Source organism: Streptomyces sp. NPDC053367, assembly GCF_044545925.1.
In the GTDB taxonomy this organism is placed as follows: Bacteria; Actinomycetota; Actinomycetes; order Streptomycetales; family Streptomycetaceae; genus Streptomyces.
The window spans coordinates 391,189-448,859 of the sequence record NZ_JBITYN010000004.1; the positions used below are offsets into that span (position 1 = coordinate 391,189).

The 57,671-nt window shown below is 72.8% G+C and carries 45 protein-coding genes and 2 pseudogenes (2 of these 47 only partly in view); 34 read left to right on the forward strand and 13 right to left on the reverse strand.

Translation table 11 applies throughout. From position 1 onward, the window contains the following. Positions 1–355 carry the start of an ABC transporter substrate-binding protein gene (locus ACIGXJ_RS14490; protein ID WP_399644480.1) on the reverse strand. It extends 974 nt beyond the left edge of the window, so the window shows 355 of its 1,329 coding nt (coding positions 1–355); it begins with the start codon at positions 353–355; its stop codon lies off the left edge, out of view. 183 nt (positions 356–538) lie between these two features. Between ACIGXJ_RS14490 and ACIGXJ_RS14495 the strand changes: the two genes are divergently transcribed. The 8 genes from ACIGXJ_RS14495 (at position 539) to ACIGXJ_RS14530 (ending at position 8,104) form a co-directional block, all read left to right on the forward strand. Continuing rightward, positions 539–2,560: a beta-galactosidase gene (locus tag ACIGXJ_RS14495; RefSeq protein WP_399644483.1), complete on the forward strand. Its 2,022-nt coding sequence runs from the start codon at positions 539–541 to the stop codon at positions 2,558–2,560. A gap of 157 nt (positions 2,561–2,717) precedes the next feature. Continuing rightward, positions 2,718–4,274: an arabinogalactan endo-beta-1,4-galactanase gene (locus ACIGXJ_RS14500; RefSeq protein WP_399644486.1), complete on the forward strand. Its 1,557-nt coding sequence runs from the start codon at positions 2,718–2,720 to the stop codon at positions 4,272–4,274. 188 nt (positions 4,275–4,462) lie between these two features. Beyond that, the gene (locus tag ACIGXJ_RS14505) at positions 4,463–4,744 is read left to right on the forward strand and encodes an ArsR family transcriptional regulator (RefSeq protein WP_399644488.1); all 282 of its coding nucleotides are present in this window, start codon (positions 4,463–4,465) and stop codon (positions 4,742–4,744) included. Positions 4,745–4,775: 31 nt separating this feature from the next. Continuing rightward, on the forward strand, positions 4,776–5,786 hold the full coding sequence (locus tag ACIGXJ_RS14510; protein WP_399644491.1) for an SMP-30/gluconolactonase/LRE family protein: 1,011 nt from the start codon (positions 4,776–4,778) through the stop codon (positions 5,784–5,786). Positions 5,787–5,861: 75 nt separating this feature from the next. Next, the gene (crcB, locus tag ACIGXJ_RS14515) at positions 5,862–6,311 is read left to right on the forward strand and encodes a fluoride efflux transporter CrcB (protein WP_399644493.1); all 450 of its coding nucleotides are present in this window, start codon (positions 5,862–5,864) and stop codon (positions 6,309–6,311) included. Next, a complete protein-coding gene (locus tag ACIGXJ_RS14520) occupies positions 6,308–6,658 on the forward strand; it encodes a DUF190 domain-containing protein (protein WP_399644495.1) in 351 nt (116 codons plus the stop codon). Before crcB (ACIGXJ_RS14515) ends, ACIGXJ_RS14520 begins: the two co-directional genes overlap by 4 nt. Next, positions 6,655–7,032 carry a fluoride efflux transporter CrcB gene (gene crcB / locus ACIGXJ_RS14525; RefSeq protein ID WP_399644497.1) on the forward strand — a complete coding sequence of 126 codons (378 nt, stop codon included), beginning with the start codon at positions 6,655–6,657 and terminating at the stop codon, positions 7,030–7,032. The genes ACIGXJ_RS14520 and crcB (ACIGXJ_RS14525) overlap by 4 nt, the downstream gene beginning before the upstream one ends. A 52-nt stretch (positions 7,033–7,084) precedes the next feature. Continuing rightward, positions 7,085–8,104, forward strand: coding sequence for a LacI family DNA-binding transcriptional regulator (locus ACIGXJ_RS14530; RefSeq protein ID WP_399644499.1), 1,020 nt, complete (start codon positions 7,085–7,087; stop codon positions 8,102–8,104). Here the strand turns inward: ACIGXJ_RS14530 and rfbB are convergent. Both rfbB and ACIGXJ_RS14540 read right to left on the reverse strand, forming a co-directional pair. Then, positions 8,099–9,073, reverse strand: a complete 975-nt coding sequence (rfbB, locus tag ACIGXJ_RS14535) for a dTDP-glucose 4,6-dehydratase (protein ID WP_399644501.1) — start codon at positions 9,071–9,073, stop codon at positions 8,099–8,101. The two genes, ACIGXJ_RS14530 and rfbB, sit on opposite strands and share 6 nt — an antisense overlap. Continuing rightward, positions 9,070–10,131 (reverse strand): glucose-1-phosphate thymidylyltransferase, encoded by a 1,062-nt coding sequence (locus ACIGXJ_RS14540; protein WP_399644503.1) that lies wholly within the window; start codon positions 10,129–10,131, stop codon positions 9,070–9,072. The genes rfbB and ACIGXJ_RS14540 overlap by 4 nt, the downstream gene beginning before the upstream one ends. Before the next feature lie 262 nt (positions 10,132–10,393). On the opposite strand from ACIGXJ_RS14540, the gene ACIGXJ_RS14545 reads away from it, so the two are divergent. The 14 genes from ACIGXJ_RS14545 to ACIGXJ_RS14610 are packed head-to-tail and all read left to right on the forward strand — an operon-like array spanning position 10,394 to position 28,645. Further along, positions 10,394–11,689, forward strand: coding sequence for an aspartate aminotransferase family protein (locus tag ACIGXJ_RS14545; protein ID WP_399644505.1), 1,296 nt, complete (start codon positions 10,394–10,396; stop codon positions 11,687–11,689). Next, positions 11,686–12,711, forward strand: coding sequence for an ATP-binding cassette domain-containing protein (locus ACIGXJ_RS14550; protein WP_399644507.1), 1,026 nt, complete (start codon positions 11,686–11,688; stop codon positions 12,709–12,711). Before ACIGXJ_RS14545 ends, ACIGXJ_RS14550 begins: the two co-directional genes overlap by 4 nt. Next, positions 12,708–13,517 (forward strand): ABC transporter permease, encoded by an 810-nt coding sequence (locus ACIGXJ_RS14555; protein ID WP_399644509.1) that lies wholly within the window; start codon positions 12,708–12,710, stop codon positions 13,515–13,517. Before ACIGXJ_RS14550 ends, ACIGXJ_RS14555 begins: the two co-directional genes overlap by 4 nt. Continuing rightward, positions 13,514–14,320, forward strand: coding sequence for an ABC transporter permease (locus tag ACIGXJ_RS14560; RefSeq protein ID WP_399644511.1), 807 nt, complete (start codon positions 13,514–13,516; stop codon positions 14,318–14,320). The genes ACIGXJ_RS14555 and ACIGXJ_RS14560 overlap by 4 nt, the downstream gene beginning before the upstream one ends. Positions 14,321–14,327: 7 nt before the next feature. Next, entirely contained in the window at positions 14,328–15,758 is a 1,431-nt protein-coding gene (locus tag ACIGXJ_RS14565) for a hypothetical protein (RefSeq protein ID WP_399644513.1), read from the forward strand. A 2-nt stretch (positions 15,759–15,760) separates the two neighbouring features. Next, positions 15,761–17,857: a glycogen/starch synthase gene (locus ACIGXJ_RS14570; protein WP_399644516.1), complete on the forward strand. Its 2,097-nt coding sequence runs from the start codon at positions 15,761–15,763 to the stop codon at positions 17,855–17,857. Next, positions 17,850–18,983, forward strand: a complete 1,134-nt coding sequence (locus ACIGXJ_RS14575; protein WP_399644518.1) for a sugar phosphate nucleotidyltransferase — start codon at positions 17,850–17,852, stop codon at positions 18,981–18,983. Before ACIGXJ_RS14570 ends, ACIGXJ_RS14575 begins: the two co-directional genes overlap by 8 nt. After that, the gene (locus tag ACIGXJ_RS14580; RefSeq protein ID WP_399644520.1) at positions 18,980–19,900 is read left to right on the forward strand and encodes a carbohydrate kinase family protein; all 921 of its coding nucleotides are present in this window, start codon (positions 18,980–18,982) and stop codon (positions 19,898–19,900) included. The genes ACIGXJ_RS14575 and ACIGXJ_RS14580 overlap by 4 nt, the downstream gene beginning before the upstream one ends. Before the next feature lie 15 nt (positions 19,901–19,915). Beyond that, on the forward strand, positions 19,916–22,957 hold the full coding sequence (locus tag ACIGXJ_RS14585) for an HAD hydrolase family protein (protein WP_399644522.1): 3,042 nt from the start codon (positions 19,916–19,918) through the stop codon (positions 22,955–22,957). Then, entirely contained in the window at positions 22,954–25,005 is a 2,052-nt protein-coding gene (gene malQ / locus ACIGXJ_RS14590; protein ID WP_399644524.1) for a 4-alpha-glucanotransferase, read from the forward strand. Before ACIGXJ_RS14585 ends, malQ begins: the two co-directional genes overlap by 4 nt. Before the next feature lie 7 nt (positions 25,006–25,012). Continuing rightward, entirely contained in the window at positions 25,013–26,179 is a 1,167-nt protein-coding gene (locus ACIGXJ_RS14595) for a sedoheptulose 7-phosphate cyclase (RefSeq protein WP_399644527.1), read from the forward strand. After that, complete coding sequence (locus ACIGXJ_RS14600) at positions 26,176–26,547, forward strand: cupin domain-containing protein (protein WP_399644529.1); 372 nt, start codon at positions 26,176–26,178, stop codon at positions 26,545–26,547. Before ACIGXJ_RS14595 ends, ACIGXJ_RS14600 begins: the two co-directional genes overlap by 4 nt. Further along, positions 26,544–27,623, forward strand: a complete 1,080-nt coding sequence (locus ACIGXJ_RS14605) for an ROK family protein (protein WP_399644531.1) — start codon at positions 26,544–26,546, stop codon at positions 27,621–27,623. The genes ACIGXJ_RS14600 and ACIGXJ_RS14605 overlap by 4 nt, the downstream gene beginning before the upstream one ends. A 41-nt stretch (positions 27,624–27,664) precedes the next feature. Then, positions 27,665–28,645: a sugar nucleotide-binding protein gene (locus ACIGXJ_RS14610; protein WP_399644533.1), complete on the forward strand. Its 981-nt coding sequence runs from the start codon at positions 27,665–27,667 to the stop codon at positions 28,643–28,645. Positions 28,646–28,689: 44 nt separating this feature from the next. Here the strand turns inward: ACIGXJ_RS14610 and ACIGXJ_RS14615 are convergent, their stop codons facing one another. Continuing rightward, a complete protein-coding gene (locus ACIGXJ_RS14615) occupies positions 28,690–31,629 on the reverse strand; it encodes a carbohydrate binding domain-containing protein (protein ID WP_399644855.1) in 2,940 nt (979 codons plus the stop codon). 497 nt (positions 31,630–32,126) lie between these two features. Here ACIGXJ_RS14615 and ACIGXJ_RS14620 point away from each other — a divergent pair, with 497 nt between their 5' ends. The 8 genes and pseudogenes from ACIGXJ_RS14620 (at position 32,127) to ACIGXJ_RS14655 (ending at position 46,296) form a co-directional block, all read left to right on the forward strand. Continuing rightward, entirely contained in the window at positions 32,127–33,824 is a 1,698-nt protein-coding gene (locus ACIGXJ_RS14620) for a carbohydrate-binding module family 20 domain-containing protein (protein WP_399644535.1), read from the forward strand. A 214-nt stretch (positions 33,825–34,038) separates the two neighbouring features. Further along, positions 34,039–37,131 (forward strand): annotated as a pseudogene (locus ACIGXJ_RS14625) (alpha-amylase family glycosyl hydrolase); the annotation flags it as partial. Positions 37,132–37,199: 68 nt separating this feature from the next. Then, positions 37,200–40,313, forward strand: a pseudogene (locus ACIGXJ_RS14630) (alpha-amylase family glycosyl hydrolase); the annotation flags it as partial. A 266-nt stretch (positions 40,314–40,579) separates the two neighbouring features. Then, positions 40,580–41,257 (forward strand): FadR/GntR family transcriptional regulator, encoded by a 678-nt coding sequence (locus ACIGXJ_RS14635; protein WP_399644857.1) that lies wholly within the window; start codon positions 40,580–40,582, stop codon positions 41,255–41,257. Then, positions 41,254–42,711: an amino acid permease gene (locus ACIGXJ_RS14640; RefSeq protein ID WP_399644538.1), complete on the forward strand. Its 1,458-nt coding sequence runs from the start codon at positions 41,254–41,256 to the stop codon at positions 42,709–42,711. Before ACIGXJ_RS14635 ends, ACIGXJ_RS14640 begins: the two co-directional genes overlap by 4 nt. Positions 42,712–42,755: 44 nt before the next feature. Further along, positions 42,756–43,766 (forward strand): asparaginase, encoded by a 1,011-nt coding sequence (locus ACIGXJ_RS14645; protein WP_399644859.1) that lies wholly within the window; start codon positions 42,756–42,758, stop codon positions 43,764–43,766. Between the two features lie 127 nt (positions 43,767–43,893). Then, positions 43,894–45,306, forward strand: a complete 1,413-nt coding sequence (gene aspA, locus ACIGXJ_RS14650) for an aspartate ammonia-lyase (protein WP_399644540.1) — start codon at positions 43,894–43,896, stop codon at positions 45,304–45,306. Positions 45,307–45,354: 48 nt separating this feature from the next. Then, the gene (locus ACIGXJ_RS14655; protein ID WP_399644543.1) at positions 45,355–46,296 is read left to right on the forward strand and encodes a glutaminase; all 942 of its coding nucleotides are present in this window, start codon (positions 45,355–45,357) and stop codon (positions 46,294–46,296) included. Between the two features lie 162 nt (positions 46,297–46,458). Here ACIGXJ_RS14655 and ACIGXJ_RS14660 read toward each other — a convergent pair whose 3' ends face one another. Further along, positions 46,459–47,652, reverse strand: a complete 1,194-nt coding sequence (locus tag ACIGXJ_RS14660; protein WP_399644545.1) for a D-alanyl-D-alanine carboxypeptidase family protein — start codon at positions 47,650–47,652, stop codon at positions 46,459–46,461. A gap of 92 nt (positions 47,653–47,744) precedes the next feature. Then, positions 47,745–48,932: a transcription termination factor Rho gene (gene rho, locus ACIGXJ_RS14665; protein WP_399644547.1), complete on the reverse strand. Its 1,188-nt coding sequence runs from the start codon at positions 48,930–48,932 to the stop codon at positions 47,745–47,747. A 248-nt stretch (positions 48,933–49,180) separates the two neighbouring features. On the opposite strand from rho, the gene ACIGXJ_RS14670 reads away from it, so the two are divergent. Further along, positions 49,181–49,930: a class I SAM-dependent methyltransferase gene (locus ACIGXJ_RS14670; protein ID WP_399644549.1), complete on the forward strand. Its 750-nt coding sequence runs from the start codon at positions 49,181–49,183 to the stop codon at positions 49,928–49,930. Here the strand turns inward: ACIGXJ_RS14670 and ACIGXJ_RS14675 are convergent. The 5 genes from ACIGXJ_RS14675 to ACIGXJ_RS14695 form a co-directional block, all read right to left on the reverse strand. Beyond that, a complete protein-coding gene (locus ACIGXJ_RS14675; protein ID WP_399644552.1) occupies positions 49,908–50,651 on the reverse strand; it encodes a GntR family transcriptional regulator in 744 nt (247 codons plus the stop codon). The genes ACIGXJ_RS14670 and ACIGXJ_RS14675 overlap by 23 nt on opposite strands. 134 nt (positions 50,652–50,785) lie before the next feature. Further along, complete coding sequence (locus tag ACIGXJ_RS14680) at positions 50,786–51,754, reverse strand: acetylxylan esterase (protein WP_399644554.1); 969 nt, start codon at positions 51,752–51,754, stop codon at positions 50,786–50,788. 98 nt (positions 51,755–51,852) lie between these two features. Then, entirely contained in the window at positions 51,853–52,440 is a 588-nt protein-coding gene (locus ACIGXJ_RS14685; protein ID WP_399644556.1) for a hypothetical protein, read from the reverse strand. A gap of 129 nt (positions 52,441–52,569) precedes the next feature. Further along, the gene (locus ACIGXJ_RS14690) at positions 52,570–53,328 is read right to left on the reverse strand and encodes a ferredoxin reductase (protein ID WP_399644558.1); all 759 of its coding nucleotides are present in this window, start codon (positions 53,326–53,328) and stop codon (positions 52,570–52,572) included. Continuing rightward, on the reverse strand, positions 53,321–53,926 hold the full coding sequence (locus ACIGXJ_RS14695) for a sulfite oxidase-like oxidoreductase (RefSeq protein ID WP_399644560.1): 606 nt from the start codon (positions 53,924–53,926) through the stop codon (positions 53,321–53,323). Before ACIGXJ_RS14695 ends, ACIGXJ_RS14690 begins: the two co-directional genes overlap by 8 nt. A 165-nt stretch (positions 53,927–54,091) precedes the next feature. On the opposite strand from ACIGXJ_RS14695, the gene ACIGXJ_RS14700 reads away from it, so the two are divergent. After that, positions 54,092–54,829, forward strand: coding sequence for a GNAT family N-acetyltransferase (locus ACIGXJ_RS14700; protein ID WP_399644563.1), 738 nt, complete (start codon positions 54,092–54,094; stop codon positions 54,827–54,829). Here the strand turns inward: ACIGXJ_RS14700 and ACIGXJ_RS14705 are convergent. Continuing rightward, positions 54,790–55,254: a MarR family winged helix-turn-helix transcriptional regulator gene (locus ACIGXJ_RS14705; protein WP_399644565.1), complete on the reverse strand. Its 465-nt coding sequence runs from the start codon at positions 55,252–55,254 to the stop codon at positions 54,790–54,792. The two genes, ACIGXJ_RS14700 and ACIGXJ_RS14705, sit on opposite strands and share 40 nt — an antisense overlap. Before the next feature lie 93 nt (positions 55,255–55,347). On the opposite strand from ACIGXJ_RS14705, the gene ACIGXJ_RS14710 reads away from it, so the two are divergent. Then, the gene (locus ACIGXJ_RS14710; RefSeq protein ID WP_399644568.1) at positions 55,348–56,379 is read left to right on the forward strand and encodes a hypothetical protein; all 1,032 of its coding nucleotides are present in this window, start codon (positions 55,348–55,350) and stop codon (positions 56,377–56,379) included. A 175-nt stretch (positions 56,380–56,554) separates the two neighbouring features. After that, on the forward strand, positions 56,555–57,355 hold the full coding sequence (locus tag ACIGXJ_RS14715) for a putative protein N(5)-glutamine methyltransferase (protein WP_399644570.1): 801 nt from the start codon (positions 56,555–56,557) through the stop codon (positions 57,353–57,355). Positions 57,356–57,454: 99 nt separating this feature from the next. On the opposite strand, the gene ACIGXJ_RS14720 is transcribed toward ACIGXJ_RS14715, so the two are convergent. Beyond that, positions 57,455–57,671: the 3' portion of a hypothetical protein gene (locus ACIGXJ_RS14720; protein ID WP_399644572.1), read on the reverse strand. The gene runs 191 nt beyond the window's last position; only the last 217 of its 408 coding nucleotides appear in the window; the start codon falls outside the window, past its right edge — the gene reads right to left on this strand; its stop codon occupies positions 57,455–57,457.

A 57,671-nucleotide genomic window follows, 5' to 3' on the forward strand; every position in this document is an offset into this window, starting at 1 on the left:
CCGCGAGCGCGTCGTTGCTGACCAGCGTCGGCAGCGCCTGGTACTCGGCCTGGACCAGGTCCGGGGCCTTGCCGGCCTTGTGCGCCGTGAGGATCTTGGTGACGAGCGTGTCGCCGGAGGCCTGCTTCTTCACCGTGACGGTGATCTGCTGCTCCTTGCCCGGACCCTTGTTCCACAGGTCGACGACCTTGTCCATGCCGGGCGTCCAGGTCCAGTACGTCAGCGAGACCGGGCCGGCCTGGGCCTCGCCCTCGTCGTCGGACCCGCCGCAGGCGGCGAGGGCGGTGGTGCCGAGTGCGACGGCGACTGCGATGGCTGTGACCCGACGGAGCCCGCGGCGCTTCGTGATGGGCATGGATCTCTCCCCTGACCTGGGTCCTCGCCTGCTGCGAAGACCTGCCATGCTTCTGTGAGCGTTCACAGTAGAGAAACATCCCAGACACTTGTCAATGGTTGTTGCTGTGCGGTTATGTTGGGCTCGCACTGCTGAGCATGTGTGTGCACGTTCCCAAATGATCGATTAACCCGGGAGAGATCCATGCCGGACGCCGCCCCCAAGGGCCTGACCAGGCTCGCCTTCGGCGGGGACTACAACCCCGAGCAATGGCCGGAAACCGTCTGGCAGGAGGACGTCCGGCTCATGCGGGAGGCCGGCGTCTCCATGGTGAGTGTGGGCATCTTCTCCTGGGCCCTGCTGGAGCCCTCGCCGGGGGTGTACGACTTCGCCTGGCTCGACCGGCTTCTCGGTCTTCTGCACGACAACGGCATCCGGGTCGACCTCGGCACCCCCACCGTCGTCCCGCCGGTGTGGTTCTACCGGGCCCACCCCGAGGCCCTCCCCGTCACGGCCGACGGCACCCGCTACGAGTTCGGCTCTCGCGGCGCCATCTGCCACAGCAACACCGACTACCGGGCCGCCGCCGCGGGCATCACCACCCAGCTCGCCGAGCGCTACGGCGACCACCCCGCGCTCGCCATGTGGCACGTGCACAACGAGTACGGCGTCCCCGTCTCCGCCTGCTACTGCGACTCCTGCGCCGCCCACTTCCGCCGCTGGCTGCAGGCCACGTACGGCACGATCGACGCCCTGAACGAGGCCTGGGGCACCGCCTTCTGGGGCCAGCGCTACGCCGACTTCGAGGAGATCAACCCGCCGCGCGCCACCCCGACCGTCGGCAACCCGGCCCAGGCGCTGGACCACCGCCGCTTCGCCGACGCCACCCTGCGCGAGAACTTCCTGATGGAGCGGGACATCCTGCACCGCCTCTCGCCCGGCGTCCCGGTCACCACGAACTTCATGACCGCACTCAGCCAGTGCGACTCCATCGACTACTGGGCGTGGGGCCGTGAGGTGGACGTCGTCACCAACGACCACTACCTGATCACCGACGGCCGCCGCACCCACGTCAACCTCGCCATGGCCGCCGACCTCACCCGCTCGGTGGCCGGCGGCGCCCCCTGGATCCTCCTCGAACACTCCACGTCCGGCGTCAACTGGCAGCCCCGCAACCCGGCCAAGGCCCCCGGGCAGATGGCCCGCAACTCCCTCGCCCACGTGGCGCGCGGCTCCGAGGGCGCCATGTTCTTCCAGTGGCGCCAGTCCCGGCGCGGCGCCGAGAAGTTCCACTCGGCGATGGTCCCGCACGGCGGCACCGGCACACGCGTGTGGCGCGAGGTCGTCGAACTGGGCGCCGCGCTCGGGGACCTGAACGAGATCCGCGGCACCCGCACCGTCGCCGACGTGGCCGTGCTGTGGGACTGGCAGTCCTGGTGGGCGCAGGGCCTGGACTGGCGGCCCAGCGAGGACCACGACGCCCGCGAGCGCGCCGACAGCTTCTACGAGGCGCTCTACGACCGCCACCTCACGGTCGACTTCGCCCACCCGGAGGCCGACCTCTCGGCCTACCCGCTGGTCGTCGTGCCCGCGCTGTACCTGATGACGAAGGCCGCGGGCGACAACCTCCGGCGCTACGTCGAGCAGGGCGGCACCCTCGTGGTGTCGTACTTCTCCGGCATCGTCGACGAGCACGACGCCGTCCACGACGGGGCCTACCCGGGCGTCCTGCGCGACACCCTCGGCCTGACCGTCGAGGAGTTCTCGCCGCTGCTGAAGGGCGAGCGGGTGCGGCTGACCGGTCCCGAGGGCGCCGAACTCGACGGCGACGTGTGGACGGAGTTCGTGGTGCCGCGCGGCGCCGAGACCGTCTGGGCCTACGCGGACGGCCTCACCGCCGGCCGCCCCGCCGTCACCCGCCACCGCCTCGGCGAGGGCACCGCCTGGTACATCTCCACCCGCCTCGGCACCGACGGCATCGACGCCGTCCTCGGCCGGGCGGCCCAGGACGCGCGGCTCGCGCCGCACGCCGGGCTGCCCCGCGACGTCGAGGTCGTACGCCGCTCCGGCGAGCGGGGCGACTACCTGTTCGCGATCAACCACACCGCCACCGAGGCGAAGGTGCCGCTGCACACGACCGGCACCGAACTGCTGACGGGCGAGCACGCCGCGGGCCACCTCGCCGTGCCCGCCGGAGCCGTACGGGTCGTCCGACTCGGCGGCTGAGCCGACTCCCCTCCGCCCGCGCGAGCCGCACCGAGCCGCGGGCGGAGGGGGCCGCCTCCGTACCAGGCCGTTCGAGGGAGCCCCTGGTGACACCGGGGCCCCCTCCCGCGGTGGAGGCACCCCCATCCCCCTCACGTCGAAGGGACGACGGACGACGATGTTCCATCCCAGACGCACCATCAGGGCCCTGCTGCTGCCGCTCGCCGCGGGACTCGCCCTCACCTCCCTGCCCGCCCAGACCGCCCGGGCCGCGAGCACGCTGACCAACGGCGGGTTCGAGACCGGCGGAGCCGCCGCCACCCCCGGCGGCTGGTCCGAGTACGGCGACACCGCCGCCTCGTTCTCCGAGTCCGGCGGCCACGGCGGCAGCTACCGGCTCAGCCACTGGGCGTCCACCGCCTACAAGGTGGAGACCTACCAGTACCTGTCCGGCCTGACCAACGGGAACTACAAGCTCACCGCCTGGGTGCGCTCCGGCGGCGGCCAGAACTCCGCCTACATAGCGCTGAAGAACTGCGGCGGCACCGACCAGCGCACGGATCTGCCGGTGTCGGCGAGCGGATGGATCCGCGTCGTCGTGCCGGTCAAGGTGACTAACAACCAGTGCACCATCAGCATCAACAGTGACGCCAACGCCGGGAACTGGATCAACGTCGACGACCTGACCTTCGCGTCCGGCACCTCCGGCACCTCCGTCCACGGTGCCGACATCTCCTCCCTCGCCAAGAGCGAGGCCAAGGGCGGCGTCTACCGCAACGGCTCCGGCACCGCGGCCGACCCGGTCGCGATCCTGAAGTCCGCCGGCATGAACTACGCGCGCCTCAAGGTCTGGGTGAACCCCGCCGACGGCTACAACACCAAGACGCAGGTCCTCGCGACGGCCAGGCGCGTCAAGGCGCAGGGCATGAAGCTGCTGGTCGACTTCCACTACTCGGACTTCTGGACCGACCCCGGCCAGCAGGCCAAGCCGTCCGCCTGGGCCGGGCACTCCTACACCCAGCTCAAGACCGACGTGTACAACCACACCTACGACGTGCTGAACGCCCTGAAGGCGCAGGGCACCACCGCCGACATGGTCCAGGTCGGCAACGAGATCAACGGCGGCATGCTCTGGAACGAGGGCTCCACCGCCAACTGGCCGCAGCTCGCCGGCCTGCTCAACTCCGGCTACGACGCCGCCAAGGCCGTCAGCTCCTCCACCCAGGTGGCCCTGCACCTCGCCAAGGGCGGCGACCTGGCGGGCACCCGCGCGTGGTTCGACAGCGCCGTCGCGCAGGGCGTGAGGTTCGACGTGATCGGCCTGTCCTACTACGGCTACTGGCACGGCTCGCTCCACGACTTCCAGACGACCCTGGACGACGCGGCCGCCCGCTACGGCAAGCCGGTCTTCGTCGCCGAGACGGCCTACCCCTTCCGGCTGGGCAGCGACGACTCCCACGAGGACGTCATCGACCTCAGCAGTGAGCTCGTCGCGGGCTACCCGGCCACCGTCGCCGGGCAGACCAGGTGGATGAACGACGTGGCGAGCATCGTGGAGGCCGTCCCGAACGGCCGCGGCCTCGGCGTCTTCTACTGGGAGGCCACCTGGACCGCGGTCACCGGCAACGGCTGGGACCCGACCGACGCCTCCTCCGGCAACGCCTGGGAGAACCAGGCCCTGTTCGGCTACGACGACCGGGCCCTGACGTCGATGTCCTGGTTCAGCCACCGCTGACCGTCCCTCCCATGGGGCCCGGCCGCCACCAGGGCGACCGGGCCCTTGCCGCACCAGGGCCGGCGAACACCTCGTCCGAGCACGGCAGTTCGGTACCGGACAAGAGTGGCGAACCGACGGACGCGGTGGCGTGCACGGCGCCACAGTGGGAATGCGCCGTACGAGCGCCCGTTGCCGAGGGGGATGAGATGCTGAAGACTCCCGCCAGCCAACTGCGCCTGGACATACTCGAGTTGCTGAAGGACCCGGCCGCCCATTTCCCGCCCCGGGGCGACCTCCCGGAGGACGGGGTCACCTGCGACGCCGTCGCCGCCCGGCTCGGCCTGCGCCGCGAGGTCGCCGCGACCCACCTCGGCCTCCTCGCCGAGCTCGGCCTGCTGCGCACCAGTGAGGTCCGGCGCGCGACCCACTACCGGCGCGACGAGGTACGCATCGCCGAGGTGGCCCGGATGTTCGAGAAGGGCTGGTAGGTTCACCTCCCCGGCGGAAGGGCACACGTCGATGACCGCACCCCGGCCACGCGCACCCCGGCGCGGCCCCCAGTCACCCGCACCACGGCCACTGGCACCCCGCAGACTGATCTCCCTCGGCGCGCGCGGCCCCGAGGACGTCGTGGCCGATGCCCGAGGGCGTGTGCTCACCGGCGTCGAGGACGGCCGCATCCTGCGCCTGGACGGCCTGACCGGCCCCGCCGCCCGCCCCCGCGTCGAGGTGCTCGCGCACACCGGCGGCCGCCCCCTCGGCCTGGAACTCCTCCCCGCCGACGACGCCCTGCTGGTCTGCGACGCCGAACGCGGACTGCTCCGCGTCGACCTCGCCACCGGCGCCGTGCGCGTCCTCGCCGACTCGGTGGCGGGGGAGCGGCTGCGGTTCTGCAGCAATGCCGTCGCCCTCTCCGACGGCAGCGTCCACTTCACCGTCTCCAGCACCCGCCACCCCCTCGACCGGTGGATCGGCGACATCGTCGAACACACCGGCACCGGCAGGCTCCTGCGCCTCGCGCCCGGGGACACCGCCCCCGAAGTCGTCCTGGACGGGCTGCAGTTCGCCAACGGACTCGCCCCCGCGGCGGACGAGTCCTTCCTGGTCGTCGCCGAGACCGGCGCACGCCGGCTGACCCGCGTCCGGCTCACCGGGCCGGCCGCCGGCCAGGCCGAACCCTTCGCCGAGGACCTGCCCGGCATGCCGGACAACCTCTGGCGCGGCGGACCCGACGGCCCGATCTGGGTCGCGCTCGCCGGACCCCGCGTCCCGCCCCTGGACCTGCTCCACCGCGCCGCCCCCGCCGTCCGCCGCACCGCCGCCCGCGCCGCCGTGCGCACCCCCTTCCGGCCCACCGGCACGATCGGCGTCCTCGCCTACGACGACCAGGGCCGCGTCCTCCACCACCTCACCGCCCGGCACTCCCGCTTCCGGATGGTCACCAGCGTCTGCGAGGCCGCCGGTCACCTCGTCCTGGGCAGTCTGTGGGAACGGGGCGTGGCGGTGTGCGGGCGGCCCGCCGCCGAGTGACCCGCCCCGACCGGCGGCGTTACGCTTTCCCGGTCCGCGATCACCGCGGAGCCGCGGCGCAGGAGACGTACGACCATGACAGCCCAGGACACCGGCACGGACGCCACCGTGCGCCCGGCGCCCCGGCACGGCCAGGCAGCCGTCGTCGCGGCGGTCGCCGCGGGCGGGGCGATCGGCGCCACCGCGCGCTACGCGGCCTCCCTGCTGTGGCCCGCGCACAGCGGCGGCTTCCCCTGGACCACGTTCTGGGTCAACGTCTCCGGCTGCGCGGTGATCGGCGTTTTCATGGTGCTGGTCGTCGAGGCCAGGGCCGTCCACCGCCTGGTGCGCCCCTTCTTCGGCACCGGCGTGCTCGGCGGGTACACCACCTTCTCGACGTACGCCGTGGACATCCGGACACTCCTGGACGAGGGCCATCCCGCCACCGCGCTGGCCTACCTGGCCGCGACGCTGCTCGCCGCCCTCACGGCCGTACGGCTCGGGGTGACGGCCGCCCGCCGGCTGCTGCTGAGGAGGCCCCGATGACCGGACCGACCGCCGCCCGCGCGCTGCGCCTGACCGTGTTCGTCGACGAGGACGACACCTGGCACCGACGGCCCCTGTACTCCGAGATCGTGCACCGCGCGCACGAGGCCGGCCTGGCCGGCGCCAGCGTCTTCCGCGGCATCGAGGGCTTCGGCGCCTCCTCCCTGATCCACACCTCGCGCCTGCTGTCGCTGAGCGAGAACCTCCCGGTGGCCGTCGTCGTCGTGGACACCGAGGAGCGCGTACGGGCCTTCCTGCCCAGGCTCGCGGAACTGGCCGGCGCCGGCCTCGTCACGCTGGACGAGGTGGAGGTCGTCAGGTTCACCGAAGGGGCGGGCGAGGCGTGAACTGGCTGCTGGTGGCCGTCGGCGGGATGATCGGCGCACCCCTGCGCTATCTGACCGACCGCGCGGTGCAGTCCCGGCACGACTCGCTGATGCCCTGGGGCACCTTCGCCGTCAACGTCACCGGCTGCCTGGTCCTCGGCCTGCTGACCGGCGCCGCCGCGGCGGGCGTCACCGGCTCCCACACCCAGCTGCTGCTCGGCACCGGCCTGTGCGGGGCGCTGACCACCTACTCGACCTTCTCCTACGAGACCCTCCGCCTCACCGAGGACGGCGCCCGCGGCTACGCCCTCGCCAACGCCGCCCTCAGCGTCCTGGCGGGTCTCGGCGCGGCCTTCGCCGGGGTGGCGCTGGCCCGCGCGATGTGGGGCCGGTGAGCGAACGGCCCCCGTGGGCAAGAGCGTTGCCCAGCAGGTACAGTCCACAGCCATGAGCACGCGACTGGCCGACATCGCGGCCGCGGCGGGGGTCAGCAAGGCCACGGTCAGCCGGGTGATCAACGGCACGCGGGGTGTCGCCTCGGACACCCGTGCCTCCGTGCTCGCCGCGCTCGACACCCTCGGCTACGAACGCCCGACCCGGCTGCGGCCGCGTGCCTCGAACCTGATCGGGGTCATCACCCCCGAGCTGGTCAACCCGATCTTCCCCGCGATGGCCCAGGTCGTCGGGCAGGCTCTGACGCGCCTCGGCTGCACACCGGTGCTGGCGACCCAGAGCCCGGGCGGGTCGACGGAGGACGAGCTGACCGAGATGCTCGTGGACCGCGGTGCGTCCGGCATGATCTTCGTGTCCGGACTGCACGCGGACACCACCGCCGACACCGGCCGCTACGCGCGACTGCGCGAGCAGAACGTGCCGTTCGTCCTCGTCAACGGCTTCTCGCCGGCGATCAGCGCCCCCTTCGTCTCCTGCGACGACCGCTCCGCCATGGCCCTGGCCGTGACCCATCTGACGGCGCTCGGGCACGAGCGCATCGGACTCGCCGTCGGGCCCGCCCGGTACGTCCCGGTGCAGCGCAAGACGGAGGGCTTCCAGCAGGCCGTCGGCGAGCGGCTGGGCCTGTCCCCCGGCGAGTCGGCGCGGTGGATCCGGCACACCCTGTTCACCCTGGAGGGCGGGCAGGCCGCCGCGGCCGAGCTGCTCGACCAGGGGTGCACCGCCGTCGTGTGCGCCAGCGACATGATGGCCCTGGGGGCCGTGCGCTGCGCACGACTGCGGGGGCTGGCCGTCCCCGGGGACCTCTCGGTGATCGGCTTCGACGACTCCTCACTCATCGCGTTCACCGATCCGCCCCTGACCACGATCCGGCAGCCCGTGCGGGCGATGGGACAGGCCGCCGTCGACGCGCTGATGGAGGAGCTGTACGGCACCCCCGCCCCGCACACCGAGTTCATCATCATGCCCGAGCTGGTGGTGCGGGGGTCGACGGCGGCGGCGCCCCGCTCATAGCCGCGCCGGCAGGGTCCGCCACCAGTCCGCGTGCCGCTTGTACCACTCGGCCGTCGCGGCGAGCGCGGACTCGAACGCGACCCCCGGCCGGTATCCCAGCTCATCGGTGATCTTCGTGTGGTCGACCGCGTACCGGCGGTCGTGGCCCTTGCGGTCGGCGACGCGGGCGATCCGCTCGGGGCCCGCACCGCACAGTGCGAGCAGACGGTGCGTCAGATCGAGGTTGGTCAGCGAGGTGCCGCCGCCGATGTTGTAGACCTGCCCGGGCCGGCCCGCCAGCCTGACCAGCTCCAGCGCCCGGACGTGGTCGTCGACGTGCAGCCAGTCCCGGATCTGCAGTCCGTCGCCGTAGAGCGGGACGGTCCCGCCGTCCAGCAGGGTGGTGAGGAACCGCGGCACGAGCTTCTCGGGGTGCTGGTACGGCCCGAAGTTGTTGGAGCAGCGGGTCACCCGGACATCGAGGCCGTGGGTGTGGTGGTGCGCCAGGGCCAGCAGGTCGGAGGCGGCCTTGGACGCGGCGTACGGCGACGACGGCCGCAGCGGGTCGGTCTCCTTCGCCGCGCCGTGCGGCAGTGAGCCGTAGACCTCGTCGGTGGACACGTGGACGAAGGTGCGCACCCCGCCCTCCAGCGCGGCGTCCAGCAGGACCTGGGTGCCCAGGACATTGGTCCGGGTGAACTCGGCGCCGGCCGCGATGGAGCGGTCGACATGTGACTCGGCGGCGAAGTGGACGATCAGGTCGTGCCCGGCCGCCAGCGCCGCCACCAGCGTCGCGTCGCACACGTCGCCCTGTACGAACGTGAGGTCCGGGTGCCCGCGCACGGGGTCGAGGCGGGCGAGGCTGCCCGCGTAGGTGAGCTTGTCCAGCACGGTCACGGCCGTCCCCTGCGGCCCCCGTGGACCGAGCAGACGGCGGACGTAGGCGGACCCGATGAAGCCGGCTCCGCCGGTGACGAGGATGCGAGTCATGGCGTGAGATGCACCTTGCTGTGGTCGCCGATCACAAGACGGTGGGCGTGCGGAGGGCGGGGCGCCTGCCCCACCACGGCGCCGCGGCCGATGAGGGAGGACTCGATCCGCCCGGCCCCCTCGATGTGGGCTCCGCGCAGCAGGACCGAGTACTCGATGGCGCTGTCCTCCACCCGGCAGTCGTCACCGATGGAGGTGTACGGTCCCACGCTGGAGTTGCTGACGACCGCGCCGGCGCCGATGACCACCGGGCCGACGACCCGGGAGGCGCGTACGACCGCGCCCTCGGCGACCCGGACCCTGCCGACCAGGGTGCTGGCCGGGTCGACCTTCCCCTCGACGGCGCCCTCGATCCCCTCCAGCACCTCGCGGTTGACCTCCAGCATGTCCTCCACGCTGCCGGTGTCCCGCCAGGGCCGGTCCGTGACGGTGGCGCGCACGGTGTGGCCCTGGTCGATCAGCCACTGGACGGCGTGGGTGATCTCCAGCTCGCCGCGGGCCGAGGGCCGGACGGCGCGCACGGCCTCGTGCACGACCGGCGTGAAGGCGTACACGCCGATGAGCGCGAGATCGCTGCGCGGGGTGTCGGGTTTCTCCTCCAGTGCCCGTACCCGGCCGTCGCCGTCCACCTCCGCGACACCGAAGCGTGAGGGGTCGGCGACGCGGGTCAGCAGCAGCCGGGCCGCGGCCTGCCCGGTGGCGGACATGAGCTCGCCGACGCCCCCGGGCAGGTAGTTGTCGCCGAGGTAGAGCAGGAAGTCGTCGTCGGCCAGGAAGTCCCGCGAGATCAGCACCGCGTGGGCGAGACCGAGGGGCCGCGGCTGCTGGATGTACGTGATCCGCAGTCCGAACCGCCCACCGTCACCCGCGAGTTCGCGGATCGCCGGGCCATGCGCGCCGACGACCACGCCGACGTCCTCGACGCCCGCCGCGGCCAGCGACTCCAGGGCGTAGAACAGCACCGGCTTGTTCGCGATCGGCAGCAGCTGCTTGGCACCGGAGTACGTGAACGGTCTGAGGCGGCTGCCGGTGCCCCCCGCCAGCACCAGTGCCTTCACCTGGGCCTCCGCGCTAACGAGGCCGGTCGGGGATGTTGTGGTCTCAACGGTCTCTCCTCGGTCAGGAGGCGTGGTGCGGCCGGAAGGCCGTACCGACTCAAGCAGAGCGCACCCCGGTCGTGCAAGAGATTCCTGAAAGTTTCAGATCGCTTGCGAACCGTCTTGCATGGGTGTTTGACTCACCTCCCGCACGGCCAACGTCCTTGCACTGCAAGGCGTTTCAGTCGGACGCGGGAATCCGTCCGTATTCCAGGGGGCTGTAGTGACAGGTATCCGGCAACGCCGGCAACTGCTGAGGGAGGCCCGGCATCTGGCACCCGGCGCCTCAGAGGAGGCCGAGCACGGGCGCCGGGTGTTCGCCGAGGGCCGCGGCCCCGTGCTGACCGACCTGGACGGAAACCAGTACCTCGACCTCGCCTCCGGCACCCTCACCCAGTCCCTGGGCCACGGCCACCCGGAGGTCGTCGCGGCCCTCACCGCGCAGGCCCACCGGCTGTGGAACGTCCACGACAGCGCCACCCCCGACCGGGCCGACCTGCTCGAACTGCTCGCCCGGCTGCTGCCGGACCACCTGGACACCTACGCCTTCTTCTCCACCGGCGCCGAGGTCGTCGAGGCGGCGTTACGGGTCGTGCAGGCCACCGCCGAACCCGGCCGCAACCGCATCGGCGCCCTGCGCCACGGCTTCCACGGCAAGACCATGGGCGCGCGGATGCTGGTGCACTGGGACATCGGCCACCAGTCCTTCAGCGGCAACAGCGTGCTCGGCTACGCGCCCTACTGCTACCGCTGCCCCCTCGAACTGCAGTACCCCGCCTGCGACGTGCGCTGCGCGTCCCTCGTGCGCCGGCACATCGCCGCCAAACCCAACGTCTCCGCGCTGGTCTTCGAACCGGTCCTCGGCGCGGCCGGGGTGATCGTGCCCCCGCCCGGCTACTGGGAGCGGATCGGCGAGGCCTGCCGTGACGGCGGGGTGCTGCTGGTCGCCGACGAGGTGCTGACCGGCGGCGGTCGCACCGGCACCTTCCTCGCCGCCGAACGGTTCGGCCTCGAACCCGACCTGGTGACGCTCGCCAAAGGCACCGCCAACGGATTCCCGTTCGCCGTGCTGGCCGGCCGCGCCGGCCTGCTGCGCCGGCCGGAGGCCGCCCCACCCGGCGCGTACGCGTCGACGTTCGCGAGCAACCCGCTCGGCATCGCCGCCGCCCGCGCCACCCTCGAAGTGATCGAACGCGACCGGCTGATCGACCGCGTACGCGTCCTCGGGGACCTGATGGAGACCCGGCTCACCGCACTGCACCGGCGCTTCGACGTGCTCGGCCAGGTCCGCGGCCTCGGGCTGCTGTGGGGACTGGAGTTCGTCACCGACCCGGCGAGCCGCACCCCCGCCCCCGACATCGCCCGCGCCGTCTACACCAAGGCCCTCGACCTCGGCCTCAGAGTGGCGCTCGGTGGGCACATCCTGCGCCTGGCCCCGCCGTTCACCATCGACGAGGCACTCCTCGACGAGGGCCTGACCCTCCTCGCCGACGCCGTCGAACGGGTGGTCACGCCGTGATCGTCGCCGAGCACCTCGTCAAGGAGTTCCGGATCGCCGAACGCCGGCCCGGACTGCTGGGCAGCCTCGCCACCCTGTTCACCCGCCGCCACCGCCTCGTCCGCGCCGTCGACGACGTCTCCTTCGAGATCCCGGCCGGCACCAGGACCGCCTACCTCGGCGCCAACGGGGCGGGCAAGTCCACCACCATCAAGATGCTCACCGGCATCATGACGCCCACCTCCGGCCGCTGCCTGGTCGGCGGCGTCGAGCCCTACCGCAACCGGCAGCTCAACGCCCGCCGGATCGGGGTGGTGTTCGGCCAGCGCAGCCAGCTGTGGTGGGACCTGTCCGTCCCGGACTCCTTCCGCATCCTCAGACGCATCTACGACATCCCGGCCCCGGTGTACCGGCGCAACCTCGCCCTGTTCCGGGAACTGCTCGACATCGACGCGCTCGGCACCACCCCTGTACGCCTGCTCAGCCTCGGCCAGCGCATGCGGGCCGAGATCGCCGCGAGCCTGCTGCACGACCCGGCGGTGCTGTTCTGGGACGAGCCCACCATCGGCCTCGACATGGTCCTGAAGGACGCGGTGCGCGAACTGGTCAACCGGGCCCACCAGGAGCTCGGCACGACCCTGGTGCTCACCAGCCACGACATCGCAGACATCGCCGCGATCTGTGACAACGTCCTGGTCGTCGACCACGGCCGGGTCGTCCACCAGGGGCCGTTGCACGACCTGTTACGCACCGCCGCCCACCGCACGGTCGTCTTCGACCACCGCGACGGCACGTCCGCCGCCGAGGCGCTGCGCGGCATCGAGACAGGACTGCCCGGTGTACACGCCGCCACCGGCGACGACGGCCGCATTCGCGTCGAGTACCCGACCGGCCGCTACACCTCCCGTCAGGTCCTCTCCTTCCTGCTGGACCGCTTCGACCTCGCCGACTGCTACGCACCCGAGCCGGATCTGGAGGACGTCCTGCGCCAGATCTACGCCCGCCCCCGCACCCCGGAACCGGCCGAGGACGGCACCCCGTGACCGGCCGCCTGCGCGTCTACACCCCCTTCGCCACGGGCGGGCTGCAGTCGCTGCTCCAGTACCGCTCCACCTTCGCCATGACCGCGATGACCGCCGCCGCCGGCGCCGCGGTGACCGTCTTCCTGTGGCGGGCCGTGTACGCCGGCAACCCGGGGTCCGGCCCCGGCGGCTTCGACCAGAAGAGCATCACCACCTACCTGCTGACGGCCCAGCTGCTCCAGGTGCTGCACAGCAACCGGGTCGACGACGAGGTGGCCGCCGAGGTGTACCGCGGCGACGTCGCGGTGACGCTGGTGCGGCCCGTCAGCTACCCCGTCATGCGGTTCTTCGCCTGTCTGCCCGTGGTGGGCGCCAACGCGGTCCTCGTCGGCCTACCCGTCCTGGGACTGTTCGCGCTGCTGGTGCCTCTCACCGTGCCCCGGCCGCTGGACCTCGCGCTGTTCACGCTGTCCACCGCCGTGTCGGTGCTGCTGGCGTTCTGCGTGAACCTGTTGACCGGCATGACCGGCTTCGTCACCACCAACACGTGGGGCGTGCGCATGGTCAAACAGGCCGTCACCGCCTTCTTCGCCGGACAGATGGTGCCCATCGCGCTCATGCCCGAGCCGCTGGCCGCCCTCGCGCGGGCCCTGCCCTTCAGCGGCATGGTCGACGGGCCCCTCACCCTGCTCCTGGGACGCTACGACGGCTGGACGTCCGCCGCCGCCGTGCTGGCCGGCCAGCTGGCCTGGGCCGCCGGACTCACCCTGCTGTGCGCGGTGCTCTGGCGGGCCTGCCTCGGCCGGCTGGAGGTGCTGGGCGGATGACCCGTACGAGCACGGCGGCACGCTACGCGCGGCTCGCCTGGTTCCTGGGCGGCGTGGGACTGCACCGGCTGACCGCCTACCGCACGGACTTCCTGATGGGCGCGGGCGCCTTCGTCGTCCGGGTCGGCATCCAGACCGCGGTCGTCGGGCTGGTCTTCCGCCAGGTCCCCGCCGTCGGCGGCTGGTCCTACCACGAGGTGCTGTTCCTCCTCGGCTTCTCCCTGCTGCCGCGGGGACTGGACCATCTGTTCACCGACCAGCTGTGGGAACTGGGCCGCAAGCTGGTGCAGCGCGGGGAGTTCTATCGCCACCTGATCCGGCCGGTGAACCCGCTGTTCTCCCTGCTGTCGGAGCGGTTCCTCCACCCCGACGGACTCGGTGAACTCGCCCTCGGCGTTGTCCTGGTCTGCTACGCCGGATCCGGACTCGGACTGTCGCTCACCCCCGAGCAGTGGCTGCTGGCCCCCCTGCTGGTGCTGTGCGGCGCGCTGATCCACACCGCGGTGAAACTGTTCTTCGCCTCGCTGTCCTTCTGGACCGTCACCAGCATGCCGTCCATGTACGCGGCGAGCCAGGTCTCCGAGTTCGCCGCCTACCCGCTCGACCTCTACCACCCCAGCCTGCGCGCACTGCTGACCTGGGTCCTGCCCTTCGCCTTCACCGCCTACGTGCCCAGCGCCTACCTCCTGCACGGCTCGACGGACCTCCTCGGCTGGCTGCCGGTGGTCACCGGCGCGGCCCTCGCGCTCGCCCTGACGGTGTGGCGGCGCGGCATCGACACCTACGAGATGACCGGGAGCTGACTCGGCCGTGACCGACGACGACGCACTGGACGCCCTGCTGCGTGCGGCGCCCTGGATGGACGAGGACGGCCGCCGGGCCGCCCGCTACGAGACGACCGACGAAGTGACGCTGGACGCCACCACCCGCCTGCTGGTGGTGGCCGCGGCCGGCCGCCGGTACGTCGTGCCCGTACGCGCGACGGACGGGGGCGGGGTCGAAGAGGCCCACGGCAGCCTGGAGTTCGACCGTCTGGTCTGGTCGGCGGCGCAGGCCGGGGGAGTGCTGCCCACCGCGCGCGGCGGCAGCGTCCGCTTCCGCGGCACCGGCACCACGCGCGGAACCCCGGGCCGCCTGCCCTTCGACCGCGGCTGGTCCTCCAACGCCCTGTCGCTGCTGGACGCCGACGGCACGCCCTACGTCCACAAGACCTACCGCCGCCTGGACGAACCCGTACGCGAACCCGAGCTGCTGCGGCTGCTGCACGGCACCGGCCGCACCCCCGACTGGGCCGGCGACTACGTCTACGTCGACCCGGCCGACGGCTCACGGCACCCGCTCGGCGTCTTCTACCGGTACGTCCCCGGCGACGGTCTGGACACCCCGCTGCGGCACAACCTGCGCACCCTGTGGCCGAAGGTGACCGCGGACCGCGACATCGAACGGACCGTCCGTGCCCACCTGCGGCCGCTGACCGCCAACCTCCGCGCCGCCGGACGGTTCCTCACCGGGTTCCACCACGACCTGGCCGAACGGCTCGGCGGCGCCCCGCGTCCGTATCCGGTCCTCGACGCGCTGGACCGCGCCGAGGGCCGCACGGCCGCCCTGCGGACCGTCGCCATCGCGCTCCCCGAGCACGCACGGGACGCGGCCTTCGCGGCGCTGGGCGCCGAGGCGGCCGCGCTGCGCGAAGCGTTCGGCGACCACCACGGCCCCGTTCCGTCCGGCCCCGCCCACGGTGACCTGCACCTGTCCCACCTGCTGTGCCGGCCCGGACCCGACGGCCTGTGGTCGATGCACGTCCTCGACGTCTCGACCCCGGCGCTCACGGCCGACGATCCCGGCTGGGCCGCCCAGTCACCCGTGCAGGACCTCGTCGCCGTCGAGCGGGCCCTGGAGTACTTCGCCGCCGACGAAGCCGCCTTCGAGAGCGCGGGACGGCTCGGCGTCGACTCCCTGCGCACCATGACCGACGCCCTCGCCGACCCCGACGACCGGCCCGGCACCGTACGCCTGGTCTTCCACGCCGCCGACGTCTGGCGGCGGCACGTACGGCGGCTGCTGCTCGGCCCGGCCTCCGCCGACCCACTGCGCCGGCTGCTCTACCTCACCCGGCTGCTGCACGAACTCGCCTACAACACCGACCACGCCCGCCCCTACCACGCGGCGATCGACCTGCGCCACGCACTGACGCTCGGCGCGCAAGCCCCGGCCCCGACCACCACCTCAGCGAGGACGTGAACGTGACCGTGCCCGAACCCCGCATGCACATCGTCGAGACCTACTTCGAGTGCTGCGGCTTCGACCACACCTTCCTGCAGGGCGGCACCTCGGTGTACCTGTGGAACCTCTCCAAGGCGTTCGCCGCCCGCGGCCACAAGGTCTCCATCGTCACCCCCGCCCACGGCCGCCTCGACGACCTGCGCGGCCGCTACGACGTCGAGGACCTGCACTACACCGACGCCTACACCCTGCCCCTCGTCCTCGACCCGGACGTCTGGCGGGACTTCCCCGCCGAGGTCGGGGTGGAGCTCACCACCACCGCCCACCGCATCCGGCTCGACGGCGTCGACCTGTACTTCCTGTCCGACGACTACCTGAACCAGCTGCCCGACACCTTCTACCCGCCGTACTCCGCCAAGGGCCACGACCTCGTCTTCTTCAAGCCGCTGGCGTTCCAGACCGCCGCCGTGCGCTTCCTGCGCGGCTGGTTCGGCGACGAGAAGACCCTCGTGCACGCCCATGAGCCCTACTACCACTATCTGCTGCCCGCCGCCCTGCGCGACGACCCGCTCAAGCCCGTGGCCGGCACGGTGCAGAGCAACATGCCGATCGACAAGAAGGTCTATGCGCCCGAGGTACGCCGACTGCTCGGCCTGCTGGACGCCGACGTGCCGCTGCCGCTGGACCCGCCGCCCACCACGGACCGCCCGGACCCGGTCCGGCAGTACCAGCAACTGACCCACCTGCACTACGACTACCCGCCCGACCACGTGTCGGTGTACCGGCTCGTCCTCGAACACGCCGACCTCGTCGACTTCCTCTCCCCGGGCCAGCTCGACTTCTACGCCTCCTTCGCCGACACGCCGTTCGAGTCCCTCTTCCGGGAACTGCCCGTCGCCCGGTCCGTACGGGACAACGCGCACAAGATGTTCGTCGGCGGCTGCGCCATCTCCGACCAGTGGCTGGCCTGGGACCCCGCCGAGGTCGACCGCGCGCGGGTGCTCACCGGCCTCGGACTCGACCCCGCCCTGCCGACCTTCTTCCACAACGCCCGCTACGCCCTGCACCACAAGGGCCAGCTCGAACTGCTGCGCGCCGTCGACCGGGTCCTCACCGACGGCCTCGCCGCCAACTTCGTGGTGCGGTGCATCTCGGGCGCCCCGCTCGACGACCCGTTCTTCCGGGAGGTGGCCGACCGGCACAAGGGCCGGCTGCACCTGGAGTCGCACCGGGTCGACGAGCGCCGCGTGTTCGAGTACGCCGCCGCGAGCGACTTCTGCCTGTTCCCGTCCAAGTTCGAGATGGACACCTTCCTCATCGCCCAGGGCGAGGCGATGGTCTGCGGCGCCGTACCCATCGCCACCGCCCAGCAGGGCATGGCCCACTTCGGCCACGCCCGCACCGGGGCGGACGCCACCGGCTTCGCCGTGAACCGGTCCTTCGCCGAGGACGACGCGCTGCTCACCGACGCCCTGACCGCCCGCATCCGCGAGGCCGTGACGCTGTGGCACGAGGACCCGGCCCGCCACCGCGAACTCGCCGAACGGGCGGCCGAGGCCGCCCGACAGTTCACCTGGGAGCACTGCGCCGACCTGCACCTGGCGGCCTTCGCCCCGCTCTGGCGCGGCGAGACACCCCGGCTGCCCGTGGAACGCGCCCTGCACCACGGCTGGTTCGACCTGGTCGCCGACGCCGACCTCACCGAGGAGGCGCTGCTGCGCCACGGCGACCTGACGGCCTTCGAACGGCTCGCCCCCCTGGATGCGGCCGCCGCCCGGCGGTTCTACGACGCCGCCTGGGAACGCGCCGACTTCGCCACCTGCCGGCGCGTCCTCGACCGCTTCCCCGACGCCGTGCCCCACGACCTGAGCCGCCTGCTGCACGACCGCCTCCGCATCGTCGACGGCACCCTCACCTACCGGCTGCCGCACGCCGAGCGGGTCGAACTGGTCACGCCCGGCGACCAGCGGGGCCACGCCCGCGCCCTGCCCGCGGTCCGGCGACTGGACCGCACCGCCCCCGGGGTGTTCGAGGGCCCCGCGCCCCGGCCGGGAGCCCGGCTGCTGCTCACCCTGAGCACCGGCCGCGTCACCTGGGACGAGGTGTGCCATGACTGAGCGCGGCGGCGTCCGTGCCGTGCTGCTCGCGGGCGGCGAGGGCCGGCGCATGGGCCCCCTCGGCGCGGGCCGGCTCAAGCCGCTGGTGCCGTACGGCGGCGCGTGCCGGCTGATCGACTTCAGCCTCGCCAACGCGCGCGACTCCGGGCTGGGCGAGGTACTGCTGCTGTCCCAGTACGAGGAGCGGCAGCTCATGGACGACCTGCACCGGGTGTGGAACACCGGCGACGGCTTCCGGGTGCACTTCGGGCCCTACGACCGGGCCTACCGCGCCGCCGGCGACGGGCTGCCCCGGGACCTGCCCGAGCGGACCTGGCCGGCCGAGCGGGGTACCGCCGACGCGTTGATCCGCAAGGCCGAGTACGTCTTCGACGGCGACCCGGAGCAGATCCTCGTCCTGCACGCCGACCACGTCTACCGCTTCGACCACCGGCCGCTGATCGCCGCGCACCGGGCCTCGGGGGCCGCGCTGACGGTCACGTACCAGAGGATCGAGCGGCGCTGGGTGCACCTGTTCGGCATGGTCCGCTTCGACCGTGCGGGCCGGCTCGCGGAGTTCGTGGAGAAGCCCGCCGAACCCACCAGCGACCTGGTGTTCGCCGCGTTCTGCGTCTTCGACGCGGCCGTGCTGCGCCGCTACCTGGAGAAGCTGGACGGCACCGACTGGCAGCACGACATCAGCCGGGACGTCATCCCGGCGATGCTCGCGGCCGGGGAGCACATCCGCGGCCACGAGGTCACCGGGCACTGGGAGGACATCGGCACCGTCGAGCGGTACCACCGCGCCCACCTCGCGCTCGCGGCGGGCGGCTTGCGCGCCGGGCTGCCCGTGCAGCGCATGCCCTGGACGGTCCGCCCGGACGTGGCCCGCGCCTGGGTGGCCCATGCCCCCGGAGTCACCTCGTCGTTGGTCCCGGCGGACCTGGTCAACGACGGCCTGGTGGAGGACAGCGTGCTCTTCCCCGGCGTGACCGTCGGAGCGGGCGCGCGGGTGCGGCGCAGTGTGCTGCTGCCCGGCGCGACCGTCCCGCCGGGCAGCGACGTCGACTCCGCGGTGGTCCTGGAGAACGGCCAGGTCCAGCACGTCCCGCACACCCCGCCCGCAACGGAAGGAACCCCCGCATGAGCCTGCCCCCCTACGACGTCCTGGTGGTCGGCGGAGCCGGCGTCGACACCGTCGTCCGCGTCCCCGAACTCCGCGTTCCGCCGGGCGACTCGCTGCATGTGCCGCCCGTGTACGACTACGTCGCCCACACCGGCAACGGAGTCGCGCTCGGCTTCCACGCGCTCGGCCGCCCCACCAAGTTCATCGACTACCTCGGCGACGACGTCCAGGGCCACGCGGTGCTCGCCGCGTACGCCCGCAACGGCCTGGACTTCAGCCACCTGGTGTCCCCGCACGGCACCCCGCGCGGCATCAACCTGGTCGACTCCCACGGCCGCCGCTTCTCCTTCTACGACTCCCGGCACCCGGCCGACCTGCGGCTGCCGCGCGAGTTCTACCTGCCCCACCTGGAGCGGGCCCGCCACGTCCACCTGTCGATCACCGGCGTCAACCGGGACATGTACGAGGACATCCACCGGCTCGGCGTCCCCTGCTCCACCGACCTGCACGACTGGGACGGCGTCAACCCGCACCACCTGACCTACGCGCTCTCCTCCGACCACGTCTTCCTCAGCGCGGCGGGCCTCGGCGACCGGCTGGAGGAGGTCCTCAACCGCGTCCTCGACGAGGGCCGGGCCCGGTTCGTGGTGGCCACCGCGGGCGCGGACGGCTGTCATCTGCTGGTGCGCGGCGAGGGCAAGCCGCGCCACTTCCCCGCGGTGCGCCCGGAGCGGCCGGTCGTCGACAGCAACGGCGCGGGCGACGCGTTCGTCACCGGCTTCCTGCACGCCCTGATGGAGGGACAGCCGCTGGAGGACTGCGTGCTGGCCGGTTCCGTCTCCGGCGCGTTCGCCTGCGGCAGCGCGGGCACCCACACCGAGTTCATCGATCTGCCCGGTCTGCGCGCGGCCGTCGCCCGCGCCGTACCGGCCGGGTGAGAGGGATCCCCTGGGATGCACATCATCGCCTTCTCCTTCGAGTGCGGCGGCTTCGACAACCGGCTGATGCGCGGGGGACTGTCCCCGCTGGTGTGGAACCTGTGCCGCGAGTACGCCGCACGGGGTCACCGGGTGTCGCTGGTGACCCCCGCGCACGGCCGGCTCGACGCCCTGCGCGAACGGTTCGACCTGCAGCAACTCGACGATCCCGTCACCGACACCGTCCCGCTGGTGCTCGACCCGAAGGTCTGGCCCGAGCAGCCGCCGACCGTCGACCTGCGGCTGACCACCACCGTCCACCGGATGCGGCTGGACGGGGTGGACGTCCACTTCCTGTCCAGCGAGTACCTCGACCTGCTGCCCGACCGGCTCTACCCGCCGCCCGGCCTGGAGGGCCGGGACCTGGCGCACTTCAAGCCCCTGGTGTTCCAGGTCGACGGACTGCGGTTCGTCCGGCGTGCCCTGGCGGGCGAACCGGCCGTGGTGCACGGCTTCGAGCCGTACTACCACTACCTGCTGCCCGCCGCCCTGGCCGGTGACCCCCGCTTCCGCACCGTCAGCACCGTCGCAGCGAACGCGCCCATCACCCAGAAGGTGTACCGACCCCAGGTGGAGCGTCTCCTGGCGCTCCTCGGCGCCGACACCTGTGGCCTGGACGCCCTGGACGGGCCACCGCCCGCCGAGGACTCGCCCACGGCCGTCATGGCGCGGGCCCTGGCCGGCACCCGTCTGCACACCGAGTACGGGCCCGACCACGTCGGCCTGTTCCCGCTGGTGGCGGAGTACGCGGACCTGCTGGACTTCGTCTCACCGGGCCAGCTCCGGTACTACACCACCTTCCAGGACACCCCGATGGAGGCGCTGTTCTCGACGCTGCCGGTGGCCCGGCGCCTGCGCGAGCAGTCCCACAAACTGCTGGCGGGCGGCTGCGCCGTCGCCGACAGCTGGCTGGCGCGCGACCCCGGCGCCGTCGACCGGGACGCGGTGCTGCGCCGGCTCGGACTGGACCCGTCCCGGCCCGTCTTCTACCACGCGGCCCGCTACGCGGTGCACCACAAGGGCCAGTTGGAGCTGATGCGGGCCGTGGAGGACGTCCTCGCCACCGACCCCGAGGTCAGCTTCCTGATCCGCTGCACGGCCGGGGGCGGCACCGACGGGCCGGGGACCGTGGCGAACGCCGCGTTCCAGGCGATCGCCGACCGCCACCCCGGGCAGGTGCGCCTGGACTGGCAACTGGCCGACGAGGACACCCTGTTCCCCGAGGCAGCGGTGGCCGACTTCTGCGTCTTCCCGTCCAAGTTCGAGCTGGACGGCTTCCTGATCGCCCAGGCCGAGGCCATGGCGTGCGGCGCCGTACCGATCGGCACCGCGCAGCGGGTGACCTCCCACTTCGGCCACGACCGCCCGGCGGGCGACCCCGACGCGACCGGTTTCTCGGTGCGCGGCTCGTTCCGCGACGACGACCCCGGCCTGGCCGCCGCGCTCGCCGACCGAATACGCGAGGCCGTGGCGGTCCACCGCACGGCACCCGACACCTACGCCCGCCTGTCGGCGAACGCCCGGCGCGTCGGCCGCTCCTTCACCTGGGCCCGCAGCGCCGAGACCCGCCTCGCCGCCTACGCACGCGCGCTGCGCGACGACCCGCGCCCGCTGCCCGTCGACGAACTGCTGGCCCTCGGCTGGCTGGACCGGCTGCCGGAACCCGCCTGGTCCGCACACCGTGCCGCCATCGAGCGGGTGGCCCTCGCACGCGGCGACGCCGACGCCTACGCCCGCGCGCTGGGCGTCGACGTCAACGACCTGGACGCCGACGCCCACGACCGGCTCTTCGAGGCCGCCCACCGCCGCGCCGACCTCGCCCGCTGCGCCGAGCTGGCCCGGCGGTCCGGCCGGCCGGAGCAGGCGGCACGTCTCGCCGGACGCTGCCGCCTCACCCGCGAGCCGGACGGCACCTGGCGCGTCGACTACACCCATCCCGAGGCCGAACTGGTGGAGGTCGTCGTCGAGTCGGCGTCCCCCGTGGACGGATCCGGCGGCGCCGGTCCGTTGGGGGAGTCCGCCACCGAGGCGCTGGACTCCGACGAACCGGCCCCCGCCGGCAGCGGGGCCGCACTCGCTCCCCTGGCACCCGACGGCCCCGGCCGCTTCACCGGCCTGCTGGAGGGGCCACCGGTCGGCCGGCACCTCGTCGCCCGGCTCACCCTGCGCTCCGGCCGGGTGGCCTGGGACGCCGTGCCCGTGACCGTGCCGCCCTTCCTGCTCGTCGCCACCGACCTCGACGGCACGCTGTTGCGCGACGACCTCACGGTCTCCGCACGCACCCGCCGCGCCCTCGAACTGATCGGCACCGCCGGCGCGCGGCACCTCGTCGTCACCGGCCGCCCAGCGGTCGCCTGCCGGCAGCTCCTGCGCGGCATCGGCTACCAGGGGCTCGCCGTGTGCGGGCAGGGCGCACAGCTCTACGACGCCGGCGCCGACCGGCTGCTGTCCTCGCTGGCCCTCGACCTGGACCTCGCCCGCGAGGTCGTCGCGCGGGTCGAGGACGTGCTCGGCCGCGTCGAGCTGGGCATCGTCACCTCACCGCCGGACAGCCGGTTCAAGGTGACGCCCCGGTTCGGGGAGCGCGTCCGGCACGGCTGGGACGTCACCACCGACCCGGCGCTGCTGTGGAGCGAGCCGATCGACAAGCTGATCCTCCATCACCCCGACGTGGACGAGGACCGGCTGGCGGCCACCGCGCGCGACCTGATGGGCGACGCGGTGACCGTGGTGCACTCGGTCAAGGGCATGGTGGAGATCCTCCCGGCCGGCACCGACAAGGGCACCGGCGTGGCCCGCGCCGCGCGCATGCTCGGCTTCACCGCCGCGGACACCGTCGCCTTCGGCGACATGCCCAACGACATCCCGCTGCTGGCCTGGGCCGGTCACGGGGTGGCCATGGCGGGTGCCCACCCCGACCTGCGGGCGATGGCCGACGAGATCGCCCCCGGCAACGACGAGGACGGTGTCGCCGTCGTCCTCGAACGGCTCTTCGGCGCGCCGGAGGTCCGCCGATGACCGCGCACCCCGCACTGCGGGAACTCGCCCGTCTGCACGGCATCGCCACCGCCTACACCACCGACCGGGGCCACCGGGTGACCGTCCCCACGGACACCCTCGTCGCGGTCCTGGCGGCGTGCGGGGTGGACGCCGCCACCGAGGTCTCGGCCCGCGCCGCGCTCGCCGGACAGCGCGGCGACGGGAAAGCGGCCCTCCCACCGTGCGTCGTGGTCCGGGCCGGCCGGCCCGCCGGCCCCGCGCTGCCCGCGCACGTCCGGGCGCACGTCTCCCTGGAGGACGGCGGGCGGGCCGCGCTCCGGGACCCGCTGCCACCGGGCCGCCATGAGCTGCGCCTCACCGGGGCGGCGAACGACGAGGCGGTCCCGCTCCTCGTCGTGCCCGACCGCGTCCCCGTGCCCGAGCGGCGCAGCTGGGGCTTTCTGATCCAGCTGTACTCCGTGCTCTCCCGCCGCTCCTGGGGCATGGGCGACCTCGGCGACCTGGCCGGACTCGCCGCCTGGTCCGCCTCCGAGCTGGGCGCCGGTTTCGTCCAGCTCGGCCCGCTGCACGCCATGGAGCCCGGCCCGCTGCCCGACCCGTCGCCGTACCGGCCCAGCTCCCGCAGGTTCCCCGACCCCATGCACGTACGGGTGACGGACGTCCCCGAGTACCGGCAGCTCACGGGGCCCGCCCGGGCCGAGGCGGAGTCGCTGGCCGCCCGCGCGCGGGACCTCAACGACGCGGTGCTGCGCGGTGAGTCGCTGATCGACCGTGAGACGGTGCGCAAGCTCAAGCACCGGGCGCTGCGGCTGGTGCACGAAGTGCCCCTCGCCCCCGCCCGCCGGGCCGCCTACGAGGCGTTCGTCGTCCGCGAGGGACGGGACCTGACCGACTTCGCCACCTGGTGCGCGCTGGCCGAGGTGCACGGCGGTGCCTGGCGCTCCTGGCCCGCCCCGCTGCGCGACCCGCGCTCGGCCGCCGTGGCGGCGGCGCGGGAGGAACGGGCCGACGCCGTCGCCTTCCACCGCTGGCTGGCCTGGATCACCGACGAGCAGCTCGCCGCGGCCCAGCACACCGCGGTCGGGGCGGGCATGGACATCGGCCTCGTGCACGACCTCGCCGTCGGGGTCGCCCCCGAGGGCGCCGACGCGTGGGCGCTGCAGCACTGTCTGGCGGCCGGGATGAGCGTGGGAGCGCCGCCCGACGACTTCAACCCGCACGGCCAGGACTGGGGCCAGCCCCCCTGGCGCCCCGACGCGCTCGCGGCCGAGGGCTACCGGCCGCTGGCCGAGCTGCTCCGTGCCGGCATGCGGCACTCCGGTGCCCTGCGCGTCGACCATGTCATGGGCCTGTTCCGGCTGTGGTGGGTCCCCGAGGGGCGGCCCCCGTCGGAGGGCACCTACGTCCGCTACGACGCCGAGGCGATGCTCGGTGTGCTGTTGCTGGAGGCCCACCGGGCGGGCGTGCACGTCATCGGCGAGGATCTCGGCACCGTCGAGGCGGGCGTCCGCGAGGAGCTGGCGGCACGCGGGGTGCTCGGCACGTCCGTGCAGCGCTTCGAATACCTGGGCGGCTCCGAGGGCCGCCACGGGCCGCTGCCCGCCGGCCGGTGGCGCACGAACTGCCTCGCCACCCTCACCACCCACGACCTGCCGACCACCGCGGCGTGGCTGACCGGGGAGCACGTCGACCTGCGTGCCCGGCTCGGCCTGCTGACCCGCCCCGAGGCCGAGGAGAAGGGGGAGGCGGCCGCCGAGCGGGACGGCTGGCTCGCGGAACTGGAGCGGGAGGGCCTGCTGCCCGACCCGGACGGGGAGGTCGCCGCCCTGCACCGCTACCTGACCCGCACCCCGTCCCGGCTGCTCGGGGTGTGGCTGCCGGACGCCACCGGCGACCGCAGGCCGCAGAACCTGCCCGGCACGGCGACCGTCCATCCCAACTGGCGCCTCCCGGTGGCGGACGGCGACGGACGGCCGGTACCGCTCGACGAACTGCCCGGCCGTCCCGGCGTCCAGGCCATCGCCCGTGTGTTCACCCCCGGTGAACCGCACCGAACCGACCGCTAGGAGAAAGATGTCAAGCCAGGCCCTTGTCCGGGTCGAGGGGGTAGTGGAGGACGCCGGAGGGTTCGACCTGCTGGCGCCGGAGGGCACGCGCTACCGCGTGGATGTCACCGACGCGGTGTTCGACCCCGCCAACCCGCTGCTCGCCGACCGTGTCGAAGGACGCCGCGTGGTCGCCTTCGTCGGCCCCACCGTGCACCGCTTGTACGGCGAGCGCCTGCGGGCGTACCTCGACGCCCGCCTCACGCCGGGCAGTTGGAGCGTGCATGTGATCGACACCGGGGAGCACAACAAGACCCTCGCGTCCGTGGAGCGGGTGTGCGCCCTCGCCAAGGCGGCCGGCCTCGACCGGCACGGCGTGATGCTCGCGGTGGGCGGCGGCATCGTCGCCGACGTCGTGGGCTTCGCCGCGTCCATGTACGCCCGCGGCATCCGCTACATCAAGGTCAACACCACTCTGGTGGGCCAGGTCGACGTGGGCGTCGGAGTGAAGACCGGCGTCAACGCCCTGCACTCCAAGAACATGTTCGGCGCCTACCACCCGGCCCACGCCTCCCTCAACGACCCGTCGCTGCTGGCCACCCTGCCGCCCCGGGAGATCCGCTGCGGTCTCGCGGAGATCGTGAAGATGGCGGTGATCCTCGACGCAGACCTCTTCGGCACGCTGGAGCGGCATCCGGACGCCTTCCTCACCTCACCGAACGGCGCCGTCGAGACCTACGTCCTGCGCACCTCGATGCGGCTGATGATGGAGGAACTCTGTCCCAACCTGCGCGAGCTGGAGCTGGCCCGGCTGGTCGACTTCGGCCACACCTTCAGCCCGGTCGTCGAGACGGCCGGCGGACACCGTCTGGAGCACGGCGAGGCGGTCGCGGTCGACATGGCCCTGTCGGCGCACATCGCCCGGCTGCTGGGCCTCGCCGACGCCGCGGCCTGCGAGCGGATCGTCACCCTGCTGGCCAGGATCGGGCTGCCCGTCTTCGACCCGGCGACCTGCACCGAGGAGCTGATGACCCAGGCACTCCAGGCGTCCTGGCAGCGACGGGGCCGCAAGCTGTACCTCGTCGTGCCGACCGGCATCGGCAAGGCCGGCTTCGTCGAGGAGCTGACCGACCTGCCCGCCGAGGTGCTGCGGGAGGCCCTGCGGGCCCTCGCGGCCGAGGGAGGCGCACAGTGACGTCGTACGACGTGCCGGGGGACGTGGCGAACCTCGTCGAGCTGTTCACCGCCAAGGAGCACGACCACGGCGGCCTGGGCACGATCCTCGCCCACCGGCTGTTCACCCGCACCGAGGGCGGTGAGGGTGCCGAGTTCGTCGACCTGGCCGTGCTGCCGCCGGGCACCTCCATCGGCCGCCACCGGCACGGCCCCGACCGGGAGACCTATGTCGTGCTGCGCGGCAACGGGCTGATGTACCGGGACGGCGCCGAGTTCCGCGTCGGCACGGGCGACGTCGTCGTCAACCGTCCGCACGGCGAGCACGGGCTGGTCAACGACGCGGACGGCGAACTGTGGCTGCTCGTGTTCGAGGAGGTGCTCCGATGACCGTCCCCCGCCCCGGCCGGCTCGCCCCGGCGCGGCCCGCCGGCACTACGGCCGCCGGCACCTTCACCGTCCTCGACGTCGGCGGCACCACCCTGCGCACCGGCACGTACGACCCGGTCACGGCGACCCTGTCCCGGGTGCGCCGGGTGCCCGTGGAGGGCATCGCCCGCCACCCCGGCGAACCGGTGCCCGCCCTCCAGGACCGGGTGGTGGAGCAGATCGTCCACGAGATCACCCGCCACACTGACGGCCGGGGTGCCCGCGCGGTCGGTGTGGCCTTCGCGGGCCCGATCTCCGCGAGCGGGCTGGTCCTCGCGGCACCCACCGTGTGGGGCCGGCGCGGCGCCCCGCTGCCGCTCGGGCAGCTCCTGGCGCGGCGCATCGGCGCCCCGGTCGTCGTGGTCAACGACCTGACCGCGGCCGCCTGGCGGTACGCCGCGACCGAGGCGGAGCCGTTCTGCCTGCTCACCGTCAGCTCCGGGATCGGCAACAAGGTCTTCCGCGGCGGCGAGGTGCTCCTGGACGCCGACGGGCACGGCGGCGAACTCGGGCACTGGGTGTGCGACCCGTCGCCGGACGCGCCGCTGTGCGACTGCGGAGGCCGCGGCCATCTGGGCGGCATCGCCTCCGGGCGCGGGGTGCTGGCCGCCGCCCGCCGCGCGGCGACGGCGGACCCGCGGGGCTTCGCGCGCTCCCGGCTCGCCGAGCTGTGCGGGGGACGCGCGGACACACTGGACAACCCGGCGATCGCGCGAGCGGTCAGGGAGGGCGACCCCTTCGCGACCGCGGTACTGCGCGGCACGCTGGTGTACCTCGCGCAGGCCATCGGCGCCGTCTTCACCTCCATCGGCATCTGCCGGTACGTCATCATGGGCGGCTTCGCCCTGGCCGTCGGGGAGCGCTACCGCGAACTCCTCGTGGCGGAGCTGGTGCGTCTCGGCTGCTTCGGGCTCGACGCCGCCGCGGTGGACGCCTCGGTGTCACTCGGCCGCGCGGACGACGACCACGGGCTGATCGGCGTAGGACGACTGCTGGCCGACCGTACGTCCTCTCTCGCGCACCAGGAGGCGGGGTGAGCGCCGTCGCGCCGGGTTCCGGCCGGTCACCGGCAGGAGACGTGACGGCTGACCGGAGGCGGGACGGCGCCTTCGAACGGCCTGGCGGCGCCGGGCGACCGGCAGGCCCCGTGGCGGGCGGGCGGACGCTGGTCGTGGGCAGCGGATTCGTGGGCACCGGTATCGCCCGGCGCCTGCTGGCCGACCGCGAGGAGGTGACGCTGGCCTCGCGAACGCCGGTGCCGCCGCCCGAGGGAGCCGGTTGGACGCCGCTGGACGCCACCGACGCCGGGGCGTGCGGGCGTCTGCTGGACCGGCTGCGCCCGCACCGTGTGGTCCTGGTGCACGGGCCGTCGGACGTCACCTGGTGCGAAGAGCACCCGGACCGCGCCGCCGCCGCGCACACCGCGGTCGCCGCGAACTTCGCCGCGCGGGCGCGCGGGGCGCGGATCGTGATGATCTCCACGGACAACGTCTTCGACGGCACCCGCGCCGACAACTCCGAGGACACCCCGATCCGTCCGGCGAACGCCTACGGGCGGGCCAAGGCGGCCGCCGAACAGGCCCTTGCCGGTTCCGCGGAGGCCGTGGTGCTGCGCGTCAGCCTGGTCTACGGCCATGAGCCCGCGGACGCCGGGAAGTGGCTGAACTTCTTCTCGGCGTGCGCCCACCGGCTCGTGCGGGGGGAGTCGGTCACGGTCCCGGCGGACCAGTGGACGACGCCCGTGCTGGTCGACGACGTGGCAGAGGTGACCGCCGCCGTGCTGGGCGCCCCCGGCCCGCTTCCACCGCTGCTGCACCTGGGTGGCCCGGACCGGGTGAGCCGGGCCGGGTGGGCCTCGGTGATCGCCGGGACACTGGGGGCACACCCCGGCCTGGTCGTACCGACGGACCGGGCGGGCACCCGGTACGCGTCGCGGCCGGAGAACACCTGCCTGGTCAGCGGGTTGCTGCACCGGCTGCCCGCGACCAGGGGCGTGGCCGTGCGCGGGGTCGCCGAGGGCGCACGGCTGCTGGCCCGGGCCTTCACGGCTGCGGACTGACGACGCCGCCGGCCCCGTTACGGGGACCGGCGGCGCGGCCGGCCTCACTTCAGCCAGGGCCCGTCGGCGCCGATCCTGCCCGGGCCGTCGAGGACGTACACCCGCAGGTTGCCCTTGCCGGGTGCGGCGACGGAGAGCGTGCCGCCCGTGACGGCCTTGACGTCGCCGGTGACGGCGTCCCGGTAGGTGCCGTTCGGGATGCCGGTGTACGTGGCGCCGCCCGAGACGGTGACCAGCGCGAAGCTGTCCGTGCCTCCGGCGGTGTAGCGCCGCTTGAAGGCCATGCCGCCCGAGATGCCGTCGGTGGAGTACTGGCCCATCTGCAGCGCGGGGATCGCCCGGCGGATCTGGTTCAGCCTCTGGACGTGCTTCACCAGGGGCTGGCTGAGCGTGGTGGCCACCTGGCCGCTCGCGGAGTCCACCTTGGAGAATCCGGACACCGACAGGCTGCCCTTGAGGTGGTCGCCGAAGTAGGCGCGGCCGGTGGTGGCGAGCGGACAGGTGGGCCCGCAGTCGATCTTCGCGCCCTTCTGGAACTCTATCTCCGAGCCGTAGTACAGCGTCGGGATGCCGCGGAAGGTCCACATCAGCGACATGTTCTCGGCCCAGGCGTCGGTGCCGCCGGTGTAGCGGGTGCTGCTCTTGTTCGGGCCGTAGTCGTGGCTGTCGACGTAGACGACGTTGTACGTGGCGTCGTTGACGCTGTCGTCGGAGTCCTTGCCGTTGCCGAAGGCGTTCTGCGCGTCACCGAAGTTCATGTGCATGCGCATGTCGATGATGTTCATGCCGGAGAACCTGCTGTGGTCCGGCGTGTGGTAGCTGTTGCCGTTCAGGAAGGCGTTGGTGGACGTCGGCTGGTTGCCGGTGCCCTGCTGCTGCTCGTACTCGTAACTCTCCAGCGCGGCCGCCCTGTCGTCGGCGCTGTACTCCCGGCGCTCCTTCCAGGTGTAGAACTGCGCGGAGTGGTTGGGGGAGCCGCGGTTCCACTTGTCGTTCACGAACGCGGCGACCTCGCCGAACACGAAGAAGTTCTCGGCGGCCTGCGCGCCGAACCGCTGGGCGACCCGGTCGTGGATGGCCGGCAGGAAGCGGCGGTTCCAGGTGACCCGCGGGATGTGCACGGCGGTGTCGACGCGGAAGCCGTCCACGCCCATGTCGATGTACTTGTTGTACGCGCCGATCAGATAGTTCTGCACGGGCGCCGACTCGGTGTCGAAGTCGGCGAGGTCCTCGTGCAGCCAGCAGGAGCGGGAGTCCTCGCCCTCCCAGTTGCCGATCCAGCACTGGTGGTAGTACGCCTTCGGGAACATGCCCGAGGTGGGGCTCGGCCACTGGCAGTTGTAGACCGTGTAGCCCTCGGCGCTCCTGCCTCCGGTCGGCTTGCCCCAGTTCAGACAGGTGTTGCCGGTCGGCTCGGCCGTCGACCACAGGTCGCCGTTGTAGTAGGACTTGCCGGACTGCGGGTCCACGCTCAGGCCGTCGTACTCGAAGCCCTCGTTCCTCGCGTCGTAGTACCAGCTCCACTGGGAGTCGCGCACGCCGTACACGGTCGGGGTGAACAGGCCCTTGGCGCCCCAGCGGGAGGAGTGGTTGTAGACCACGTCCTGGTAGATCTTCATGCCCTTGGCGTGGGCGGCGTCGATGAGGTCCTGGTAGGACGCGCCGGCCGACTCCAGCCGGGCGTCGACCTTGTAGAAGTCGTAGCCGTGGTACCCGTGGTAGTCGTAGTCGGAGCGGTTGAGCACGACCGGGGTGATCCACACGGCGGAGAAGCCGAGACCCTTGATGTAGTCGAGCTTGTCGACCAGGCCCTTGAAGTCGCCGCGGAACATGGGGTCGTCGTTCGCGGCGTTGCCGGACTTCACGTGCTGGCTGCCGCCGCGGTTGTTGGTGCTGTCACCGTCGTAGAAGCGAGCGGTGAGCACGAAGTAGATCGGGTCCTTGCGCGGGTCCGTGCCCAGCGGGGTGCCGGTGGCGGGTTCCTGCGGGGCGCTCCCGGTCGTCACGCGCGCCGCGGTGGAGGCGGCGGAGACGTTCCCGGCGGCGTCCACGGCCCGGACCGTGTAGGTGTAGGCGGTGCTCGCCTCCAGGCCGGTGTCGGAGAACACGGTGGAGGACACGTCGGTGACCGTCGAGCCCTTGGTGCCGCCCGTACGTGTCACCTGATAGCCCGTCACCCCCGTGTCGTCGGTGGCGGGCTGCCAGGACAGCACGACCGAGGTGCCGGTGGCCGAGGCGGCGACACCGGTCGGCACGGTGGGTGCCTGGGTGTCCGGCCGGGTCTGCGCGCACGGGTCGGTGGCGCCCGCGGTGACGGTGTTGTTCTTCACCGTGCTGATCCCGTACGGGATCGAGTAGTCGGCCCCGTTGTTGTTGTCCCAGGTGCCGTTGCCGTTGTTGAAGGCGGCCTTCAGGGAGGTGGCCGACCCGAGGTCGAGGGTCCGCTTCCACCAGCCCGTGCACGCGGCTTCCATGCCGACGCCGGGCACGGCCGTCCAGGAGCCGCCGGCCGGCTGGTAGTGGATGTTCACGGTGGTCCAGCCGAGCGACTGGGAGGAGTAGTACACGGTCGCCGACCGGGGGGTGCCGGGATCCGTGCCGGCGCAGGGGTCGCTGTGCGCCACCACGCCGTCCTTGACGGTGATGTCCCCGGTGCCCAGGGCGTAGTTCCGCCCGGCGTTGTTGTCCCAGGTGCCTGAGCCGTTGTTGAAGGTGGCCTGCAGCCCGGCGGCCGAGCCCAGGTCGACGGTGAGCTTCACCCAGTCCGTGCAGGCGGGCTGCATCAGGGTGCCCGGCACGGTGGTCCAGGAGCCGCCGGTCGGGGCGTAGTGCAGATAGGTGGAGGACCAGTTCCGGGTCTTCGTGGAGTAGTAGACCGTCGCCGAGTTCCCGGTGGCGGCCACCGGTTCGGTGGGGGGAGCGGCCGGCGGGCCGGTGACGGCCGCCAGGGCCAGCAGCCCTCCGGCCAGGGCGCCCGCGGTCATGCCGCGGACGGGGGGTCTGTCGCGTCTCATGTGCGTCTCCGGTGGGGAGGGGGAGTGTCCGGCGGGGCAAGCGCTTCCGTGGATGGCATGGGCATGCCATTTCGCGGGTGAGGTGTGGGCGTGCCGGAAGTGCCGCTGACGCCAGGGGCTGGGACGACCGGCCCTGGAGGTCCGGGCGCGTCGGGGAGGGGACTTGATGCCGTCGCCGTCCCACCGGATCCAAGGCCGGACGTGTGGGTGAACGTAACACCGTTGCAATGATTGCGAAAGAGTTTTCAACGGCCCAACTGGCCTGCCCATTGGCGACCTTGGGCTTGTGGAGGACGGGAACAGGTGCTGCTTGAAGGGTTGACCAGCTAGGGCGGCAGCTCGTACCTTCACGACCGCAAGATGTTCCGTCGAGTTTCAGCAAGAAACATCAAAGGGCCTTCTGGCATGGCGCGTTGCTGCGTGAGGCCTCTCATCCGCACCCCCACTTCTGTGGACCAGGAGGAACCATGGCCAGCAGGACCATGGCCGCCGCACTCGCGCTTGTCGCGGGAGCCGCTGTGGCCGTTACGGTGCCGGGCACCGCTCAGGCGGCGCCGCCCGGGGGCAAGGACGTCACGGCCGTGATGTTCGAGTGGAAGTTCAGCTCCGTGGCGAAAGCCTGCACCGACGACCTCGGTCCGGACGGATACGGGTACGTCCAGGTGTCGCCGCCGCAGGAACGCCTCCAGGGCACCCCCTGGTGGACCGCCTACCAGCCCGTCAGCTACAAGATCGCCGGCAGGCTGGGCGACCGCGCCGCCTTCAAGGCGATGGTCGACACCTGCCACGCCGCCGGAGTCAAGGTCGTCGCCGACGCGGTGATCAACCACATGGCGAACAGCTCCGGCACAGGGTCGGGCGGCTCGCCGTTCTCCAAGTACGACTACCCCGGCACGTACTCCGCGTCCGACCTCGACGACTGCACCACCTCGGTCGACAACTACCGCGACGCCTGGAACGTCCAGCACTGCGAACTGGGCGGACTGCCCGACCTGGACACCGGCGAGGAGCACGTCCGCAACAGGATCGCCGCCTACCTCGACGACCTGCTCTCCCTCGGGGTCGACGGCTTCCGGATCGACGCCGCCAAGCACATCCCCCCGGCGGACCTGAGCGCCATCAAGAGCCGGCTGAGCAACCCGGGCGTCCACTGGAAGCAGGAGACCATCGGCGCCGCCGGCGAGATCGTGCAGCCCGGCCAGTACACCGGCATCGGCGACGTCCAGGAGTTCGCCTACGCCGGTGACCTGAAGCGCGTCTTCAGCAGCGAGAAGCTGGCGTACCTGAAGAACTTCGGCGAGAGCTGGGGCTATGTCCCGAGCGCGAGCGCCTCCGTCTTCGTCACCACCCACGACACCGAGCGCAACGGCAACACCCTGTCCTACAAGGACGGGGCGAACTACACCCTCGCGCACGTCTTCATGCTGGCCTGGCCCTATGGCTCGCCCGACGTCCACTCCGGCTACGAGTTCAGCGGCCACAACGACGGCCCGCCCAACGGCGGCCAGGTGACCGCCTGTTACTCCGAGGGCTGGAAGTGCCAGCACGCATGGCGGGAGATCGCCTCCATGGTCGCCCTGCGCAACACCGCGGGCAGCTCGGCCGTCACGAACTGGTGGGACAACGGCGGCAACGCCATCGCCTTCGGCCGCGGCGACAAGGCCTTCGTGGCGATCAACCACGAGCCGTCCTCGCTGACCCGCACCTACCAGACGTCCCTGCCCGCGGGCACCTACTGCGACGTGCAGAGCGACAAGCCGGTCACGGTCGACGGCTCGGGCCGTTTCACCGCGACCCTCGGCGCGAACAGCGCCCTCGCCCTGCACACAGGGGCGACGGAGTGCGACGACAGCGGCGGCGACCCCGTCGACCCGTCCGGCGCGTCCTTCAACGTCGACGCCACCACGAGCTGGGGTCAGGGCATCTACGTCACCGGCAACCAGGCCGCCCTCGGCAACTGGAACCCGGCGAACGCCCTCAAGCTCGACCCGGCGAGCTACCCCGTGTGGAAGCTCGACGTCGGCCTCCCCGCCGGAACGACCTTCGCCTACAAGTACGTCCGCAAGGACGCCGCCGGCAACGTCACCTGGGAGAGCGGGGCCGACCGCACCGCCACCGTCCCGGCCGCGGGCGGGGTCACGGTGAACGACACCTGGCGCAACTGAGCCGGTCCACCGCGGTCTCGCCCCCACCGACAGCCCCGCCCGCCGCCCCCGCGGCGCGGGCGGGGTGACCACCGCACCACCCCGCCGTCCGCGTCCGCGGACGGCACGCCCCTGTGAGACCGTTCAGGAGAAAGGCCCCGTGACCTTAGTCCCGCCCAGGCGCAGCGCTGCCCGGTACCTGGCCCTCGTGCTGACCGTGCCGGCCCTGTCCGTCCTGTCGCCCACCGCGCCCGCGGCATCCGCCGCAGCTCCTCCGGCGTCCGCGACCGGCTCCCCGGCACCGGCGGTGCCGTCCCCGGCGGCCGCCACCGCGCCGGAACCACCCGCCGACGCCGTCCTCGCACGTGAACCGGCCCGCCCCGCCCCCTCCCGCGAGCAGTTCTACCTGCTGCTGCCCGACCGTTTCGCCGACGGATCCCCCGCCAACGACTCGGGCGGTCTCGACGGCGACCGCTCGCACACGGGGTTCGACCCCGCCGACAAGTACTACTTCCAGGGCGGCGACCTCAAAGGGGTGACCGACCGGCTGGACTACATCAAGGGTCTCGGCACCACCGCCCTGTGGATGACACCTGTGTTCAGGAACAAACCGGTGCAGACGGTGGGCCGCCACCAGTCGGCCAACTACCACGGGTACGCCATCACCGACTTCACCGAGGTCGACCCGCACTTCGGCACCGACGCCGAACTGCGCGAACTTGTCGACCAGGCCCACGCCAAGGGCATGAAGGTCTTCTTCGACGTCATCACCAACCACACCGCCGACACCGTCGACTACGCCGAGAAGCAGTACGGCTACCGCTCCAAGGGCGCCTACCCGTACCTGGACACCGAGGGCCGCCCCTTCGACGACAGCGAGGGCATGCGCGAGGTCGACGCCGACAGCTTCCCCTACACCCCGCGGCTGCGCACCGGCGAACACGACCGCATGGTCCCCGACTGGCTCAACGACCCGACCATGTACCACAACCGCGGCGACTCCACGTTCGCCGGCGAGAGCGCGCTGTACGGCGACTTCCTGGGCAACAACGACCTGTGGACCGAGCGCCCTGAAGTGGTGCGGGGCATGGCGCGGATCTACGAGAAGTGGGTCGACGACTTCGGGGTGGACGGCTTCCGCGTCGACACCGCGAAGAACGTCAACATGGAGTTCTGGACCGAGTGGGCCACCGCGCTCGACACCTACGCGGCCCGGCACGGACGCCCCGACTTCTTCGTCTTCGGCGAGGCGTTCTCGGCCGACCCCGTGGTGATGGCCCCCTACCTCGTCCAGGGCCGCCTCGACGGCACCCTCGACTTCCCGCTCCAGGCCGCCTTGCGCAACTACGCCTCCCGAGGCGCCCCGGCCACGGACCTCTCCCACGTCCTCGCCCAGGACTACCGGTACACCACCGACAAGGCCGACGCCTACGGTGAGGTCACGTTCCTCGGCAGCCACGACATGGGCCGTATCGGCGGCTTCCTCGCCCAGGACAACCCGGGTGCGAGCGACGCCGAGCTGCTCGGGCGTGACCGCTTCGCCCACGAGCTGCTGTTCCTCTCGCGCGGCAACCCGGTGATCTACGCGGGCGACGAGCAGGGTTTCACCGGCCCCCGTGGTGACGTCGACAGCCGCCAGACGATGTTCGCCTCGCAGGTGCCCGACTACCTGGACGACGACCAGATCGGCACCGACCGCACCCACGCCTCGGACGCCTACGACACCCGGCATCCGCTGTATCGCTCGATCGCGGCCCTGTCGAGGCTGACCAAGGCGCACCCCGCTCTGCGCGACGGCGTGCAGACCGAGCTCCACGCCGACAGCGGCCAGGGCGTGTACGCGTTCTCGCGCACGGACGCCCGGCAGCGTGTGGAGCACCTGGTGGCGGTCAACAACGCCACCGAGCCGAGGACCGTCGAGCTGACCGTCGGGTCGGCGCGGACCAGGTTCAAGCCGCTGTACGGCACTGCGGCGGTCGTGCGCAGTGACGCCGACCGCAGCGTGACCGTGACCGTCCCGGCCCTGTCGTCGATCGTGCTGAAGGCGGACCGGCGACTGCCGCTTCCGGCCGCCGCGCCCACGGTCACCCTGAAGGCACCCGCACCCGGCGCCACCGGGGACGCCGAGATCGACGCGCAGGTGTCGCAAGGCCCGCTGCATCGCGTGGTGTTCGCCGCGCAGGTCGGCAACGGACCCTGGAAGGTTCTCGGCTCGGCCGACCACGCCCCCTATCGGGTCACCCAGCACCTCCCGGACACCGTCGAGGCCGGGACACCCTTGCGCTACAAGGCCGTCGTCGTCGACAGCCGTGGCCGCACCGGCAGCGCCCTGGCCGCCACCACCGCCGGACAGCCCGCCTCGCCGGGTAGGCCCACGGTGCAGCGGACCTACGGGGTCGTCCACCACCAGCGCGCCGACGGCGACTACGAGGGACTGAGGCTGAGGACGGCCACGGGCACGACGGCCCCCCTCGCCGGCCGGGACGCCTACGGAGCCTTCGCCTGGATCCCGGTCACGTCAGGACCGGTCCGCTTCACCATCGAGAAGGACGGCCTCGCGGACGCCCAGGAACGCAGCGTCGACTTCGCCGTGGCGGGGGAGGTGTGGACCCGCGAGGGCAGCACCACCGTCCGCACCGACCGGCCCCGGCAGGCACGGCCTCCCCAGGACACCACCAAGGCGGTCCTGCACTACCACCGGCCCGACGGCGACTACGACGGCTGGGGCCTGCACACCTGGACCGGCTCGGCGGACCCTCCCGAGTGGAACGACCCCGTCCGGCCGGTGCGCCGCGACTCCTTCGGCCTCGTCTTCGAGGTGCCGCTCCGGGACGGCGCCGCCTCCCTCAGCTATGTCCTGCACAAGAAGGAGCAGAAGGACATCCCCGTCGACGAGGCCCTCGACTTCTCGCTGTACGGGCACGAGGTGTGGCGCGTCGCCGGTGACCCGGTCTATCTGGCCCCCTCACTCAGCGGCGCGTTCGGCCTGGACCTCGGCACCCGCGCGGCCACCTGGATCGGCGACGACACCGTCGTCTGGGCGGGGCAGGGCACCGGGGTGGCCAGCCAGCAACTGGTGTACGCGACCGACGGCGAGCCGGAGATCGTGGGCGGCGCGCTGCGCGACGAGGGCCGCTGGCTGCGGCTCGTGCCCGCGGAGCTGACGCAGGCACAGCGGGAGTCGTATCCGCAGTTCGCGGACGCTTCCGCGTTCAGGGTCGACCCGCGCGACCGCGACCGGGTCCCCGAGGCGCTCGGCGGCGGACTGATCGCCACCCAGCGGGCCGACAGCGGCGCCCTCCTGGGCGCGACCGGCGTCCGCCTCGCCGTACCGACCGGAAGGACCGAGTGGTGACCGTTTCGCCCCGACAGCCCACCGACACGGAGGACACCCCGATGCACGCGCACCGCCCCCGGCGCAGAGCCCTGCCCCTGACCGTGGCGGCCGTCGCCGCCGCGCTGCTCGCCGGCTCCGTGCAGGCCGCCCAGCCCGCGACGGCCGGCCCCCGGCCGCAGGACCCGCCGTCGGACGCCCGGCTGGCCGCCGAGCCCGCCCGGCACGACCTCACCCGGGAGCAGGCGTACTTCCTGCTGCCCGACCGGTTCGCCGACGGCACCCCCGCCAACAACCGGGGCGGCCTGTCCGGCGACCGCACGAAGACCGGCTACGACCCCACCGACAAGGGTTTCTACCAGGGTGGCGACCTGCAGGGGGTGATCGACCGGCTGGACTACATCAAGGGCCTCGGCACCACCGCCATCTGGCTGGCGCCCATCTTCAAGAACAAACCCGTGCAGGGCGGCGGCGAGTCCGCGGGCTACCACGGCTACTGGATCACCGACTTCACCCAGGTCGACCCGCACTTCGGCACCAACGCCGACCTGGAGAGGCTCATCGACCAGGCGCACGCGCGGGGCATGAAGGTGTTCTTCGACGTCATCACCAACCACACCGCGGACACCGTCACCTACGCCGAGAAGGAGTTCGGTTACCGCTCCAAGGGCGCCTATCCGTACCTGGACACCGAGGGCCGGCCCTTCGACGACACCGAGGAGGCGCGCGAGGTCGACGCCGACAGCTTCCCCTACACGCCCGTGGTCACCGGGGGCGAGGAGCGGACGAAGGTCCCGGCCTGGCTCAACGACCCCGCGATGTACCACAACCGCGGCGACTCGACCTTCGTCGGGGAGAGCGGCCTGTACGGCGACCACACCGGTCTGGACGACCTGTGGACCGAACGCCCCGAGGTCGTCAGGGGCATGGAGCGCATCTACCAGAAGTGGATCAGAGACTTCGACGTCGACGGCTTCCGCGTGGACACCGTCCGCAACGTCAACATGGAGTTCTGGACCCAGTGGGCCACCGCCATCGACGCCTACGCCGCGAAGAGGGGCCGCAAGGACTTCTTCGTCTTCGGTGAGACGCTGTCCTCCGACCCGGCCGTCATCGCGCCCTATCTGACCCAGGGCCGGCTCGACGCGACCCTCGACTTCCCGCTGCAGAACACCGTGCGGGGCTACGCCTCCCAGGGCCGGTCCGCCGCCTCGCTGTCCGCCCTGTTCGCGCAGGACCACCGGTACACCACGGACAAGGCCAACGCGTACAACGAGGTCACGTTCCTCGGCAACCACGACATGGGCCGTATCGGCAGCTTCCTCGCCCAGGACAACCCGGGTGCGAGCGACGCCGAGCTGCTCAGGCGTGACCGCTTCGCCCACGAGCTGCTGTTCCTCTCGCGCGGCAACCCGGTGATCTACGCGGGCGACGAGCAGGGCTTCACCGGCCCGGGCGGGGACAAGGGCGCACGTCAGACGATGTTCGCCTCGCAGGTGCCCGACTACCTGGACGACGACCAGATCGGCACCGACCGCACCCACGCCTCGGACGCCTACGACACCCGGCATCCGCTGTATCGCTCGATCGCGGCCCTGTCGAGGCTGACCAAGGCGCACCCCGCTCTGCGCGACGGCGTGCAGACCGAGCTCCACGCCGACAGCGGCCAGGGCGTGTACGCGTTCTCGCGCACGGACGCCCGGCAGCGTGTGGAGCACCTGGTGGCGGTCAACAACGCCACCGAGCCGAGGACCGTCGAGCTGACCGTCGGGTCGGCGCGGACCAGGTTCAAGCCGCTGTACGGCACTGCGGCGGTCGTGCGCAGTGACGCCGACCGCAGGGTGACCGTGACCGTCCCGGCCCTGTCGTCGATCGTGCTGAAGGCGGACCGGCGACTGCCGCTTCCGGCCGCCGCGCCCACGGTCACCCTGAAGGCACCCGCGGCGGGTGCCGTCGGGGACGTGGAGATCTCGGCCGAGGTGCCGGGAGACGGCCTGCACCGTGTGGTGTTCGCCGCGCAGGTCGGCAACCAGCCCTGGCGGGTGCTGGGTTCGGCCGACCACGCGCCCTACCAGGTCACGCAACACCTCCCGGACACGGTCGAGGCCGGGACACCCTTGCGCTACAAGGCCGTCGTCGTCGACAGCCGCGGCCGCACCGGCAGCGCCCTCGCCGCCACCACCGCCGGCCGGCCGCCGAAGCCGGCCCGGCCGAGCGCCGTGGAGCGCGACTACGCGGTGGTGCACTACCGCCGCCCGGACGGGGACTACGACGGCTGGCAGCTCACGGCCGGGACGGCGACGGCCGACTTCGTGGGCCGCGACGCCTACGGCGCCTTCGCGTGGATCGACCTCGCCGAGGACGCCGCCGACGTGACGTACACCGTCCGCAGGAATGGCGTGGCCGACGGCCCGGCGCGCACGATCGAGCTGGCCAGGACGGGCGCCGTCTGGATCGAGCAGGGGGACGACGGCCAGGCGGAGACCGCGCCCGAGGGTACCTATCCGCCGCAGGAGGGCCGCAAGGCGGTCCTGCACTACCACCGCGCCGACGGCGACTACGACGGCTGGGGTATGCACACCTGGACCGGCGCCGCGAACCCCACCGACTGGACCAAGCCGCTGCTGCCGGTCGGCCGGGACACCTTCGGCGTCACCTTCGAGGTGCCCCTCGCGGACAACGCGGCCTCCCTCAGCTACATCGTGCACAAGGGCGACGAGAAGGACCTGGCGAGCGACCGGTCCCTGGACTTCGCCGCGTACGGCAAGGAGGTCTGGCTGGTCGGCGGCGCAGGCGGCTATCTGCTGCCCACGGTCGGCACCGCCCCCGACCTGGACCTGTCCCGGTCGAAGGCGCACTGGATCGGCGCACACACCCTGGTGTGGGACGTGAAGGCGACCGCCGCGACCACGCAGCAGCTGGTGTACGCCGACCCGGGCACGCTCACCGTCGTGGACGGGGCGCTGTCGGACGAGGGCCGGTGGCTGCGGCTGAGGCCGGCCGAGCTCACCGCCGACGAGAAGGCCGCGCACCCCGACCTGGCCGGTCTGCCGGCGTTCACCGTCGACCCGCGCGACCGTGACCGTATCGCCGAGGCGCTGCGGGGCCAGCTCGTCGCGACGCAGCGGGTGGGCAACGGCGCGCTCCTCGCGGCGACCGGGGTGGCCGTGCGGGGCTGAGATCCGTCTGTGCGCGTGGTGCGGGAGGGCGGTCGCCCTCCCGCACCACGGTCCGCGGACCGCCGGTCCAGGCGCGCCGCGGCCCCGCCGTGACCTGCGCTTTCCCTCATCCGATGGGGCGCAAGCCGCCTTACATGGCACCTGCACCGCTGAAACTTTCCTTTCACCCGCCTTGACAGCACCCTCTGCCCACCCGGAACATCTCTCCCGTGAACCTGTCAGACAGCCAGACAGGTGGAGCGGTCCCGCGGCGCGTCAGCGCCATGGAAGCGGTGCTCGCCCACCTCCGCGGTGCCATCGAGCGCGGCGAGTACGCCATAGGGGACAAGCTCCCCTCCGAGGCGGAGCTCTGCCGCACCCTGGAGGTCTCCCGGCCCGTGCTCCGCGAGGCGCTGCGCGCGCTGCAGACCATGGGTCTGACCAGGTCGCGGACCGGCAGCGGCACCTTCGTCGTGGCCAACGCCGTGGAGGACCCCACCTTCGGCGACTACGCGGCCAGCGACCTGCTGGAGGTGCGCCGCCATGTGGAGATCCCGGTCGCCGGGTACGCCGCCCTGCGCCGCACGCCGGAGAACCTCGACCACCTCGCGCACCTGATGGAGCGCATGGAGCGGGAGACCGACACCACGGCGTGGGTCGCGATGGACACCCTGTTCCACCTGGCCGTGGCCGAGGCCGCGCAGAACCCGGTCTTCCGCCGGGTCATCGAGGAGATCCGCGACGCACTGGCGCGTCAGTCGGCCTTCCTCAACGAGCTGGGCGGCCGCCGCGAGCAGTCCAACCGTGAGCACCGCGCCATCGTCGAGGCGCTGATCGACGGTTCCGAGCACGACGCGATCGAGGCCATGAGCCACCATCTCGACCGCGTCGAGACCACCCTCACCGACATCGTGCGCTCCCCTCGCACGAGCGGCCCTACGGAAGGCGGACCCGAGGCGTGAGCGAGCAGTCCCTGCACGACGACGTGCAGAACGGGCGGATGCAGAAACGTTCCAGCGCGCATGTGGACGCCGGAGACGCCGGCTACAGCAAGTCCCTGAAGCACCGGCACGTCAATATGATCGCCATCGGCGGCGCGATCGGCACCGGCCTCTTCCTCGGCGCCGGCGGCCGCCTCGCCGACGCCGGCCCCTCCCTCTTCATCGCCTACGCCGTCTGCGGCGTGTTCGCCTTCCTCGTCGTCCGCGCGCTCGGCGAGCTGGTCCTCTACCGCCCTTCGTCCGGCGCCTTCGTGTCGTACGCCCGTGAGTTCCTGGGCGAGAAGGGGGCGTACACCGCGGGCTGGATGTACTTCCTCAACTGGGCCACCACCGGCATCGCCGACATCACCGCGGTCGCGACGTACACGCACTACTGGGGCATGTTCTCCGACATCCCGCAATGGCTGATCGCGCTGATCGCCCTCGCGATCGTGCTGACCGTCAACCTGATCTCGGTCAAGATCTTCGGCGAGCTGGAGTTCTGGTTCGCGATCGTCAAGGTCGGCGCGCTCGTCGTCTTCCTGTGCATCGGCATCTTCCTGCTGGTCACGCAGCACCCCGTCGACGGCACCACCCCCGGCCCGTCCCTGATCACCGACCACGGCGGCATCTTCCCCAACGGCCTGCTGCCCATGCTGCTGATCGTCCAGGGCGTCGTCTTCGCCTACGCCTCCGTCGAGCTGGTCGGCGTCGCCGCGGGTGAGACCGAGAACCCCGAGAAGATCATGCCGAAGGCGATCAACTCGATCATGTGGCGCGTCGGCCTGTTCTACGTCGGCTCGGTCGTCCTGCTGTCGATGCTGCTGCCCTGGTCGTCGTACCGGGCGGGGGAGAGCCCGTTCGTCACCGTGCTCTCCAACATCGGGGTCCCGGCGGCCGGCGGCATCATGAACCTCGTCGTCCTCACGGCGGCCATGTCCTCGCTGAACTCCGGCCTGTACTCCACCGGCCGCATCCTGCGCTCCATGGCCGTCCACGGCTCCGCCCCGGAGTTCACCGGCGCGATGAGCCGCAGCCAGGTCCCCTACGGCGGCATCCTGCTCACCAGCGGCATCTGCGTCCTCGGCGTCGGCCTGAACTTCGTCGTCCCCAAGGACGCCTTCGAGATCGTCCTCAACTTCGCCGCGCTCGGCATCCTCGCCACCTGGGGCATGATCATGCTCTGTCACCTCCTCTTCTGGCGGAAGACCGAGAAGGGCGAGCTGACCCGCCCCGGCTACCGGCTGCCGGGCTCCCCCTGGACCGAACTCGTGACGCTGGCGTTCCTCGCCTCCGTCCTGGTCCTCATGTACGCCGACGGCGGCGCGGGACGCACCACCGTGCTGTGCCTGCCGCTGATCGTCGCCGCGCTGGTCGCCGGCTGGTACGCCGTCCGCGGCCGCATCGAGCGCACCTCCACCAGGGCCGACGCGTGACCCGCGCACCGGCCGACAGCCACCCACCAGTGAGCCAGGCAGTGATGTACAGCAACGCCCTCGCGGACGCCCCCGCCGTCCGTGAACCCCTCCACGCCCCCGTCGCCCACCTCCTCCGCGGCGGGGTCGTCGAGGGCATCCACTACGGCTCCGTCGTCGTCCTCGGCGCCGACGGCCGGGTCGAGTTCCAGCTCGGCGACATCGAGGCCGCGTTCTACCCGCGCTCCGCCCTCAAGCCCGTCCAGGCCGTCGCCATGGTCCGCGCCGGGCTGCCCCTGGAGGGCGAGCTCCTCTCCCTCGCCGCGGCCAGCCACTCCGGCGAGGAGCGGCACATCGCCGGGGCCCTGCGCATCCTGGACATGGCCGGACTGAGCGAGGGCGACCTGCGCAACACCCCGGACATGCCGTACGGGCCCGAGGTGCGGGACGCCTGGATCCGCGCCGGCCGGAAGCCCTCGCGGCTCGTCCAGAACTGCTCCGGCAAGCACGCGGCCATGCTGTACACCTGCCGGCTCAACGGCTGGTCCCCGGAGGACTACCTCGATCCCGGGCACCCCCTCCAGAAGGCCGTCGCCGAGATCGTCGAGGACCTCACCGGGCAGCGGATCGCCCGGGTCACCGTGGACGGCTGCGGCGCGCCGCTGTTCTCCGTCTCCCTGCACGGGCTCGCCCGCGCCGCGGCCCGTATCGCCGCAGCCGCGCCCGGTACCCCCGAGGCACGGGTCGCCGACGCGATGCGTTCCCACGCGGAGATGGCGTCGGGCGCGGGGCGCGACGTGGCCGAGCTGATGGCCGCCGTGCCCGGGCTGCTCGCCAAGGACGGGTTCGAGGGCGTCCAGGTCGCGGCGCTGCCCGACGGGCGGGCCGTCGCCGTGAAGATCGCCGACGGGGCGGACCGGGCGCGGATTCCTGTGGCCGCGGCGGCGTTGGCTCGTGCCGGCGTCGACCCCGAGCTGCTCGGGGCGTTCGCCGGGGAGGCGTTGCTGGGCGGGGGCGTGCCGGTGGGTTCTGTGCGGCCGGTGCGGGCGCTCGACCCTGTTGCCGTGACGCCCTGATCGCGGTTCGAAGGGGGACTGCCGGTCGTCGTCGGTCTGCACGCCGTCTGCGGCTCGTCGCGCAGTTCCCCGCGCCCCTGAGGGACATCTCCCAAGCTAGCTTCCTCGAGAAAGCAGAAGACCTTTCATGACCTCCGTCGTCACCCGCAGCGAGCACGATCTCCTCGGGGACCGGGACATTCCCGCCGACGTCCACTGGGGCGTGCACACCCTGCGCGCCACCGAGAACTTCCCCATCACCGGGACGCCGATCTCCGCGTACCCGCATCTGATCGACGCCCTGGCGGCAGTCAAGGAAGCGGCCGCCCTCGCCAACGAGGAGCTCGGGCTGCTGGCCCCGGAGAAGGCGCGGGCGATCGTCGCCGCGTGCCGGGAGATCCGGTCCGGCAAGCTGCACGACCAGTTCGTCGTCGACGTCATCCAGGGCGGTGCGGGCACCTCGACGAACATGAACGCCAACGAGGTCGTGGCCAACCGGGCGCTGGAACTGCTCGGGCACGCCAAGGGCGAGTACCGGTTCCTGCACCCCAACGAGGACGTCAACCTCGGCCAGTCGACGAACGACGTCTACCCGACGGCCGTCAAGATAGCGACGGTCTTCGCGGTGCGGGGGCTGCTCAAGGCGATGGCCGTCCTGCAGGACTCGTTCGCGCGCAAGGCCGTCGAGTTCCGCGACGTCCTCAAGATGGGCCGTACGCAGCTGCAGGACGCGGTCCCGATGACGCTCGGTCAGGAGTTCTCGGCCTACGCCGTCATGATCGACGAGGACCGCAACCGCCTCGACGAGGCCGTCGACCTGATCCACGAGATCAACCTCGGCGCCACCGCCATCGGCACCGGCCTCAACGCGCCCGCCGGATACGCCGAGGCCGCCCGCCGTCACCTCTCCGCCATCACCGGCCTGCCGCTGGTCACCGCGGCGAACCTGGTGGAGGCCACCCAGGACTGCGGCGCGTTCGTGCAGATGTCGGGTGTGCTCAAGCGGATCGCGGTCAAGCTGTCGAAGAGCTGCAACGACCTGCGACTGCTGTCGTCCGGCCCGCGCGCGGGTCTCGGCGAGATCAACCTGCCGCCCGTGCAGGCCGGTTCGTCGATCATGCCCGGCAAGGTCAACCCGGTCATCCCGGAGGTCGTCAACCAGGTCGCCTTCGAGGTGATCGGCAACGACGTGGCCGTCACCATGGCCGCCGAGGCCGGCCAGCTCCAGCTGAACGCCTTCGAGCCGATCATCCTGCACTCCCTCTCCGAGAGCATCACGCATCTGCGCAACGCCTGCCTCACGCTCGCCGAGCGCTGCGTGGACGGCATCACCGCCAACACCGAGGCGCTGCGCGCCGGCGTGGAGAACTCCATCGGCCTGGTCACCGCCCTCAACCCGCACATCGGCTACACGGCCGCCACCGACATCGCCAAGGAGGCCCTCGTCACCGGCCGCGGTGTCGCCGAACTCGTACTGGAGAAGGGCCTGCTGCCCGCCGACAGGCTGGCGGCGCTGCTGCGCCCCGAGGTCGTCGCCGGCAATGGCTCCCCCCTCGTCTGAGCGGGCCAGGACCGGCCGGATGCGCGCCAGGACCGGCCCGGAGGCAGAATGGTGATCATGCCCGTCGCGTCGTCGTCCCTGTTCTTCCAGCCGGTCCTGGAGCGCATCGCCGAGGAGATCGAGCACACCCCCGGCCGGGGCCGCCCCGCCGACTACATCCCGGCGCTCGCCGCCTGCGACCCGCGCCGCTTCGGCATGGCCGTCGCGGAGGTGGACGGCACGGTGTACGGCGTCGGCGACTGGCGCGAGCCGTTCTCCGCGCAGTCCATCACCAAGGTCTTCACCCTCGCCCTGGACCTCGCCCGGGAGGGCGACGAGCTGTGGGAGCACGTGGGCCGCGAGCCCTCCGGCAACCCGTTCAACTCCCTGGTCCAGCTGGAGTACGAGAACGGCATCCCGCGCAACCCGTTCATCAACGCGGGCGCGCTCGTCGTCACCGACCGGCTGCACACCCGGACCGGTGACGCGGCCGGCGAACTGCGCGCCTTCCTGCGCACCGAGAGCGGCAACGGGGACGTGGACTTCGACCACGAGGTCGCCGCCTCCGAGGCCGCGCACGGCGACCGCAACGCCGCACTCGCCCACTTCATGGCGTCGTACGGCAACATCGACAACCCCGTCCCGGAGCTGCTGGACCAGTACTTCCGCCAGTGCTCCCTGCGCGCGTCGTGCGCCGACCTCGCCCTGGCCACCGCCTTCCTCGCCCGGCACGGCATCCGCGCCGACGGCTCGCGCCTGCTCACCCGAAGCCAGGCCAAGCAGGTCAACGCCGTCATGCTCACCTGCGGCACGTACGACGCGGCGGGCGACTTCGCCTACCGGGTCGGCCTGCCCGGCAAGAGCGGGGTGGGCGGCGGCATCATCGCGGTGGTCCCGGGGCGCTGCACCCTCTGTGTGTGGAGCCCGGGACTGGACGAGCGGGGCAACTCCGTGGCCGGTGTGGCGGCCCTGGACCGGTTCACCACCCTGACGGGCCTGTCCGTCTTCTGACCCGGCCACGCGCCCCGCGTCCGCAGCACGTCCGTGTCACGGCGCGACCGCGGGAACCGGGTGCCCGGCAGCCGGCCCGGCCGCCCCCGGTCCCAGGTCAGCCGCGTACCGCCTTGCGACCGGGTGCGCGGCAGCCGCCCGGCCTCGCCACCCGGTCCCGATTCAGCCGCGTACTGCCTTGCGGCGGGTCAGCAGCCGGATCGCCCAGGCCGTGAGGCCCGCGCCGAGCACGGCGGCGGCCGCGATCGCCGGTCCGGCCGGGGTTCTGCCGCCGGGTGCGGCGGGTGCGGCGGGCGCGGCGGCCACCACGGGCGTGGCCTGCGGGCCGGGTGCCGGTCGTGGCTTCAGCGCGTCCAGCGACCCCACCGGGTCGACCCGCCCGGCCGCCTCGAACCCCCAGTCCAGCAGTGAGCGCGCCTCCTCGTAGACGGTGAAGCCGCCGCCGGACTGGGGGTTCATCACGGTGACGACCAGGGTGCGCCCGCCCCGCCGGGCGGCGGCCACGAGCGTGTGACCGGCATTGCTGGTGTAGCCGTTCTTCACCCCGATCAGCCCGGGATAACGGTCCACTCCGTCGGCGCCGGTGAGCAGCCGGTTGGTGTTCTGGATGCCGTACGACCATCCGCCGCGGCCCGGGAACTTCGCCTCGGCCGTGCCGCAGTAGCGCGCGAAGTCGGCGTTGCGCAGCCCCGCCCGGCCGAACACCGCGAGGTCGTACGCCGACGACACCTGGCCCGGCATGTCGTACCCGTCGGGCGAGAGCACCCTGGTGTCGCGGGCGCCCAGGGCGCGGGCCTTGTCCTGCATACGGGAGGCGGTGGTGCGCCAGCCGCCGTTGAGCGAGGCCAGCACCCGCACGGCGTCGTTGCCGGAGGCGAGGAACACCCCGCGCCACAGGTCGGCGATCCGGTAGGTGTGGTCCTCGGCCACCCCCACCAGGCTGCTGCCGGCCCCGATGCCGGCGAGCTCCTCCTCCTTGACCCGGTGCCGCAGGCCCGCCGGCAGGGCGGGCAGCAAGGTGAGGGCGAACAGCGTCTTCAGGGTGCTCGCGGGCGGCAGTCTGCGGTGCGCGTCGTGCGCGGCGAGCACCGCGCCGCTGCCGGCGTCGGCCACCACCCAGGACAGGGCGGAGACGTCCGGCACGTCCGGCGCCCCGGGGCGCGCCCGCACCTGCGTGCCCGGGCGGTACAGCAGCGACCCGCCGGGCGCCGAGACCCGTGGCCCGCCCGGAGCGCGGGGGTCCGTCCCGGCCGGGGCGGCCGCCGCGACGGGGCCGAGCACGAGCACACCCGCGACGCACAGCGCACAGGTCGGCACGCCCGAACGGGAGCTGAAAAAGGATGATCCGATCTTCATACAAGCAACCTAGGAACGTGCCCCCGCCACACCGCGCTGCCGTGGCCGTACGGCGCCCGCGAGCACCCGGATGCCCTATAAGGGGGTCTCGCCTACAGCCCAGCCCGGTGCGCGGGCAGCGTCGGCGTGATCCGGCGCAGGAAGGCCGCGTTGTCGGGGGTCGCCCGCAGGCGTTCCAGCAGCGTCTCCAGCCGGCTGTGGCCGTCGCGGCCGGTGACGGCCCGGCGCAGGGCGCGGACGGCGGCCGTCTCGGCCGGGCTCAGCAGGAGTTCCTCACGGCGGGTGCCGGAGCGCGGGATGTCGACGGCGGGGAAGACCCGGCGGGAGGCCGGCTCGCGGTCCAGGCGCAGCTCCATGTTGCCGGTGCCCTTCAGCTCCTCGAAGAAGAACTCGTCGGCACGCGAACCGGTCTCGACGAGAGCCGTGGCCAGGATCGTGAGCGAACCGCCCTCCTCCGCGAGGCGCGCCGCGCCGAACAACCGCTTGGGCCCCTGCAGTGCCGCCGCGTCGACACCGCCGCTGAGCGTGCGGCCGCCGGCGGCGGCCGCGTTGTTGTGCGCCCGGCACAGCCGGGTCAGCGAGTCGAGCAGGATCACGACGTCCTCGCCCGCCTCGACCAGCCGCTTGGCGCGCTCGACGACCAGCTCGGCCAGGGCGATGTGCTCCCGGGGTGTGCGGTCGAAGGCCGAGGCGTACACCTCGCCGCGCACGGAGCGCCGCATGTCGGTGACTTCCTCGGGGCGTTCGTCGAGCAGCACGACCATCAGCCGGCACTCGGGATGGTTGCCCGCGACGGCGGCGGCGATCTGCTGGAGCAGGACGGTCTTGCCGGTCCTGGGCGGCGCCACGACCAGTCCGCGCTGCCCCTTGCCGACGGGCGCGAGCAGATCGAGGACCCGGCCGGACAGTCCGGCCGCGGGGTGTTCGAGGCGCAGCCGCTCACGCGGGTGCAGCGGGGTGAGGTCGCCGAAGCGCACCCGCCCGCGCAGCTCCTCGGGCGGACGGCCGTCGACCGGACCGACCTCGGCCAGGGTGCGCCGGTCGCCGAGGAGGCCCTCGACGACATCCCCCTTGCGCAGGCCGTGACGGCGGATCAGGGCCGCCGGGACCTGCGGGTCGGCGGGGGTGGCGAGGCAGTCCAGGGGACGCAGCCGGCCCTTCCCGCCCGCGTCGACGTCCAGGACGCCCGCGACGAGCCGGGCAGGGGATAGCCGGACAGGTGGGTGTTCGAGTGTGGTGGTCATGGGGGGTGTCCTTTCACGGACGGTGGCCTGCGACATACGTGGGACGCGAGGGGAGGGAGAGGCGCACGCCCGGGGGCGGCGAGGGAACGACACCTGGTGCGCGGCGGAAAACACGCCGGTCGCGAGGTGTTGTGGGAAACCGGGATGCCGGTCCGTGCGGACGGGCCAAGTCGGTGTACCGAGAGGGAACCGCACCCGCGCCCCGGACGGGGCGTACACAAGTGCTGCTCGCACCGTACCACGCGCTCGGCCGAAAGGGGGTCCGCGGGGTTACGCTGACAGGGATGTTCAGTCCCGAAGGCCCCACCTTGCGTGAACTCGCCGCGCAGGCCCTGTCGTCCGTCGAGCGCGGCTACGACCTGCTCGCGCCGAAGTTCGACCACACCCCTTTCCGCACACCGGAGTCCGTGCTGCGGGCGGTCGCGGCCGCGCTGCGCCGCGACGGCGACCACGACGACGGGCTGGACCTGTGCTGCGGCACGGGCGCCGGGACGGGCGCCCTCGCGGACCTGTGCCGGCGCAGTGTCACCGGCGTGGACTTCAGTGCCGGGATGCTCGACGTGGCCCGGCGCCGGGTGCGCACCACCGGGCCGCGGCTCGCCTGGGTACGGGCCGACGCACGGGCGCTGCCGTTCGGGCAGGCCTTCGATCTGGTGGTGAGCTTCGGGGCGTTCGGGCACTTCCTGCCGCGCGAGCTGCCCGGCCTGTTCGCCGGGGTGCACGCCGTGCTGCGGCCGGGCGGCAGCTTCGCCTTCCCGGTCGCCGCGCCGCCCCGCCCGGGCAGCCGCGCCTACTGGACGCTGCTGGGCTTCGACGCCGTGATGCGGGTGCGCAACGCGCTGTGGCGGCCTCCGTTCGTCATGTACTACCGCACCTTCCGCCTCGGCGATGTGCTGCGCGAACTGCAACGGGCCGGATTCCGCGTCGAGTTGACCGACCTCCCCGAGTTCGGGCGGCGCCCCGACGGCAGCCCCCGCGTCCGGCTGGTGCTGGCCCGCCGCGAGTGTGAGGTCAGCCCGCCGCCGGCACCGTGAACTCGTAGACGAGCGCGTCCTGCTGGGCGTCCACCACCAGCTCGGTGATCTCCAGCGGCCGCGCGTACTGGTCGTGCACGAGCCGGGTCACCCGCACCGACGGGGTGCCCGGGAGCGGGGTGATGCTGTCGCGGTGGTGCAGGGTCAGCCCGGCCCGGCGCATCCAGTCGTAGGCGCGGCGCAGTTGGGCGGCGCAGGTGCCGTCCGCGCGGTGGCGGTAGCGGGCCAGCTCCGCGACCTCGGCGAGCGCCACGGCCGAGAAGGACGTCACGGCGGTGCGCCGGCCCTGTCCGCCGGACCCCGCGGACTCGTAGCGGTGGACCAGCGTCGGCCGGTGCGGGGCGAGACCGAGGGCCTCGGCGTGGGCCGGGGGAGGCGCCTCCCAGGTGACGGTGGCCCGGTCGACGGCGCCCGCCCCGCCGGGGTCGAGGGAGCCGACCGGGAAGGTCAGCGCCGACGGCGGCTCGACCGGCGCGGCGGGCAGGGTGGCGTGGCTGCCGCGCCGGTCGGTGGTGACATGGCCGTCGCGGCGCAGCAGCTCGAGCGCCTGCCGTACCGTCTCCCGGCTGACGCCGAAGTGCTCGGCCAACTGCCGCTCGCCCGGAAGCCGTTCGCCGGGCGGGATCGTGCTGTCGCGCAGCTCGCCGAGCAGCTCGGCCGCGATGCGCTGGTAGAGCGGTTCCCCTGCGGGAGAGGGGTCGTGCGGGGTGGTGCGGGCCATGCCGCGCCTCCTGGTGGTGACGTACCGTAGCCGTGCGGGCTCATTGTGCCACCAGATCTAGCATTGGTCTAAACCACTAGGGAAGAGCGGCCGTCCGGTTCGGCCGAAACCCATTGGTCGCGCTCTCAGACGGCTCAGGCGTACGACCGCAGCCAGCGCAGCCTGGCCGCCTCGTGGAAGGGGCCGCCGCCCTCGTGGTCGTTGAAGTCGTAGACCTCGATGGCCTTGTCGTCACCGCCCCAGGCGTTGAACGCCGCGAACACCGTCGACGGCGGGCACGTCTGGTCCTCCAGCGCCGCCGAGAACAGCGCGGGCGCCCGGCCGCGCGCGGCGAAGTGCACACCGTCGAAGTAGGACAGCGTGCGCAGCGTGTCCCCGGTGCGGCCGCGGTGCGTCTTGAGGAACAGGCCGATCTCGCGGTACGGGTGCCGGTCCGTCAGGGTAATGGCGCGCGGGAAGTCGCACAGGAACGGCACGTCCGGCGCCACCGCCACCAGGTCCGGCACCAGTCCGCCGACCGCGAGGGTGATGCCGCCGCCCTGGCTGGCGCCGAGCGCCACGGTCCGCGAGGCGTCCGCGAGCGGGTGCGAACGGGCCGCCTCCACCGCGCGCACGGCGTCGGTGAACACCCGCCGGTAGTAGTAGTTCTCGGGGGCGTCGATGCCCCGGGTCATGAAACCGGGATACTGGGGCGCCCCGCCCACCGGGTCGGCCGTGCCGCCCCCGCCGCCCCAGGCGCTGCCCTGGCCGCGGGTGTCCATCACGAAGTGGGCCCGGCCGCTGGCCGCCCACAGCAGGTTCTCGTGCGGCAGTCCGCGCCCGCCGCCGTAGCCGACGAACTCCACGACCAGCGGCAGCGGTTCCTCGGCCGCGGCGGGCAGCCGCAGCCAGCCCTTCACCGGATGGCCGCCGAACCCGGCGAACGTCACGTCGTACACCCGCACCGTCGGCAGACCGGCGTCGACCGGCTCGAACCGGACGTCCAGGTCGAACTCGCGCGCCTCCTCGAGGGACTTGGCCCAGAAGGCGTCGAAGTCCTCCGGCGCGACCGAGCTGCTCCGGTACGCGCGGAGCTCGTCGAGGGGAAGGTCGAACAAGGCCATGCGGGACCGCCTTCGCTGGGAGTCGATGATCGACCACACCGTACGTGGGAACGTGCACAGTCGCCAGAGCCCGTCCACGGCGGCGCCCTGCGGACCCGCTACCCGGCCCGCCGCCCGGTCCACTGCGGCTCGGTGAGGGCCCAGTCCCGCTCCCACTCGGCCAGCCGGTGCCGCTCCGCCGCGCGGCGCACGACGCAGTGGCCCAGCAGCACCACCGAGGCCGTGCCCGCGCCGCCGCAGATGCCGAGCGCGACGGAGTGCTGCCACACCGTCGACGAGTCCGGCGGCGGCGCGACGGCCCGCCCGCGCGAGTCGAGCCACAGCTCGACCGCGTCACCGCGGCGGGCGTCGGCGGGGATCACGGCCCGGCCGGTGTGCACCGCGCCGGCCGGGCCGGTCCAGCGCACCATGGCCAGCTGGGTGAGCGGACGGCCGCCCTGCGCCGACGGCACCGCCACCGGGGCGTCGCCGACCACCTCGGCCCGTACGGTGTGGCGGTCCGCCCGCAGCGCGTCCGCACGGGCGTCCGCGTCGCCGTACGCCCACCAGGCGGCCAGGAACCCCACCAGGGGTGCGCCGATCAGCAGCAGCACGCCGACGGCCAGCACGGTCCAGGCCTCGACGACGTCCGATCGGCGGCGCAGTTCGCTCGGCCGCCACCGCCAGTCGCACCACCAGCTTCGCATGCCGCCTCCTCGCCGGGGCGCGGAGTGCCCTCACCCCTCGCGTACCCCGTACGGGGCGCATCGTTCACCGCGTCGGTGGAACGACGCCGGAGGACGGCCGGAAACGGCCGGGCGGGCGGATCGGCCCGGTCAGCCGAAGCGTTCGATGCGGATGCGGTCCACCGGCTGGCCGGCCGCGACCAGCAGCCGCGAGGCATGCTCGGCGAAGGAGTTGGAGCCGCAGACGTACGCCTCCCAGCCGCCCGCGGGCGCCTGCGCCATGAGCCCGGCCAGGTGCGCACCGGACAGCCGCCCCACCGGCACGCCCTCGGGGGCGCTGCGGGTGAACACGGGCGTCGTCTCGGGCCCGTACTCACGCGCGTAGATGAGGTCCTCGGGGCTGCGCGCCGACACCACGAGCCGCAGCGGCACGTCGAGCCCGCGCGCCCGGTGGTGGCGGAGCATCGACATCAGCGGTACGACCCCGGAGCCCGCGCCGATCAGCAGCGCGGGCCGGTCGCCCGGCCAGGCGAAGAACCCGCTGTGCGGGCCGCGCACCTCGACGGTGTCACCGGGCCGCGCCTCGGTGTGGAACCAGCCCGAGACCTCGCCGCCCGCCACATGGTCCAGGGTCAGCTCGATGTGGCCCGAGGCGTCCGGCGCGGAGGCGAGGGAGTAGTGGCGCTGGGCGGTGTAGCCGTCCGGCGCGGTCAGCCGCAGCTGCAGGTGCTGGCCGGGCACATGGCCGGCCCAGGACGGCACCGCGAACCGGAAGGTCGCCACCCGCGGTGTCTCACGGCGGATCTCGGTGAGCGTGGCGGTCTGCCAGGCCGTCGCCACATCGGTGGGCACGGAGATCCGGCCGGGGATGGCGAACCCGGTCGGCGGCGCGAACGTCGTGTCAGTCACCGGAGAACCTCTGCTCCTCCCAGGGGTTGCCGCGCCGGTGGTAGCCGTTCTGCTCCCAGAAGCCCGGCTCGTCGTGGTCCAGCAGGCGCAGGCCCGCGATCCACTTGGCGCTCTTCCAGAAGTACAGGTGCGGCACCAGCAGCCGGGCCGGCCCGCCGTGCTCGGGCGCCAGCGGCCTGCCGTCGAACTCCCAGGCGATCCACGCCCTGCCGCCGGTGACGTCCGCGAGCGGCAGGTTGGTGGTGTAGCCGGTGTGCGCGTACGCCACGACATGGGTCGCGGACGGCAGCGGCCCCGCCGCCTCCAGGAAGGTGTCCAGCGAGACCCCGCCGAAGCGCACACCGAACTTGGACCAGCTGGTCACGCAGTGGATGTCGCCCTCGTAGACCGAGCCGGGCAGCGCGTGCGCGGTCTCCCAGTCCCAGGTCCGCGGCCGCTCCACCAGGCCGTCGATCCGGAAGGTCCAGTCCGCGGGCGCGAGGTCGGGGGTGACCTCGGCGGACAGGACGGGCCAGTCGTCGCCCGCGTCGTACTGGCCGGGCGGCAGCCCGGGGTTGTCGACGCGCGGCCGCCCGGAGAAGCCTCGGGTGACGTTCATGGAGGTGGTGCCTGCCTACGAGTGACGCGTGCGGTTGCTTACGCATTCAACCGTACGTGCTGTGCGGGTCCGCCCCCGCCCCCGTCACGAGGTCTGTCATGAAGGCCGTGTGAACTCTCCTGAACTGCGGGAACAGTGATCCCCGGGCGCGAGATTGTGGTGACCATGACCGCACACGTCCTGGACAACCCGGCCCTCGCCTCCCTCACCGGTCCGCACGCCCGCTTCGCCGAGCGGCGCGGCCGCGTCCTGCGCTACCCGCTCGACGTCTCGCCCTGGCTGGCCCTCCCTGACGACCCCGGCGCCCAGGACTGGGCGGACCTGGCGGCGCTCGCGGGGCCCGGCGCGGAGGTGGCGCTGGCCGGCTACGCGGGGCCGGTGCCGGCCGACTGGGAGATCACCTTCGAGGCGGAGGGCGTCCAGCTGGTCGACGACGGGGTGGCCGCCGCACCCGACCCGGAGGCAGTCGTCCTCGGTCCCGCCGACGTGCCCGAGATGCTCGACCTGGTCGAGCGGACCCGGCCTGGCCCCTTCCTGTCCCGGACCGTCGACATGGGCACCTACCTGGGCATCCGCCGGGAGGGCGCGCTCGTCGCCATGGCCGGCGAGCGGCTGCACCCGCCGGGCTGGACCGAGATCAGCGCCGTCTGCACCGACCCGGCAGCCCGCGGCGAGGGCCTCGCCACCCGCCTCGTCCTCGCCGTCGCCCACGGCATCCGCGCCCGCGGGGAGACCCCCTTCCTGCACGCCGGCGCCCGCAACACCGGCGCCATCCGCCTCTACGAGTCCCTCGGCTTCCGCCTGCGCCGCCGTACGGCGTTCCTCGCGGCCCGTGTCCCGCAGGAGCAAGCGGTGGGCGTGGCTCAGGGCACGTCGTCCCCCGGCGGCGTCCACGCGTTGTAGCGCACCAGGAAGTCCGCGAACCGCGCCAGGTCCTCCTCGGGCCACTCGGCGAGGCGCTCCCTGAAGGCGGCCCGGCGGCTCTGCGTGACGCGGTCCAGGATCGTGCGGCCGGCGTCCGTGAGGTGGAGGAGCTGGACGCGGTGGTCGTCCGGGTCGACGCGGCGCTCGATCAGCCGGGCGCGCTCCAGGGCGGCGACCTGGCGGCTGACGGTGGACTTGTCCAGGGCGTAGTGCGCCGCGAGGTCGGTGGCGCGGCAGCCGCCGACCTCCTCCAGGTGGCCGAGGAGCGTGTAGCCGACGAGCGAGAGCTCCGGGTGCATCCGGCCGGCCGCCGCGCGGGCGCGCCGGGCGAAGCGGGTCATCTCGCGCTGGATGGTCTCCACGGCGGTCGTACGGGCTGTCACCGGGTGTCTCCCTCGTCTCATCCGCACCCGCCGGGGTCTCACCCCGCGGATGTAGTTGTATAGTACAACTTGAAGTCGAAGTTGTATAAGCCAACTATCTGGAGGTCGCCCGCCATGAGGTCGCCGGCGCTGCGTCATGTGCTCACGCACCTGATCACCCCGTTGCTGATGTGCATCGGCATGGGGCTCGCCTACATGGGGGCCTTCGTGACCCCGGAGCCGCACCATCTGCCCGTGGCCGTCGTCGGCTCGGGCACCGAGGCGAAGACGTTCGCCCAGACGGTCAAGGACCGCGCGGGCGACAAGCTCGACGTCCGGACCGTCCCGGACCGCGCCGCCGCCGTGGACCTGCTGAAGTCCCGCGACCTGACCGGCGCCTACCTGCCCGACCCGAAGGCGCCCGAGCTGATCGTCGCCACCGCCTCCTCCGACATGGGCGCCCTCGCCGTCGAGAAGGTCTTCACCCCCGTCGCCGCGGGACAGGGCCTCCCGCTGAAGGTCACCGACGTGGCCACCCCCGTCGACGACGACCCCAGCGGCCAGGGCCTGTTCTTCCTCATGATCGCCGTGAGCATCGGCTCGTACGCCTCCGTCGCCGTGCTCGGCGCGGCGGGCGGCGCCCTGCCGATGCGTGTGCGGGCCCTGCTCACCGCCGGGGTCTCCGCCGTCGTCAGCGGCATCGGCGCCCTGCTCGCCGGCCCCGTCTTCCACCTCGCCCACCACGACCTGGCCGGCCTCTGGGCGCTCGCCTGGCTCTACTCGGCGGGCATCCTCTTCATCGGCGTCGGCCTGCACACCTTCCTCAAGCGCTGGACCACCCTCGCGATGATGGTCCTGTTCGTGATGCTCAACTTCACCAGTTCCGGCGGACTGTTCCGGCCCGAGCTCCAGAACGGCTTCTTCGGCACCCTGCACGCCTTCTGGAACGGCGCCGGCTTCGTCGAGGGCCTGCGCGGCCTGCTCTACTTCGGCGACGACGGCCTCTCCCGCAGCGTGTGGACCCTGCTCGGCTGGCTGGCCGCCGGCCTGCTGCTGACCGCCGTCGCCGCCCGCCATGAGCGCGCGCCCGGGTCCGCGGCCGCGGTGCCGGAACCCCCGGCCGCGGCGGAGATCGAGGAAGAGGTCGAGGAGACCGTCGGCGTGTGATCACCGGTGTAGGGTGGGCACCCGGCCGCGGACCTTCCCGGCCGGACGAGACCGAGGAGGTGAGACCCATTACCGCTGGTCAGGTCGGGTGCTCTCACCTCAACCCGCTGCGGGCCACCGTCATCCGGTGACCCTCGGGAGCGCCCTTCGGCTCGTCGAAAGGCCCTCGGCTTCCATGCCTTCCACACTTTCCCCGTACGACCCCTCGTCCCGTGCCTCGCTCGTCTCGGCGCTGCGCGCGGCCGGCTGCGTCTTCGCCGAGGACGAGGCGGAGCTCATCCTCGCCGCCGCGCGCACCCCGCAGGAGGCCGCCGCCATGGCGGACCGTCGCGCGGCCGGACTACCCCTCGAACTCGTCCTCGGCTGGGCCGAGTTCGCGGGCCTGCGGATCACCGTCGCACCGGGTGTCTTCGTGCCGCGCCGCCGCACCGAGTTCCTGGTGCGCCAGGCCCTCGCCGAAGTCCCGGACGCCCGGGTCGTGGTGGACCTGTGCTGCGGCTCGGGCGCGGTCGGCGCGGCCCTGGCCGCCGCGCTCGGACCGGTCGAACTGCACGCCGCCGACATCGACCCGGCCGCGGTGGCCTGCGCCCGCGGCAACACCGCCGCCGCGGACGGCCGCGTCCACGAGGGCGACCTCTTCGAGGCGCTGCCCCCGGGGCTGCGCGGCCGGATCGACATCCTGGCGGCCAATGTGCCCTACGTCCCCACCGGCGAGGTCGGCCTGCTGCCCGCCGAGGCCCGCGACCACGAACCCCTTGTCGCCCTCGACGGCGGCACCGACGGCCTCGACATCCTGCGCCGGGTCGCCGCCGAGGCGCCCCGCTGGCTGGCGCCGGGCGGCCGGCTGCTGATCGAGACCAGCGAGCGCCAGGCCCCGGCGGCGACCGAGGCGTTCACCGCCGCCGGGCTGAGCACCCGCCTCGCCGTCGACGACGAGCTGTACGCGCAGGTCGTCATCGGCACCCGGACCGGCTGAGGACACCCGGGGCGGGGGCGCGCTCGCGCCCCCGCGTGCCTCACAGCAGGTCGGTGAGGCGGTCCACCTGATCGGCGTCGCGGCCGTAGCAGTAGCACATCACCTCGTCCGCGCCGAGGTCCGCGAAGGCGGTGAACGCCCCCGGACCGCGGCGGGCGTCGTGAGCAGCGCGGCCGTCATCCGGTCGGGCATACCGGTGAACTCGTAGTACGCGTGCATCGAGCGGCGGGCGTCCTCCACCACCGCGTCGGGGCCGAGGGCGACGTTGACCTGCGCGACCATACGGGGCTCGCCGTCACGGCCGTACTTCCAGAAG

What these genes read in the sequence shown, in the direction of transcription:
- ACIGXJ_RS14495 (WP_399644483.1), top strand. Translation starts at nt 539, where the DNA reads ATGCCGGACGCCGCCCCCAAGGGCCTGACCAGGCTCGCCTTCGGCGGG.
- ACIGXJ_RS14500 (WP_399644486.1), top strand. Translation starts at nt 2,718, where the DNA reads ATGTTCCATCCCAGACGCACCATCAGGGCCCTGCTGCTGCCGCTCGCC.
- ACIGXJ_RS14505 (WP_399644488.1), top strand. Translation starts at nt 4,463, where the DNA reads ATGCTGAAGACTCCCGCCAGCCAACTGCGCCTGGACATACTCGAGTTG.
- ACIGXJ_RS14510 (WP_399644491.1), top strand. Translation starts at nt 4,776, where the DNA reads ATGACCGCACCCCGGCCACGCGCACCCCGGCGCGGCCCCCAGTCACCC.
- crcB (WP_399644493.1), top strand. Translation starts at nt 5,862, where the DNA reads ATGACAGCCCAGGACACCGGCACGGACGCCACCGTGCGCCCGGCGCCC.
- ACIGXJ_RS14520 (WP_399644495.1), top strand. Translation starts at nt 6,308, where the DNA reads ATGACCGGACCGACCGCCGCCCGCGCGCTGCGCCTGACCGTGTTCGTC.
- ACIGXJ_RS14530 (WP_399644499.1), top strand. Translation starts at nt 7,085, where the DNA reads ATGAGCACGCGACTGGCCGACATCGCGGCCGCGGCGGGGGTCAGCAAG.
- rfbB (WP_399644501.1), bottom strand. Translation starts at nt 9,073, where the DNA reads ATGACTCGCATCCTCGTCACCGGCGGAGCCGGCTTCATCGGGTCCGCC.
- ACIGXJ_RS14560 (WP_399644511.1), top strand. Translation starts at nt 13,514, where the DNA reads ATGACCCGTACGAGCACGGCGGCACGCTACGCGCGGCTCGCCTGGTTC.
- ACIGXJ_RS14575 (WP_399644518.1), top strand. Translation starts at nt 17,850, where the DNA reads ATGACTGAGCGCGGCGGCGTCCGTGCCGTGCTGCTCGCGGGCGGCGAG.
- ACIGXJ_RS14580 (WP_399644520.1), top strand. Translation starts at nt 18,980, where the DNA reads ATGAGCCTGCCCCCCTACGACGTCCTGGTGGTCGGCGGAGCCGGCGTC.
- ACIGXJ_RS14585 (WP_399644522.1), top strand. Translation starts at nt 19,916, where the DNA reads ATGCACATCATCGCCTTCTCCTTCGAGTGCGGCGGCTTCGACAACCGG.
- malQ (WP_399644524.1), top strand. Translation starts at nt 22,954, where the DNA reads ATGACCGCGCACCCCGCACTGCGGGAACTCGCCCGTCTGCACGGCATC.
- ACIGXJ_RS14595 (WP_399644527.1), top strand. Translation starts at nt 25,013, where the DNA reads ATGTCAAGCCAGGCCCTTGTCCGGGTCGAGGGGGTAGTGGAGGACGCC.
- ACIGXJ_RS14605 (WP_399644531.1), top strand. Translation starts at nt 26,544, where the DNA reads ATGACCGTCCCCCGCCCCGGCCGGCTCGCCCCGGCGCGGCCCGCCGGC.
- ACIGXJ_RS14615 (WP_399644855.1), bottom strand. Translation starts at nt 31,629, where the DNA reads ATGACCGCGGGCGCCCTGGCCGGAGGGCTGCTGGCCCTGGCGGCCGTC.
- ACIGXJ_RS14620 (WP_399644535.1), top strand. Translation starts at nt 32,127, where the DNA reads ATGGCCAGCAGGACCATGGCCGCCGCACTCGCGCTTGTCGCGGGAGCC.
- ACIGXJ_RS14635 (WP_399644857.1), top strand. Translation starts at nt 40,580, where the DNA reads ATGGAAGCGGTGCTCGCCCACCTCCGCGGTGCCATCGAGCGCGGCGAG.
- ACIGXJ_RS14645 (WP_399644859.1), top strand. Translation starts at nt 42,756, where the DNA reads ATGTACAGCAACGCCCTCGCGGACGCCCCCGCCGTCCGTGAACCCCTC.
- aspA (WP_399644540.1), top strand. Translation starts at nt 43,894, where the DNA reads ATGACCTCCGTCGTCACCCGCAGCGAGCACGATCTCCTCGGGGACCGG.
- ACIGXJ_RS14655 (WP_399644543.1), top strand. Translation starts at nt 45,355, where the DNA reads ATGGTGATCATGCCCGTCGCGTCGTCGTCCCTGTTCTTCCAGCCGGTC.
- ACIGXJ_RS14660 (WP_399644545.1), bottom strand. Translation starts at nt 47,652, where the DNA reads ATGAAGATCGGATCATCCTTTTTCAGCTCCCGTTCGGGCGTGCCGACC.
- rho (WP_399644547.1), bottom strand. Translation starts at nt 48,932, where the DNA reads ATGTCGCAGGCCACCGTCCGTGAAAGGACACCCCCCATGACCACCACA.
- ACIGXJ_RS14670 (WP_399644549.1), top strand. Translation starts at nt 49,181, where the DNA reads ATGTTCAGTCCCGAAGGCCCCACCTTGCGTGAACTCGCCGCGCAGGCC.
- ACIGXJ_RS14675 (WP_399644552.1), bottom strand. Translation starts at nt 50,651, where the DNA reads ATGGCCCGCACCACCCCGCACGACCCCTCTCCCGCAGGGGAACCGCTC.
- ACIGXJ_RS14680 (WP_399644554.1), bottom strand. Translation starts at nt 51,754, where the DNA reads ATGGCCTTGTTCGACCTTCCCCTCGACGAGCTCCGCGCGTACCGGAGC.
- ACIGXJ_RS14685 (WP_399644556.1), bottom strand. Translation starts at nt 52,440, where the DNA reads ATGCGAAGCTGGTGGTGCGACTGGCGGTGGCGGCCGAGCGAACTGCGC.
- ACIGXJ_RS14695 (WP_399644560.1), bottom strand. Translation starts at nt 53,926, where the DNA reads ATGAACGTCACCCGAGGCTTCTCCGGGCGGCCGCGCGTCGACAACCCC.
- ACIGXJ_RS14700 (WP_399644563.1), top strand. Translation starts at nt 54,092, where the DNA reads ATGACCGCACACGTCCTGGACAACCCGGCCCTCGCCTCCCTCACCGGT.
- ACIGXJ_RS14705 (WP_399644565.1), bottom strand. Translation starts at nt 55,254, where the DNA reads ATGAGACGAGGGAGACACCCGGTGACAGCCCGTACGACCGCCGTGGAG.
- ACIGXJ_RS14710 (WP_399644568.1), top strand. Translation starts at nt 55,348, where the DNA reads ATGAGGTCGCCGGCGCTGCGTCATGTGCTCACGCACCTGATCACCCCG.
- ACIGXJ_RS14715 (WP_399644570.1), top strand. Translation starts at nt 56,555, where the DNA reads ATGCCTTCCACACTTTCCCCGTACGACCCCTCGTCCCGTGCCTCGCTC.